The 55958-nt window shown below is 69.1% G+C and carries 54 protein-coding genes, 1 tRNA gene and 1 pseudogene (2 of these 56 cut by a window edge); 27 read left to right on the top strand and 29 right to left on the bottom strand.

Annotated elements, in window-relative coordinates; all coding sequences use genetic code 11:
• From ACTMVF_RS16055 to ACTMVF_RS16020, 8 genes are all read left to right on the top strand, one after another.
• A protein-coding gene (locus ACTMVF_RS16055) for a sensor histidine kinase (protein ID WP_441271697.1) crosses the window boundary here: on the top strand, positions 1-268 show its final stretch. Its footprint begins 923 nt before the window's first position; the window shows 268 of its 1191 coding nt (coding positions 924-1191); the start codon falls outside the window, past its left edge; it ends in the stop codon at positions 266-268.
• A 176-nt stretch (positions 269-444) separates the two neighbouring features.
• The gene (locus tag ACTMVF_RS16050) at positions 445-1086 is read left to right on the top strand and encodes a helix-turn-helix domain-containing protein (protein WP_441271696.1); all 642 of its coding nucleotides are present in this window, start codon (positions 445-447) and stop codon (positions 1084-1086) included.
• A 45-nt stretch (positions 1087-1131) separates the two neighbouring features.
• Positions 1132-2472 carry a M24 family metallopeptidase gene (locus ACTMVF_RS16045; protein WP_441271695.1) on the top strand — a complete coding sequence of 447 codons (1341 nt, stop codon included), beginning with the start codon at positions 1132-1134 and terminating at the stop codon, positions 2470-2472.
• A complete protein-coding gene (locus ACTMVF_RS16040) occupies positions 2472-3449 on the top strand; it encodes a thiamine pyrophosphate-dependent dehydrogenase E1 component subunit alpha (protein ID WP_441271694.1) in 978 nt (325 codons plus the stop codon). Before ACTMVF_RS16045 ends, ACTMVF_RS16040 begins: the two co-directional genes overlap by 1 nt.
• Positions 3437-4417 carry an alpha-ketoacid dehydrogenase subunit beta gene (locus tag ACTMVF_RS16035; RefSeq protein ID WP_441271693.1) on the top strand — a complete coding sequence of 327 codons (981 nt, stop codon included), beginning with the start codon at positions 3437-3439 and terminating at the stop codon, positions 4415-4417. The genes ACTMVF_RS16040 and ACTMVF_RS16035 overlap by 13 nt, the downstream gene beginning before the upstream one ends.
• Positions 4418-4439: 22 nt before the next feature.
• Positions 4440-5792, top strand: coding sequence for an amidohydrolase family protein (locus ACTMVF_RS16030; RefSeq protein ID WP_441271692.1), 1353 nt, complete (start codon positions 4440-4442; stop codon positions 5790-5792).
• Entirely contained in the window at positions 5789-6664 is an 876-nt protein-coding gene (locus ACTMVF_RS16025; RefSeq protein ID WP_441271691.1) for a cupin domain-containing protein, read from the top strand. Before ACTMVF_RS16030 ends, ACTMVF_RS16025 begins: the two co-directional genes overlap by 4 nt.
• Positions 6661-7350 carry an SDR family oxidoreductase gene (locus ACTMVF_RS16020; protein ID WP_441271690.1) on the top strand — a complete coding sequence of 230 codons (690 nt, stop codon included), beginning with the start codon at positions 6661-6663 and terminating at the stop codon, positions 7348-7350. The genes ACTMVF_RS16025 and ACTMVF_RS16020 overlap by 4 nt, the downstream gene beginning before the upstream one ends.
• Positions 7351-7371: 21 nt before the next feature.
• Here ACTMVF_RS16020 and ACTMVF_RS16015 read toward each other — a convergent pair whose 3' ends face one another.
• From ACTMVF_RS16015 to ACTMVF_RS15995, 5 genes are all read right to left on the bottom strand, one after another.
• A complete protein-coding gene (locus ACTMVF_RS16015; RefSeq protein ID WP_441271689.1) occupies positions 7372-8202 on the bottom strand; it encodes an SAM-dependent methyltransferase in 831 nt (276 codons plus the stop codon).
• Between the two features lie 48 nt (positions 8203-8250).
• A complete protein-coding gene (locus ACTMVF_RS16010) occupies positions 8251-8898 on the bottom strand; it encodes an endonuclease (protein WP_441271688.1) in 648 nt (215 codons plus the stop codon).
• Positions 8895-9233 carry a DUF3140 domain-containing protein gene (locus tag ACTMVF_RS16005; RefSeq protein WP_441271687.1) on the bottom strand — a complete coding sequence of 113 codons (339 nt, stop codon included), beginning with the start codon at positions 9231-9233 and terminating at the stop codon, positions 8895-8897. The genes ACTMVF_RS16010 and ACTMVF_RS16005 overlap by 4 nt, the downstream gene beginning before the upstream one ends.
• 38 nt (positions 9234-9271) lie before the next feature.
• Entirely contained in the window at positions 9272-9754 is a 483-nt protein-coding gene (locus ACTMVF_RS16000) for a Dps family protein (protein ID WP_441271686.1), read from the bottom strand.
• Between the two features lie 130 nt (positions 9755-9884).
• The gene (locus ACTMVF_RS15995; RefSeq protein WP_441271685.1) at positions 9885-10694 is read right to left on the bottom strand and encodes a lysophospholipase; all 810 of its coding nucleotides are present in this window, start codon (positions 10692-10694) and stop codon (positions 9885-9887) included.
• A 137-nt stretch (positions 10695-10831) separates the two neighbouring features.
• On the opposite strand from ACTMVF_RS15995, the gene ACTMVF_RS15990 reads away from it, so the two are divergent.
• The gene (locus ACTMVF_RS15990; protein WP_441271684.1) at positions 10832-12019 is read left to right on the top strand and encodes a thiolase family protein; all 1188 of its coding nucleotides are present in this window, start codon (positions 10832-10834) and stop codon (positions 12017-12019) included.
• A gap of 67 nt (positions 12020-12086) precedes the next feature.
• The gene (locus ACTMVF_RS15985) at positions 12087-12860 is read left to right on the top strand and encodes a sulfite exporter TauE/SafE family protein (RefSeq protein WP_441271683.1); all 774 of its coding nucleotides are present in this window, start codon (positions 12087-12089) and stop codon (positions 12858-12860) included.
• Here ACTMVF_RS15985 and ACTMVF_RS15980 read toward each other — a convergent pair.
• Both ACTMVF_RS15980 and ACTMVF_RS15975 read right to left on the bottom strand, forming a co-directional pair.
• Entirely contained in the window at positions 12849-13658 is an 810-nt protein-coding gene (locus ACTMVF_RS15980; RefSeq protein WP_441271682.1) for an HAD-IIA family hydrolase, read from the bottom strand. The genes ACTMVF_RS15985 and ACTMVF_RS15980 overlap by 12 nt on opposite strands.
• A gap of 34 nt (positions 13659-13692) precedes the next feature.
• Positions 13693-15054: a hypothetical protein gene (locus ACTMVF_RS15975; protein WP_441271773.1), complete on the bottom strand. Its 1362-nt coding sequence runs from the start codon at positions 15052-15054 to the stop codon at positions 13693-13695.
• 283 nt (positions 15055-15337) lie between these two features.
• Between ACTMVF_RS15975 and ACTMVF_RS15970 the strand changes: the two genes are divergently transcribed.
• A complete protein-coding gene (locus tag ACTMVF_RS15970; protein WP_441271681.1) occupies positions 15338-16084 on the top strand; it encodes a cobalt-precorrin-6A reductase in 747 nt (248 codons plus the stop codon).
• A 257-nt stretch (positions 16085-16341) separates the two neighbouring features.
• Here ACTMVF_RS15970 and cobF read toward each other — a convergent pair whose 3' ends face one another.
• Positions 16342-17133, bottom strand: a complete 792-nt coding sequence (cobF, locus tag ACTMVF_RS15965) for a precorrin-6A synthase (deacetylating) (protein WP_441271680.1) — start codon at positions 17131-17133, stop codon at positions 16342-16344.
• Between the two features lie 174 nt (positions 17134-17307).
• On the bottom strand, positions 17308-17829 hold the full coding sequence (locus ACTMVF_RS15960; protein WP_441271679.1) for a DUF309 domain-containing protein: 522 nt from the start codon (positions 17827-17829) through the stop codon (positions 17308-17310).
• A 115-nt stretch (positions 17830-17944) separates the two neighbouring features.
• Between ACTMVF_RS15960 and ACTMVF_RS15955 the strand changes: the two genes are divergently transcribed.
• From ACTMVF_RS15955 to ACTMVF_RS15945, 3 genes are all read left to right on the top strand, one after another.
• Positions 17945-18018: transfer RNA gene (locus ACTMVF_RS15955), tRNA-Pro, on the top strand.
• A 217-nt stretch (positions 18019-18235) separates the two neighbouring features.
• Positions 18236-18445, top strand: a complete 210-nt coding sequence (locus ACTMVF_RS15950; RefSeq protein WP_441271678.1) for a hypothetical protein — start codon at positions 18236-18238, stop codon at positions 18443-18445.
• Positions 18446-18619: 174 nt separating this feature from the next.
• Positions 18620-18913 carry a hypothetical protein gene (locus ACTMVF_RS15945; RefSeq protein ID WP_441271677.1) on the top strand — a complete coding sequence of 98 codons (294 nt, stop codon included), beginning with the start codon at positions 18620-18622 and terminating at the stop codon, positions 18911-18913.
• Between the two features lie 92 nt (positions 18914-19005).
• Here ACTMVF_RS15945 and ACTMVF_RS15940 read toward each other — a convergent pair whose 3' ends face one another.
• The 5 genes from ACTMVF_RS15940 to ACTMVF_RS15920 form a co-directional block, all read right to left on the bottom strand.
• Positions 19006-20205 (bottom strand): tyrosine-type recombinase/integrase, encoded by a 1200-nt coding sequence (locus tag ACTMVF_RS15940; protein WP_441271676.1) that lies wholly within the window; start codon positions 20203-20205, stop codon positions 19006-19008.
• Between the two features lie 100 nt (positions 20206-20305).
• Positions 20306-20503, bottom strand: a complete 198-nt coding sequence (locus ACTMVF_RS15935) for a helix-turn-helix domain-containing protein (protein WP_441271675.1) — start codon at positions 20501-20503, stop codon at positions 20306-20308.
• A 198-nt stretch (positions 20504-20701) separates the two neighbouring features.
• Positions 20702-20908 carry a hypothetical protein gene (locus ACTMVF_RS15930; RefSeq protein WP_441271674.1) on the bottom strand — a complete coding sequence of 69 codons (207 nt, stop codon included), beginning with the start codon at positions 20906-20908 and terminating at the stop codon, positions 20702-20704.
• A 435-nt stretch (positions 20909-21343) separates the two neighbouring features.
• Positions 21344-21553, bottom strand: a complete 210-nt coding sequence (locus ACTMVF_RS15925; RefSeq protein WP_441271673.1) for a DUF433 domain-containing protein — start codon at positions 21551-21553, stop codon at positions 21344-21346.
• A 37-nt stretch (positions 21554-21590) separates the two neighbouring features.
• Entirely contained in the window at positions 21591-22943 is a 1353-nt protein-coding gene (locus ACTMVF_RS15920) for a type IV secretory system conjugative DNA transfer family protein (protein ID WP_441271672.1), read from the bottom strand.
• A gap of 567 nt (positions 22944-23510) precedes the next feature.
• Between ACTMVF_RS15920 and ACTMVF_RS15915 the strand changes: the two genes are divergently transcribed.
• Positions 23511-24062, top strand: coding sequence for a hypothetical protein (locus ACTMVF_RS15915; protein ID WP_441271671.1), 552 nt, complete (start codon positions 23511-23513; stop codon positions 24060-24062).
• 20 nt (positions 24063-24082) lie between these two features.
• Here the strand turns inward: ACTMVF_RS15915 and ACTMVF_RS15910 are convergent, their stop codons facing one another.
• A complete protein-coding gene (locus ACTMVF_RS15910; RefSeq protein ID WP_441271670.1) occupies positions 24083-25333 on the bottom strand; it encodes an NAD(P)/FAD-dependent oxidoreductase in 1251 nt (416 codons plus the stop codon).
• A gap of 163 nt (positions 25334-25496) precedes the next feature.
• Between ACTMVF_RS15910 and ACTMVF_RS15905 the strand changes: the two genes are divergently transcribed.
• A complete protein-coding gene (locus ACTMVF_RS15905; RefSeq protein ID WP_441271669.1) occupies positions 25497-25937 on the top strand; it encodes an ATP-binding protein in 441 nt (146 codons plus the stop codon).
• Between the two features lie 560 nt (positions 25938-26497).
• Here ACTMVF_RS15905 and ACTMVF_RS15900 read toward each other — a convergent pair.
• Positions 26498-26650 (bottom strand): hypothetical protein, encoded by a 153-nt coding sequence (locus ACTMVF_RS15900; protein WP_441271668.1) that lies wholly within the window; start codon positions 26648-26650, stop codon positions 26498-26500.
• Positions 26651-27614: 964 nt separating this feature from the next.
• Between ACTMVF_RS15900 and ACTMVF_RS15895 the strand changes: the two genes are divergently transcribed.
• The 7 genes and pseudogenes from ACTMVF_RS15895 to ACTMVF_RS15865 all read left to right on the top strand — a co-directional run bounded on the left by ACTMVF_RS15895 (position 27615) and on the right by ACTMVF_RS15865 (position 32538).
• Positions 27615-27914, top strand: coding sequence for a hypothetical protein (locus tag ACTMVF_RS15895; protein WP_441271667.1), 300 nt, complete (start codon positions 27615-27617; stop codon positions 27912-27914).
• A gap of 152 nt (positions 27915-28066) precedes the next feature.
• On the top strand, positions 28067-28204 hold the full coding sequence (locus ACTMVF_RS15890) for a hypothetical protein (RefSeq protein WP_441271666.1): 138 nt from the start codon (positions 28067-28069) through the stop codon (positions 28202-28204).
• 66 nt (positions 28205-28270) lie between these two features.
• The gene (locus ACTMVF_RS15885) at positions 28271-29995 is read left to right on the top strand and encodes a hydrogenase maturation protein (protein WP_441271665.1); all 1725 of its coding nucleotides are present in this window, start codon (positions 28271-28273) and stop codon (positions 29993-29995) included.
• Positions 29992-30237: pseudogene (locus ACTMVF_RS15880) on the top strand (hydrogenase maturation protease); the annotation flags it as partial. The gene ACTMVF_RS15885 and the pseudogene ACTMVF_RS15880, both read left to right, overlap by 4 nt.
• A gap of 76 nt (positions 30238-30313) precedes the next feature.
• Positions 30314-30745, top strand: a complete 432-nt coding sequence (locus ACTMVF_RS15875; RefSeq protein WP_441271664.1) for an HIT family protein — start codon at positions 30314-30316, stop codon at positions 30743-30745.
• A gap of 373 nt (positions 30746-31118) precedes the next feature.
• Positions 31119-31820, top strand: a complete 702-nt coding sequence (locus ACTMVF_RS15870) for a hypothetical protein (RefSeq protein WP_441271663.1) — start codon at positions 31119-31121, stop codon at positions 31818-31820.
• Positions 31821-31839: 19 nt separating this feature from the next.
• Entirely contained in the window at positions 31840-32538 is a 699-nt protein-coding gene (locus ACTMVF_RS15865; protein ID WP_441271662.1) for an NUDIX domain-containing protein, read from the top strand.
• 30 nt (positions 32539-32568) lie between these two features.
• Here the strand turns inward: ACTMVF_RS15865 and ACTMVF_RS15860 are convergent, their stop codons facing one another.
• Complete coding sequence (locus ACTMVF_RS15860) at positions 32569-33327, bottom strand: TetR/AcrR family transcriptional regulator (RefSeq protein ID WP_441271661.1); 759 nt, start codon at positions 33325-33327, stop codon at positions 32569-32571.
• Between the two features lie 102 nt (positions 33328-33429).
• On the opposite strand from ACTMVF_RS15860, the gene ACTMVF_RS15855 reads away from it, so the two are divergent.
• Positions 33430-35256, top strand: a complete 1827-nt coding sequence (locus ACTMVF_RS15855; RefSeq protein WP_441271660.1) for a glycoside hydrolase family 15 protein — start codon at positions 33430-33432, stop codon at positions 35254-35256.
• On the opposite strand, the gene ACTMVF_RS15850 is transcribed toward ACTMVF_RS15855, so the two are convergent.
• The 4 genes from ACTMVF_RS15850 to galE all read right to left on the bottom strand — a co-directional run bounded on the left by ACTMVF_RS15850 (position 35165) and on the right by galE (position 41670).
• A complete protein-coding gene (locus tag ACTMVF_RS15850) occupies positions 35165-35941 on the bottom strand; it encodes a class I SAM-dependent methyltransferase (RefSeq protein ID WP_441271659.1) in 777 nt (258 codons plus the stop codon). The two genes, ACTMVF_RS15855 and ACTMVF_RS15850, sit on opposite strands and share 92 nt — an antisense overlap.
• A 7-nt stretch (positions 35942-35948) precedes the next feature.
• Positions 35949-37199: an aminotransferase class I/II-fold pyridoxal phosphate-dependent enzyme gene (locus tag ACTMVF_RS15845; RefSeq protein WP_441271658.1), complete on the bottom strand. Its 1251-nt coding sequence runs from the start codon at positions 37197-37199 to the stop codon at positions 35949-35951.
• An 18-nt stretch (positions 37200-37217) separates the two neighbouring features.
• Positions 37218-40373: a putative bifunctional diguanylate cyclase/phosphodiesterase gene (locus ACTMVF_RS15840; RefSeq protein WP_441271657.1), complete on the bottom strand. Its 3156-nt coding sequence runs from the start codon at positions 40371-40373 to the stop codon at positions 37218-37220.
• Between the two features lie 208 nt (positions 40374-40581).
• The gene (gene galE / locus ACTMVF_RS15835) at positions 40582-41670 is read right to left on the bottom strand and encodes a UDP-glucose 4-epimerase GalE (protein ID WP_441271656.1); all 1089 of its coding nucleotides are present in this window, start codon (positions 41668-41670) and stop codon (positions 40582-40584) included.
• A 219-nt stretch (positions 41671-41889) separates the two neighbouring features.
• On the opposite strand from galE, the gene ACTMVF_RS15830 reads away from it, so the two are divergent.
• Both ACTMVF_RS15830 and ACTMVF_RS15825 read left to right on the top strand, forming a co-directional pair.
• Positions 41890-44043, top strand: coding sequence for a glycosyltransferase (locus ACTMVF_RS15830; RefSeq protein WP_441271655.1), 2154 nt, complete (start codon positions 41890-41892; stop codon positions 44041-44043).
• On the top strand, positions 44040-44822 hold the full coding sequence (locus ACTMVF_RS15825) for a polysaccharide deacetylase family protein (protein ID WP_441271654.1): 783 nt from the start codon (positions 44040-44042) through the stop codon (positions 44820-44822). Before ACTMVF_RS15830 ends, ACTMVF_RS15825 begins: the two co-directional genes overlap by 4 nt.
• Before the next feature lie 36 nt (positions 44823-44858).
• On the opposite strand, the gene ACTMVF_RS15820 is transcribed toward ACTMVF_RS15825, so the two are convergent.
• From ACTMVF_RS15820 to ACTMVF_RS15810, 3 genes are read right to left on the bottom strand one after another with little or no spacing between them, the layout of a single operon-like run.
• The gene (locus ACTMVF_RS15820; protein ID WP_441271653.1) at positions 44859-46013 is read right to left on the bottom strand and encodes a glycosyltransferase; all 1155 of its coding nucleotides are present in this window, start codon (positions 46011-46013) and stop codon (positions 44859-44861) included.
• Positions 46010-47353: a carboxylate--amine ligase gene (locus tag ACTMVF_RS15815; RefSeq protein ID WP_441271652.1), complete on the bottom strand. Its 1344-nt coding sequence runs from the start codon at positions 47351-47353 to the stop codon at positions 46010-46012. The genes ACTMVF_RS15820 and ACTMVF_RS15815 overlap by 4 nt, the downstream gene beginning before the upstream one ends.
• 12 nt (positions 47354-47365) lie before the next feature.
• Entirely contained in the window at positions 47366-48784 is a 1419-nt protein-coding gene (locus ACTMVF_RS15810) for an exopolysaccharide biosynthesis polyprenyl glycosylphosphotransferase (RefSeq protein WP_441271651.1), read from the bottom strand.
• A 125-nt stretch (positions 48785-48909) separates the two neighbouring features.
• Here ACTMVF_RS15810 and ACTMVF_RS15805 point away from each other — a divergent pair, with 125 nt between their 5' ends.
• Complete coding sequence (locus tag ACTMVF_RS15805) at positions 48910-50148, top strand: NAD(P)-binding domain-containing protein (RefSeq protein WP_441271650.1); 1239 nt, start codon at positions 48910-48912, stop codon at positions 50146-50148.
• A gap of 73 nt (positions 50149-50221) precedes the next feature.
• Here ACTMVF_RS15805 and ACTMVF_RS15800 read toward each other — a convergent pair whose 3' ends face one another.
• The 5 genes from ACTMVF_RS15800 to ACTMVF_RS15780 all read right to left on the bottom strand — a co-directional run.
• Positions 50222-51091: a hypothetical protein gene (locus ACTMVF_RS15800; protein ID WP_441271649.1), complete on the bottom strand. Its 870-nt coding sequence runs from the start codon at positions 51089-51091 to the stop codon at positions 50222-50224.
• Positions 51088-53277, bottom strand: coding sequence for a polysaccharide deacetylase family protein (locus ACTMVF_RS15795; protein ID WP_441271648.1), 2190 nt, complete (start codon positions 53275-53277; stop codon positions 51088-51090). The genes ACTMVF_RS15800 and ACTMVF_RS15795 overlap by 4 nt, the downstream gene beginning before the upstream one ends.
• Complete coding sequence (locus ACTMVF_RS15790; protein ID WP_441271647.1) at positions 53274-53486, bottom strand: hypothetical protein; 213 nt, start codon at positions 53484-53486, stop codon at positions 53274-53276. The genes ACTMVF_RS15795 and ACTMVF_RS15790 overlap by 4 nt, the downstream gene beginning before the upstream one ends.
• Positions 53486-54925 (bottom strand): glycosyltransferase family 2 protein, encoded by a 1440-nt coding sequence (locus ACTMVF_RS15785; protein ID WP_441271772.1) that lies wholly within the window; start codon positions 54923-54925, stop codon positions 53486-53488. Before ACTMVF_RS15785 ends, ACTMVF_RS15790 begins: the two co-directional genes overlap by 1 nt.
• A 155-nt stretch (positions 54926-55080) precedes the next feature.
• Positions 55081-55958 carry the 3' portion of a nucleotide sugar dehydrogenase gene (locus ACTMVF_RS15780; protein ID WP_441271646.1) on the bottom strand. The gene runs 487 nt beyond the window's last position, so 878 of the gene's 1365 nt are visible here — the last part of the coding sequence; the start codon falls outside the window, past its right edge; it ends in the stop codon at positions 55081-55083.

Raw genomic sequence — 55958 nt, 5'->3', positions numbered from 1 at the left:
GTTGACCAACATCCGGCGTCACGCGGCCGACGCCGCGCACATCGAGGTCCGCCTGCGGGACTACGCCGGGCGCCTGGAGGTGTCGGTCGCGGACGACGGGCGGGGCGGGACACAGCTTCCGGCGGCCGCGCACGGCGGCGGCTTCGGGCTCGTCGGTCTGAAGGAGCGGGTGACGGCGCTGGGCGGCGAACTGCATGCGGGGCCGCGGGGCGGGGCGGGCTGGGAAGTGCGGGCGGTTTTTCCAGTGCGGAGGGCTGCAACGCCGTAGGGGCGCGGGGAACTGCGCGACCAGCCACCAACAACCAGTAGCCGCCCACAAGCCTTGCGCCTCGAGGGATTCCTCCTGGATCACCGTGCACGTTTCTCGGCATCCATACCACTCATGCGCTCCTCCCTGTTCAATGGGAGCGAACAAGCCCCCGCTGCCGAAAGGGACCGCCGCCCATGCCCCCCGCCGCTGTTCCGCCGGTAGGCACCCGCATCCGGCAGGCGCGCCTCGCCCACGGGACGAGCCTGCGGGCGCTCGCCCGGGAGATCGGCGTCTCGGCGAGCCTCATCTCGCAGATCGAGAACGGCAAGAGCCAGCCGTCGGTCAGCACCCTCTACGCCATCACGACGGCCCTGGGCATCTCTGTCGAATCGCTCTTCGAGGCAGGCGAGACCGCTGCCGCGTCCCCGGTGGCGGCGGCAGCCCCCGGCACCGTCCTGCACGCCCTGGCCGCCTTCGCCGCAGCCCCCGGCCGCCGTATCGGACCGCTGGTCACGCCGGACGAGCGGGAGGTGCTGGAGCTGGACTCGGGTGTCGTGTGGGAGCGTCTCGGTCATGTTCCCGGCACCGATGTCGACTTCCTGCAGGTGACCTACCGGCCCGGCGGCGCCTCCTCCGGCTCCGGCGGTCTCATGCGCCACGCCGGCACCGAGTACGGCTGTCTGACCTCGGGGGAGCTGGTCCTCACCCTCGGTTTCGACGAGTACACGATGCGTCCCGGCGACGCGGTCTGCTTCGAGTCGACGACCCCGCACCGCTACCGCAATGATGGTGAGGTACCGGCCGTGGGCGTCTGGTTCGTGTTCAGTGACACTTGACACTCGTCACATGCGGTCGTTCACTCCGAGGTGGGGGTGGTCGCCATGGCGATCCGCACATTCGGACCCAACGCCGTCGACTGGGAAGAGCGCGTCGACCTGGGCCGGCTGCGAGGGCAGCGGCTGGCCCGACTCAACGAGACCCTGAGCCGCTCCGAGCTGGGCGCGGTGCTCGGTTTCGACTTCGCCAACATCCGCTACATGACGGCCACGCACATAGGCACCTGGGCGATGGACAAGCTGATCCGCTTCGCCCTGCTGGTGCGTGGCGGCGAACCGATCGTCTGGGACTTCGGCTCCGCCGCCCGCCACCACCAGCTCTACAACCCGTGGCTCGACTACAGCGACGGCAAGGAGGGTGGCCCGCCCACCGGCGTCCGCGCCGGCATCTCCACACTCCGCGGCGCCTTCCACCCGGAGGCGGGAATCGCCCAGGACGTCGCCGCGAAGGTCGCCGCCGAACTGCGCGAGCACGGTCTCGCCGGCGAACCGCTCGGCATCGACGTAGCCGAAATGCCGATCCTCACCGCCCTGCGCGCCGAAGGCATCGAGGTCGTCGACGGACAGCAGGTCTTCCTGGAGGCCCGCCGCATCAAGACCGGCGACGAGATCGCCCTGCTCACCCAGGCCTGCGCCATGGTCGACGCGGCGTACGAGGAGCTGTACGGCTACCTGCGGCCCGGCGTGCGCGAGAACGAGTGCGTCGGAGTGGTCAGCAAGGTGCTGTACGACCTCGGCAGCGAGTACGTCGAGGGGGTCAACGCGATCTCCGGCGAGCGCTGTTCACCTCACCCGCACGTCTACAGCGACCGCCTCATCCGTCCCGGCGACCCCGCCTTCTTCGACATCCTGCACAGCCACCTCGGCTACCGCACCTGCTACTACCGCACCTTCGCCGTCGGCAGCGCCTCCCGCGCCCAGCGTGACGCGTATGTCCGCTGCCGCGAGTACATGGACCAGGCCATCGCCCTCGTCCGCCCCGGGGCCACCACCGCTGACATCGTCCAAGTCTGGCCCCGTGCGGAGGAGTTCGGCTTCGCCGACGAGACCGCCGCCTTCGCCCTCCAGTACGGGCACGGCGTCGGCCTGTCGATCTGGGAGAAGCCGATCTTCAGCCGGCTGGTCTCCCTCGACCACCCCGAGGTCCTCGAAGAGGGCATGGTCTTTGCCTTGGAGACCTACTGGCCCGCTGCCGACGGCTGGTCCGCCGCCCGCATCGAGGAGGAACTGGTCGTCACCGCAGACGGCTGCGAGGTCATCACCAAGTTCCCGGCCGAGGAACTGCTGGTCGCGGGCCGCAAGTACTGGACCGTGGGCGGCGAGCTCAACACCCGCCGCGAGTCGCAGTCCCACCTCAACACCCCGCACGGCAACGGGACGCGCTGATGGAACCGGCCGAACTCCTCGCCGCCTACGAGCAGATGGCCGTCATCCGCCGTACGGAAAAGGCGGCCCACGACCTGTTCCTGCAAGGCCTCGTCAAGGGCACCACCCACCTCGCCGCCGGACAGGAGGCGATCGCCGTCGGCGCGAGCGCCGCCCTGCGCCCCGACGACTACGTCTTCGCCACCTACCGGGGCCACCACCACGCGCTGGCGCGTGGAGCGACCCCCCAGGAGTGCCTCGCCGAGCTGATGAGCCGGGCCACCGGACTGTGCAAGGCCAAGGGCGGCTCCATGCACCTCACCAAGGCAGCCACCGGCATGCTCGGTTCGTACGCCATCGTCGGCGCCCACCTCCCGATGGCGGCCGGCGCCGCCTGGTCGGCACGGCTGCGCGGCACCGAGCAGATCGCGGTCGCCTTCTTCGGTGACGGCGCCACCAACATCGGCGCCTTCCACGAGGCCCTCAACCTGGCCGCCGTATGGAAGCTGCCCGTGCTGTTCGTCTGCGAGAACAACCTCTACATGGAGTACACCCCGATCGCCGACGTCACGGCCGTGCCCCGGCCCGCGGCCGACCGGGCACCCGGATATGGCATCCCGGGTGAGGTGGTGGACGGCAACGACGTCGTCGCCGTGCAGGAAGTGGTGGCCCGGCTCGCGGGGCGGGCCCGGGCAGGAGGCGGGCCCGCACTGCTGGAGGCGGAGACCTACCGGCACTTCGGGCACAGCCGCGCCGACCCGGCCACCTACCGTCCCGCCGAGGAGGTCGAACGCTGGCTGAAGCACGACCCGTTGGACCTGGCGCGCGGTCGGCTCGTCGAGCTGGGGGTGGCACCCGAGACGATCACCGCGGCCGACGAGCGCGCGAGTGCCGTCGTACGGGAGGCGGTCGAGGTCGCGAAGGCCGCCCCGCCGCCCGATCCGCGTGAGGCGTTGTCCGACGTATGGGCGGACGGAGGTGCGGGGTGGCGGACGTGATCAGCTACCGGGAGGCGGTCGCCGAGGGAATCGCTCGGGAGATGCGGCGCGATCCCACGGTCGTATGCCTGGGGGAGGACATCGGCGAGGCGGGCGGGGTCTTCAAGACGACCGTCGGGCTGCGAGCGGAGTTCGGGTCCGAGCGGGTGTGGGACACGCCCATATCCGAGCAGGCCATAGTGGGGGCCGCCATGGGCGCCGCGATGACCGGGATGCGGCCGGTCGCAGAGATCATGTTCTCCGACTTCCTGGCCTGTTGCTGGGACTACCTCGCCAACGAGATCCCGAAGGTGCGGTACATGACGGGCGGTCAGGTCACCGTCCCGCTGGTCGTGCGCACCGCCAACGGCGGCGGGCTCGGCTTCGGCGCGCAGCACTCCCAGGCCACCGAGAACTGGGCGTTCACGATCCCCGGTCTGAAGATCGCGGCACCGGCGACGCCCGCCGACGTGATCGGCATGATGGCGGCGGCGATCCGCAGCGACGACCCGGTCGTCTTCTTCGAGCACAAGGCGCTGCTCGCCACCAAGGGCATGCCCCCGCCGCCGGACCACGTCGTCGAACTGGGCCGCGCCGCCGTCGTCCGCGAGGGCGCCGACGTCACGCTCGTCGCCCTCGCCTCGATGGTGCCGCTCGCGCTGCAGGCCGCCGAGCTGCTGTCCGGCGAGGGCGTCGAGGCGGACGTCGTCGACCTGCGCTGTCTCGTGCCGCTGGACATGAGCACCGTGCTCGCCTCGCTCGGCAGGACCTCGCGGCTCGTCACCGTCGAGGAGAACCCGTACCAGGGCGGCTGGGGCGGCACGCTCGTCTCGGTCGTCGCCGACGAGGGGTTCGGGTTGTTGGACGCGCCGGTCAGGCGGGTGACGGGGGAGTGCGTGCCCCTGCCGTTCGCCGACGCACTCGAAGAGGAGGTCATCCCCACCGTCGAGAAGGTCGTGGCGGCCGTGCGGGACCTCGCCGCGTACTGAACACCCCATGGGAGGAAGAACGATGACCCATCGGATACTCCTGCGCGCCGGTCACGTGCTGTCGATGGACCCCGCCATCGGGGACCTGCCCCACGGCGACGTCCTCATCGAGGACGGGACGATCGCCGCGGTGGACCGGGAGATCAGCGCCGACGCCGAAGTGCTCGACATGACCGGCAGGATCGTGATCCCCGGCTTCGTGGACACCCACCGCCACACCTGGGAGGCGCCCATCCGGGGCGTCGCCCCGGACGCCACCCTGGACGACTACTTCGTCGACATCCTCGACACCTTCGCACCCCTCTACACCCCCGAGGACGTGTACGCCGGCAACCTCGCGGGCTCGCTGGAGTGCCTGAACGCCGGCATCACGACCCTCGTCGACTGGTCCCACATCAACAACACGCCCGAGCACCCGGACGCCGCGATCCAGGCGCTCACGGAGACCGGCATCCGCGCCCAGTACGCGTACGGCAGCGCCAACACCTCGCTCGCCGACTACTGGTTCGAGAGCAAGATCGCCGTCCCCGGGGACGACGTACGGCGAATCCGCGCCCAGTACTTCGCCTCCGACGACGGCCTGCTCACCATGGCGCTCGCCACCCGTGGCCCCGGCTTCTGCACCAACGAGGTCGTCACCTCCGAATGGGCCCTCGCCCGCGAGCTGGGCATCCCGATCACCGTGCACGTGGCCATGGGGCGGCTCGCCGGCCGCTTCGGCATGGTCAAGCAGCTGAACGACCTGGGACTCCTCGGACCCGACACCACCTACATCCACTGCTGCTACCTCCACGAGGACGAGTGGCGGATGGTCGCCGACAGTGGCGGCACGGTGTCGATCGCGCCGCAGGTCGAGGTGCAGATGGGACACGGCTGGCCGCCCGTGATGAAGGCCATCGAGTACGGACTGCGGCCGTCGCTCAGCATCGACGTCGTCACCACCGTGCCCGGCGACATGTTCACCCAGATCCGCGCGGCCTTCGGCGCCGAACGCGCCCGGGTCAACGCCGACTGCTGGAAAGCCAACATGCCTGTGCCGGACACGATGTTGACGGCACGTCAGATGCTGGAGATCGCCACGGTGAACGGCGCTCACGTCGCGGGCGTCGAGGACCGCACCGGCTCCCTGACCCCCGGCAAGCGCGCCGACGTCGTCGCGATCGACGCAACCGCGCTGAACGTCGCCCCGGTGCACGACGCGGCCGCCGCGGTGACCCTGTCGGCCGACGTCTCCAACGTCGACACGGTCATCGTCGACGGTGTGATCCGCAAACGCGACGGCCGGCTCGTGGCCGACCCCGACCGGGCCCGGCGCCTGGTCCAGGAGTCCCGCGACCGGCTGCTCACGGCGAAGGAGGCGAAGAGCGCGGCATGACCCGACACCTGGTGCGCCGGTCCGCCGATTCCCCGGAGCCGCCGTACGACGAACTCGGTTACCGGCGGCGGACGTTGGTCGGTGAGGACGACGGCAGCGTGCACACCGGCTTCGGCCTGTGCGGGATACGGCCCGATGGCCGGGTCCCGGCCCATGTGCACTCGTACGAGGAGAGCTTCCATGTGCTCTACGGCGCTGTGATCCTCGATGTGACCGAAGGGGCGTACCTGCTCGAAGAGGGCGACTACGGCCTCCTCCCGACCGGCGTCCCGCACGCCTGGCGCGGCGCCGGAGACCTCGCCGGCCGCTGGGCCGACATGCTCGCCCCGGTGCCGCGGGCACGCTACGGGTACGACACCCAGGCGGTGCCCGCGCTACCCGAGCGCGACCCCGTCCGCATCGACGTCCGCGATCCGCGCACCCGGTCCTTCGGCCACTTCGCACCCGTGCAGATGGACCCCGGCAAGCAGTCGCAGGACCTGCTCGCGGTGTCGGCGAGCATGCGGACCGCGCTGCTCGTGTACAGCGGCATCACTGTGAAGACGATGGTCGACAGCGATCTCGGCGCGGTCGCCTCGACGATGTTCATGGTGCAGTACGCGCCCGACGGCGTCGCCGGCTCGCACGACCACCCCTTCGAGGAGACGTACCTGTTCCTCGAAGGGGAGGCGGACGCGGTGTTCGACGGCGAGCGGTACCGGCTCGGCCCCGGCGACTGCGCCTGGGCGGGCGCCGGTTGTGTGCACGGGTTCGCCAACGCCGGTCGGGGACCGCTGCGTTGGCTGGAGACACAGGCGCCGCAGCCGCCACCGCGCCACTCCTACCGGTTCACACGAGACTGGGAGTATCTGAGGGAGGCCCTGGAGTCATGAGCAGCGTCCTCGTCGTGGGCGGTACGTCGGGCATCGGGCTGGAGTTCGCCCGGATGCGAGCCGGGCGTGGCGACGAGACCGTCCTGACCAGCCGTGACGCCCACCGCGCCGACATCGTCGCCCAGGGGATCGGCGCCCGTGGGCTCGCCCTCGACCTGGCCCGGCCGCAGGAGATCGGTGCCGCGCTGGCCGGCGTCGGACGCCTCGACCACCTGGTGATCGCGGGAGTCTCGCGCGACGACAACAAGGTCACCGAATACGACATCGACGCCGCCCTGCGGCTCGTCACCCTCAAACTCGTCGGCTACACCGAGGTCGTGCATGCCCTGCGGAACCGGCTTCACGATGACAGCGCGATCGTGCTGTTCGGCGGGCAGGCCAAGGAACGGCCCTACCCGGGCGCGACGACGGTGGCGACGGTCAACGCGGGTGTGGGCGGCCTGGTGAACACCCTCGCCGTCGAACTCGCACCGATCCGGGTGAACGCCGTGCACCCGGGCGTCGTCGGGGACAGCCCCTACTGGCAGGCCAAGCCGGAGCGGGTGCTCGCCGCCCTGCGCACCGAGACCCCGACCGGGCGGCTGGCCGCCATGGCCGACGTGGTCGACGCGGTGGAGTTCCTGCTGCGCAACGGGTCGGTCAACGCGGTCGAACTGGCCGTGGACGGAGGGTGGTTGCTCGGCTGAGTGGGCTGGCGGGCTGCGGGATCAGCGCTTGCGGCCGACCGCGCCGTACAGCGACACGGGTTCTTTCCTCGTCTCGGACACGGGTTCTTCCCTCGTCTCGTTCTCGTCCGCGGCCGGCCGCCAGTCGGACAGGGAGACGATGCCCGGTTCCAGCAGCTCGAGTCCCTTGAACAAGCGGCCCATCTCGGCGCGCGAACGGGCCACGAGCGTCACCCCGCTCGCGGTGTAGGCCGCGATACCCCGACGGACGTTCTCCGGGTCGAAGTCCGCCGTCATCGCCGACAGCACCAGACAGCTGCCCGGCGCCAGCGCGTCGACCAGCGTGTCCACGAGCTGATGGGCGCCGTCGTCGTCCGGGATGAAGTGCAGGAGCGCGATCAGTGACAGGGCGAGGGGCCGGTCGAAGTCGAGGACGGAGGCGGCCTGTTCCAGGATCCGTTCCGGTTCGCGCGCGTCGGCCTGCACATATGCGGTCACACCCTCCGGGGTGCCGCGCAGCAGGGCCTCGGCGTGTGCGAGCACGATCGGGTCGTTGTCGACGTACACCACCCGCGCGTCGGGGACGACGGACTGGGCGATCTGGTGCAGGTTGGGTTCGGTCGGGATGCCGGAACCGATATCGAGGAACTGGCGGATCCCCGTCTCCCGTACGACCGCCCGCGTGGCCCGCTCCATGAAGCGGCGGTTGGCCCGCGCATGCCGTGGAGCGTCCCCCTGCATCGCGGTGATCTGCCGTCCGAGCTCCTCGTCGACGGGGTAGTTGTCCTTGCCGCCCAGGAGCCAGTCGTACACCCGGGCCGGATGCGGCCTGCTCGTGTCGATACGCGATACGGCCGGCTCGGTCCCGGTCACGCAGGCCTCCTGTGCTCGACGACAGCGGGTCCGAGCAGTCTTTCACGATCATGCGGCACGGCGGAGACTGTCTTCGGCCACCTCCTTGTCGACGGCCGCCCGCACCAACGCGGCGGCGAGCACGGCCGGTTCGGTGTTCCCGGCGAGGTCGGCCAGCCGGTCCGGGTCCTTGGGCAGGCCGAGCCGCTGGGCGCCCGAGAGGGCCTTGTCGTCCAGGTAGGGCGCCACTTCCGGCCAGACCCGCTGGGCCTCGCGCAGGAAGATGTCGGCGCCGGCCGGGCCCATGCCGGGGAACTCCTGGAGCAGACGGCGCAGTTCGGTGACGTCACCGTCCGCCTCCTTGCGCAGCCGCCGCAGATCGCCGCCCCACCGCTCGGTCAACAGCTCCGCACCGTCGCCGAGTTGGGTGGCGGTGCGCTCGTCGTAGCGCCGGTAGCCGCCCCGGCCCAGCGCGTCCACTCGCTCCTGCCAGTCGGCGTCGGCCATCCGGCGCGGATCGCGCAGCCCCGCCTCGTACAGTTCACGGGCGGTGTCGAGCGCGATCGAGCCCCGGATCCGGGCACTGAGCAGGAGCGCCAGCACCAGCAGCCGGTACAGCGACTGCGGGGTGTCCTTCAGCGGGATGCCCGCCTCCTCGGCGAAGGTCTCTCCGTGTGCGTCGACGAGCTCCCGCAGCAGGCGCTTGTTGTCGGTCATGGCGATGCCTTGAGCGGATCGTGTCCGATGGTCATCAGCCGGTGCCGGAGGTCCGTGTCCTCGGCCTCGGGCTCGTTCTCCATGTCGACCTGTGAGGTGACCGTGTCCACGACCTTCCGCATCACGCGGAGGTCGTCGTCGGTCAGGTCCATCCGCCGCTTCTGCAGGATGGACAGGACGTGCTGTCCGGTGGGTGAGCCCGGCTGCTCCGGCAGCGGTTCGGTCTCCTCGCCGGCGTACCGGACGCGCAACCATGCCGCCAGCTCCGCCGAGGTCATGTTCACCACGCGATGGAAGTCGTCCCACAGCGCGTCGAGTTCGAGGACGTCGGTCATGGGGGTGCCCTTCTCTCAGTACGGAAGTACGGACGGCGTCAGTCGTCGCGCGGCCAGTTCTCGGCGTCGAACATCCAGCGCTGCTTCTCCAGCTCGCTCGTGATGCCGATCAGCAGGTCCTGCGTCACCGGGTCCGCCTCGGCGGTCGTGTCGATACGTTCGCGCAGCCGCTCTATGGCCGCCGCCATGGCATCCACGACCAGCTGGACGACCTCCGTGTCACGCAGCCAGCCCTCCTTGGGGCCGGGCAGCGTGTAGGCCGCGGCGATGGTCTCCGGCCGGCCGTCGGGCGGCAGGCCGAGCGCCGCGGAGCGTTCGGCGACCGTGTCGGAGTACGCGCGGGCCACCGACACCACCTCGTCGAGCTGCAGATGGATCGAGCGGAACCGCGGTCCCACGATGTTCCAGTGCGCCTGCTTCCCGATCAGCGAGAGTCCGAGAAGATCGACGAGAGTGCTCTGCAGGGCCTCCCCGGCGACCCGGCGAGCCGGTTCGGGAAGCGTGCTCTTGACGACAGTCATACCGAGCTCCTCCTTGTGGCTTGGTCATGGCCGGTACGGAAGCGGCGCGCGCCGTCGTCACTCCAGGCGCTGCAACCCCTCCATGCGGGCGCGGGTGCCCAAGGCGAACCGGTGCAAAACGCGCGGTGTCTCAGTGTGCGAACACGCTGTCCAGGAAGTGGGTCAGGTCCCTGAACACATCCGCCTTGTTCGTCTCGCGGAACACCTCGTGCCGGGCCCCGGGGTAGACGCGCTCCGTCAGCTCGTCCCCGCGCAGCGCCTCGACACCGACGCGGCTGCCGGTCAGCGGGACCAGCCGGTCCCCGTCACCGTGCAGCCACAGCAGGGGCAGGCGCCCGATGTCGCCGCCCTCGGACACCGTGTCCAGCATCCGGGCGAACGCCTCCACCGTCGGCCGCTTCATCGGGCCGTGCCAGACGAGCGGATCCGCCGCGTACGCCGCGCCCACACCGGGGTCACGGGAGAGCGCCGCCGGGCTGATCGGAGTGTCGGGGATCTCGTCGAGGGTGAGCAGCCGCCGGGGCAGGGCCCAGTCGCCGATCACGGGCCCGGACAGCACCAGGGCGGCGAGCCCGTCACCGTTGAGCTGTGCGTAGCGGGCCGCGATCAGGCCACCCATGGAGTGCCCGATCAGGACGACGGGCAGGCCCGGATACGCGGCCCGGGCCAGGCGGGCGACGGCATGCACATCGGCGACCACGTCCTCGAAGTCCTCGATCACCACACGCTCACCCGCCGACCTCCCGTGACCGACGTGATCGGGCCCGAACACGGCCGCACCGTGCTCGACGAGAACGTCCGCCACCTCGGTGTACCGGCCGGCGTGCTCCCCGTAGCCGTGGACCACGAGCGCGACGTAGCGGGGCCGAGGATTCGGCCATGCGCGTACGACGATCGATCCCCGGCTTCCGGCAATGACATGCTCGCAGTCGTCGGCCATGTCTCCTCGTCCCCCTCGGCTGCGTCGGTGAAGGTGCCAGGGATCTTCCCAGGGTGCGGCGGGTCGGTCTATAGTCCAAAACTAGCGGTGCTAATTAAATGCGTGTCGATTCATACTGCCCGGTCAGGAGACCTGTCGTGCGTCCCGTCCACTTCGCGGCCGCCCGCCGCACCCCCATCGGCAAGCTGCGCGGAGCGCTGTCGTCGGTACGGCCCGACGATCTCGCCGCGACCGTGATCCGGGGTCTCGTCGCGGATGTCCCCGCACTCGACCCGGCGCGTGTCGACGACGTCTACTGGGGCGCCGCCAACCAGGCCGGCGAGGACAACCGCAACGTCGCCCGCATGGCCGCCCTGCTGGCCGGCCTGCCGGAGACGGTGCCCGGCGCCACCGTCAACCGGCTGTGCGCGTCCGGCCTCGAGGCGGTGACGACCGCTGCCCGCACCATCGCGGCGGGCGAGGCCGACATCGTGCTCGCCGGCGGCTCCGAGTCCATGAGCCGCGCCCCCTTCGTCCTGCCCCGCCCCGACGAGGCGCTGCCCCACCGCATCGAGACCGTCGACACCCGCCTCGGCTGGCGCCTGGTCAACCCGGCGATGAAGGACCTGCACGGCCTGCTGGCCATGGGCGAGACGGCCGAGGAGGTCGCCGAGCGGTACGGCGTCCCGCGCGAGCGGCAGGACGAGTTCGCGCTGCGCAGCCACCAACGGGCCGCCGAGGCCCGCAAGAACGGCCACTTCGACGACGAACTGCTACCTGTGCAGCGCCCGGACGGGGTCCTGGTCGACAGCGACGAGTGCATCCGCGAGGACACGTCGTACGAGAAGCTCTCCCGGCTGAAGCCGGTCTTCCGGCAGGGCGGCACCGTCACGGCGGGCAACGCCTCACCGATGAACGACGGCGCCGCCGGCCTGCTCCTGGTCAGCGAGGAGGCCCTCAACGAACTGGGCCTGGAGTCCCTCGGCCGCTATGTCGCCGGCGCCTCGGCCGGCGTCCACCCCGACGTGATGGGCATCGGCCCCGTCCCCGCCACCCGCAAGGCCCTGGCCCGCGCCGACTGGACGATCGGCGACATCCAGGAAGCCGAGTTCAACGAGGCGTTCGCGGCGCAGGCACTCGCCTGCGTGGACGAGCTCGGCATCGATCCCGAGCTGGTCAACCCCAGCGGAGGCGCGATCGCGCTGGGACACCCGCTGGGCTGCTCGGGCGCCCGCATCCTCACGACGCTGCTGCACCGGATGCGGCGGACGGGAGCGGCGCGGGGGCTGGCGACCATGTGTGTGGGAGTGGGGCAGGGGAGTGCGGTGCTGGTGGAGAGGCACTAGCAATCTCCCAACTGGCGAGACGCTCCTTACGGGCATCGGTTAGGTGCGCATAGCATCTGTGTCCCGTATGGACACCATGGCTCTTTGGCACATCACCGGTGGGGAATTCGCGGCGCTCGCCCTCGCCGCCCTGCTCGTCGGCTTCTCGAAGACGGCCGTGAGCGGGGCCAACACGGTCAGCCTCGCGATCTTCGCCGCCGTGCTTCCCGCCCGCGCCTCCACCGGCGTCCTGCTGCCGATCCTGATCGCCGGGGACGTCCTCGCCGTCCTCACCTACCGACGGCACGCCCACTGGCCCACGCTGTGGCGGCTGTTCCCCGCGGTCGCGGCCGGCGTCGTCTTCGGCACGCTGTTCCTGGTGTGGGCGGACGACGGGATCGTCCGTACGTCGATCGGCGCGATCCTGCTGCTGATGGCCGGCGTGACGGTGTGGCGCCGCCGTACGGCCGAGAACGAGGAGGAACCCGACTCGGTCACCACGCGGGCCGGCCGGGTCAAGGCCCGCTCGTACGGCGTCCTGGGCGGCTTCACCACCATGGTCGCCAACGCGGGCGGCCCGGTGATGTCGATGTACCTGCTGTCGGCCGGCTTCCGAAAGCTCGGCTTCCTCGGGACGTCCGCCTTCTTCTTCCTGATCGTCAACGTCTCCAAGGTGCCCTTCAGCGCCGGACTCGGCCTGATCGACGGCCCTTCGCTGCTGCTCGACGCGGCGCTCGTGGTGTTCGTGGTGCCCGGCGCGCTGCTCGGCAAATGGGCGGTGAACCGGATCAACCAGCGGCTGTTCGAGCAACTGGTCATCGCGGCGACGGTCGTGGGAGGCCTCCAGCTACTACTGCGCTGACTCCCGCAGTTCCGCCAGCAGGGCGGGCAGGTCGGCGACGGAGCCGATCACATGGTCGGGCGTACCGCTCGCGTCCCGGTGGGTCTCCGGCAGGTACTTGCCGGTCTTGACCAGCACGCCCGTGACACCGGCCCGCTGTGCCGCGAGCACATCGGACTCGATGTCGTCGCCCACCATCACCGCCTCCCGCGCACCGACCCCCACATGCGCCAGCGCCGCCTCGAAGAACGCGGCCGACGGCTTGCCCGTGATCTCCGCCTCGACCCGTGCGGCCTTCTCCAGGCCGACCAGGAACGCGCCGGTGTCCAGCTGCAACCCCTCCTCCGTACGCCAGTACAGATTCCGGTGCATGGCCACCAACCGCGCCCCGCGCTGCACGAACCCGAAGGCCCGGTTGAGCGCCGTGTAGCCGAACTCCGGTCCGGCGCCCCCGACGACCACCACGTCCGGCGCGGAATCGTCGCCCTCGTCCTCGCCGACGACGCTGATCCCACCCAGATCCTCCGCGATGTCCCCGCTGTTCAGCAGCGCACACCGTGCCCCCGGACAGTGCTCGGCGAGATACGCGGCGGTGACGGCGGGCGCGGTCAGGATGTCCTCCGCGGACACCGGGAACCCCGCGTCCGCCAGCGTCCGGGCGATCGACGCCCGTGTCCGCGAGGTCGTGTTCGTGACCAGCGCCACACCGAGCCCGGCCTCGCGGATCTCCCGCAACGCCTCGACCGCACCGGGCAGCGGCTGCCACGAGACGGTGAGAACCCCGTCGATGTCCATGAGGACGGCACGTACGGATCCCATGCGACGACGATAGTCATCGCCGGCCGCGCGCCGCTCAAGGAGCGATCCCGACACCCTCGATCCTGCTCCAGGCCCGCTCCTGAGCCGCCGTCATCGCGGGCCACCGCAGCCCACCCGGGCGGGGCTCGACGCGCGAGGCGTACGGCGAAGGGCGGTACTCCGGATCGTAGAAGCAACCGGTGCCGTACGTACGGTCGAACGCCGCGCACGAGGCCGCGACGGACCGGACCGTCGGCCTCTCACCCGTCCGCACCCATGTCTCCAAGGCCGCCATGGAGGCGGCGGACTCGGCATCGCTCAGCACACTGTGCTCGCGCTCCCGCGTGAACGTCTGCACCAGATGCTCGTCCCGGCCGGCACCGCGCAGGGTGTCCCGGAACGCCGCCTCGTGCTCCACGAACGCCGTCGGATCGTCGATCGCGCGCAGGGTGAGCACCGGGATCGAGACCTCGCCCGTGAGATCGCTGTCGTAGGACAGATCGCGTACGGCCGTCGGGTCCGCGGCGAACCGCTCGACGCCGGCGTTGAGTGCCTTGTCGTCATGCGATCCGGAATACCGAACGCCCTGGTTGCCGAACGGATTCCGGCCGCCGAGACGGTGGTGCACGATGTCCCGGAACGTGAAGGTCGCCCACCGCAGATGCGCCTCCAGCGTGCGCGCCGGAACCTTCGTGACCGCCAGGATGTCGTCGAGATTGCGCTGCTGGAGCGCGGTCCGCTCCTCGGGCGCCGACGCGTACCCGGTGCACTCCTGCAACCGGGCGCGCAGCCCGGCGGTCGTCATGGCCGAGTCGGCGCGCAACCCCTGCCACAGGGGGTACTGCGGCTCGGTCGGGCGGGGGTGGTTGCGGCAGTAGTACTGGTAGACGACGCGCAGGTCGACGCGGTAGTCATAGCCGCGCGAGCCACCGGCGAGGACGCCGTTGGTGAGCAGCGCCCCGTCGTACGCCCCCTGCCGCCCGCCGTAGGTCTCCACGACCTTCGCGGCGACGTTCCCGCCCCACGACTGGCCGTGCACATACGTCCGCCGCGGCGTGCCGAACTCCTCGACGAACAGCCGGCGCACGCTCTCGGTGTCGGCGGCGGCCATCCGCGTCCCGTAGCCGCCCCGGCGATACGACGAACCCGCCCAGGCGTAGCCCTCCTTCACCATGACCGTCCAGCGGCCCAGATCATCGACGCTGCGGGCGGGGTCGGAGTCCGCGCCGAGGTCGGGGCCGCCGTGGGCGTGCACGACGAGGGAGCCGTTCCAGTCGTCGGGCACCGCGATCGCGTAGTACGCGCCGTTTGCGTCGCGGCCGGTGTAGCAGTCGGCCTCACCGGCCAGAGCGGCGGGGCATGCGGTGCGCTCGGGTCCGGCCGTCTCCCCCCGGGCGTTGGAGGCGCCGACGAGGATGCCGACGGCGAGGGCACCGGCCAGCAGTGCGGACAGCGACGTACGCCGCCGTGCGGCCGAGGGGACAGACCTGCGGATCAGTGAGTGCGTTCTCGTCCAGTCCAAGACGCTGCTCCTCGTTCTCGTCGGCGCGTCGTCGAGCCGTGCGCCGCGATGCTAGGGAGCGAGGGGGTGCGGGACCACGATCTGACCGTTGTGTTCATAGTGTTCGCCCGAAAAGACGTCGGAGCAGGCGGCGGACCCGAGCTGCCGCCCCCCGGACGGCACCTCGTACGCTCCCCCCATGTCCCCCCGCCACATCCTGATCCTCGGCGGCACCACCGAGGCCCGCGAACTCGCCGCCGCGCTCACGACGCGCCCCGGCGTCCGCGTCACCACCTCGCTCGCGGGGCGCGTGTCACGGCCGGGCGCGGTCGAGGGGGACGTGCGCATCGGGGGCTTCGGCGGAGCGGAGGGCCTGGCCGACTGGCTGCGCGCCGAGCACGTCGACACCCTGGTGGACGCCACCCACCCCTTCGCCGAGTCGATCACGGCGAACGCGGTCCGAGCCGCTACGGCGACCGGCGTGCCGGCGGTGATCCTGCGGCGCCCCGGCTGGCGCGCCGGCCCCGAGGACCGTTGGCACGAGGTCGCCTCGCTCGACGAGGCCGCGGCCCTGCTGCCGGACCTCGCCCGCCGCGTGTTCCTGACCACCGGCCGCCTGGGCCTGGCGGCCTTCGCCCACCTCACGGACCTGCACTTCCTCGTACGCTCCGTCGAACCGCCCGAGCCGCCGATGCCCCCGCACACCGAAATCCTGCTGGCGCGCGGCCCCTTCACGGCGGACGACGAGGCGGCACTGTTGCGGGAGCACCGCATCGACGTCCTGGTGACGAAGGACAGCGGCGGAGAGGCGACATCGGCCAAACTCACCGCCGCCCGCCGACTCGCTCTCCCGGTCGTCGTCGTACGGCGCCCTCCACTACCGGAGGGCGTGGACGCGGTGCCTGATGTGGCGGGGGTGCTGGAGCGGCTCGGCCTCACGCTGTGACGACCAGGCGCGTCAGCAGCTCGACCTGGATCACCGCCCAGGCACCGGCCACATCGAGGCGGGTGTCGGACTCCGCGATGATCCGGCGGGCGGTGTCCGGCCCCAGGCTGCCGATGATCTTCCGGTGCCGAGCACGAACATGTACAGGGACTCCAGCCAGGCACCCGGGCCGGGGCGCATGCGGGGACGGTCCGCCCGGGTGCCGTGCGGATGCCCGCCCCGAGGCGGCCCCTACTTCTCCCTCTGCCCCCCTGTGCCTACTGCTCCTTCGGTTCCTGCGATTCCTTCGGATTCCGGCGCAGCAGATACGTGTCCATGATCCAGCCCTTGCGCTCCCGGGCCTCGGCGCGCAGCCGCTCGATGCGGGGCGCGGCCTCGGCGATCGGGCCCGAGGCGAGGATCTCGTCCGGGGTGCCTATGTACGCGCCCCAGTAGATGTCGATGTCCTGGTCGGCGAACCGCCGGAAGACCTGGTGGGCGTCGAGCATCACGACCACGTCGTCCACGCCGTCCGGGAAGCCCTCGGCCAGCCGTCGGCCAGTGGTGATCTGCACGGGCCGGGCGACCCGGTTGAGTCCCGTCCGATGCCGGGCGACGAGAGCCGAGACACTGCTGATGCCGGGCACGACGTCGTACTCGAACTCCACCCCGCCCTTGTCCAGCACCTCCTCCAGGATCCCGAGCGTGCTGTCGTACAGCGCGGGATCACCCCACACCAGGAACGCGCCGGTCTCGTCCTCGCCCAGCTCCTCGACGATGAGCCGCTCGTAGATCCCGGCGCGGGCACTGCGCCAGTCCCCGACGGCCGGGGAGTACGCGGCGCCCCCCGCCGACCGGTTCCGCTCCGGATCCCGCGCCTCGACGACCCGATACGTCCCCTCCGGTATGTGCGCGTCCAGCATGTCCCGGCGCAGCTGCGTGAGGTCGGACTTCACCTCGCCCTTGTCGAGGATGAAGAACACGTCCGTACTGCGCAGCGCCCTGACCGCCTGCAGCGTCAGCTGCTCGGGGTCGCCCGCACCGATACCGATGACCTGAATCTTTCGCACGCCCCGAGTCTGCCGCACGCCACTGACAACGCGGACACCGAGTCGGCGTCTTCGGTGGTGGGGGCCCGAGAGCGGGGGTGCGGCCTGCGGCGGCGGTGCGCTGGGCACCGGCCTGCGGTGGACAGAGCCCGGCGATGTGCCCGGTTCATGTGGCCGGAGGACTGCCGCCCCTCTCTACGACCGTCCGCGCAACGTCGGCGCCCACCCCCGCGCGTCCACGGTCTCCTCGCCTTCCGCCACGACCCCCGCCAGCTCCCGCGCCCACGCGACCAGCCCGGCCAGATCCATCCCGTACGGCCGCTGCCGCCCGTGAGCCGATGCCCATTCCTCCACAGCCCCGGCCCCGCGACGCAACAACCTGGCCCCGCCCGTCACGTTCCCGCGAGCCGAGTGGGTGAGGCCCACCGCGAGCTGGGCCAGCCCCCGCCACAGGGCCCGCTCCTCCTGCGGGCCCGTCTTCCAGGCGTCCTCGAAGACCTCGTGCGCATGGAACGGTTTCCCCGCGTCCAGCAGCAGCTGTGCCTCGGCGACGCTCTGCTCCGGGGTGCGTACGACGCCCTCGGGCTGGCGGGCGACGCCGTCCGCGCCGTAAGGGAGAGGGCGCCCGAGACCGTCACGGGGGCGCGCGTTGCGTGCCCGGCCCTCGTTGTCCCGGTCCCGTGCGTCGGTCTGCCGTCCTGACGGTGTGGTGGCCATACACCGATTGTCCATCGCGCTGCCCGCCCCCCACCGGACGCCCTCTTCGGCTCGGTCCCCGGCGTGGGGTAAAGTTCTGCTTGCGTGATCACGCGGTTCGCCGCGCGACAGGCACCGGGACGTGGCGCAGCTTGGTAGCGCACTTGACTGGGGGTCAAGGGGTCGCAGGTTCAAATCCTGTCGTCCCGACTGGAGCGCTGCTCCATAGTCGCAGATCAGGGCCTTGGATCACTTAGGTGAGACGAGGCCCTTGATCATTTCCGGAGCTCGCGTCTCACAATTTCTCACAGATGCCAGGGTGGCGGTGACACTTCGCCGCTGTCACTCGATTGACTCATGCTGCGCTGTGCAAGCACTGCTGATGCGGTGTCCTGAGCGGAGAGAACTTCCGTCCAGGGAGGCCCTGATGTACGAGATGTATCTCGCTTTCGACGAGCACGGCATAGCCGTGGTGTGGCACATGAAGGCTAAACAGAGCGCTGAGGCCCTGTGCGGACATGTGCTCATCGAACGCATCGAACGCAACGATGGCACGAACACCATGCAAGCGGAAACGACCCCCCACTGTCGGCCATGCATGACCTCGTTCGCCCAACTGGTGAACCAACACAGCTAGAACAACAGACGTCCATGCAGGACAGAGAGACATGGCGTGCGCCGTAAAGGCGAACTTGACCACCAACCCCGGTGTGCCACTAGAACATATTGGATCTTTTCGTATTAATCTCCGGTCGCCGTACGAAGTCGATCTACGCCAGATCGCACCCACCTCACTCCACCGGAGATGAACATGCACAAGCTTCGCAAGGCTGCCGTCCTGGTCGTCGCCCTCGGAAGCGCCGGACTCCTGAGCGCCGGCACCGCCACCGCCCAGGGCCTCGACGGTCACGGCGACAAGGGCGAGGGGCACTACAAGATCATGCAGAGCTCCAACTGCAAGTCGCACGACCTGAACATCGACATCCTTGGCCAGATCGGCATCCTCAACGGCCTGCTGGGTAACGCGCTCAACGGCGAGGGCAACGCCGGTGGGCAAAGCAAGCACATCGGCTCGACCATGGGCTGCAACAACAGCGCCTTCTAAGGCGTCTTAGAAAGCTGCTGCGGTGTCGGGGTTGGCCGTTCGGAATGGTCACGGGCGGCCAACCAAAGTACTGAGGTCGTAGACGATGCACCCTAGCCGAGAAGCTGGGCGAGCTTCTCCGAGCCTGCCTTAAGGCTCTGCGGGTCAGGGTGGACGTACACGCGCTTGGTGAAGGACAGGTCGCTGTGTCCGGCCCAAGCAGAGACGACCGTGTCGGGGACGCCGTTGTTGGCCATCCAAGACAGGCAGGCGTGGCGCGCGTCGTAGAGACGGACTCGGCGCACACCTGCTGCCTCCATCAGCTTCTGAGCCTCACGCCGCAGCTTGTCCGTCTTGAAGGGTCTGCCCAGCTCGTCAACAACCACATAGCCCGAATCCTCGTAGGCCTCGCCAGCTTGCTCCTTCTCCTTCGCCTGAAGGGCATGTAGGACCACGAGCGCGCTATAAACAGGCTTGGGCAACGGCAAGACCCGCTTGCCGTTGACGGTCTTGGGCTGCTTCTCAACGACCTTGTTTCGTAGACCCCGCTCCTGGCTTCGGTCGTAGACGATGGTTCGGGTATTGCCAACAGCAATAGTCCCCTCCCCCGTCAGATCAACGTCCTCACGCCATCGGGCTCCGCATACCTCAGCGGGACGCTCGGCAATAAGAGTCAGCAGCATGACACCAAACAAACGGTGATCCTTGCTCGCTTCGATGAAGGCCTTCACCTCGGCCTCGTCCCAGGGACGACGCTCCGGCGCATTCTGGTCGGCCCTGGCGCGAGCCTCACGGGATACTCGAACATGCTCCGCGACATTGCGAACAACCCAGCCACGGCGCACAGCCAAATTCAGAGCCGATCGAAAGCGGCCAAGCGTCAGCTGGACTGAGCGGGCACCCAAACCCGTGCCAGGCTTCCCGCCCCGCCGGCGTCCACTGGTGACAAGCCAATCGACAAACTCCTCGACGTCCCCCTCGGTGAGCTGCTGTACCCGCTTGTACCCGAGATGGTTTCGGACTGGACGCACCGCGTTGTCGTAGTTTTTCGAGGTCGCCTCCTCGACGTCCCGTGTCGAGGCCTTGAGCCAGATATCCAAGAGCTCGTTCACAGTCAGCTTGGCCGGAGCAACGTACTCGCCGGTTCGTGACTGGTGACGTATTCGGGCGAGCTCGTCCCGCGCTTCTTTCTTGGTGTCAAACGTTTTAGTAACCTGCCGACGCTTCCCGTCGGCCTTCCTCGGGCCATCCGTCACGAAGCGATACCGCACCGTGCCGTCCCGCAATACCACCTTCTTGATGGGATCAGCCATTGTCGTGCCTTAAGACTGGATCCCCCCTGGAACCACTTTCGAGAGTGCGTGTCCACCTCCGGGGTGATAACAAACCGGTCAGACAACTCTGTGTACCTCCCTACTCTGCTTCGAGATAGCGGATCAACGAAGCCGTGATCACTCGGTACCGAGTACCGAAAGCCACGACCCGAAAGGGCACCTGTTCGCGCTTGATCATTTCGTAGAGGTGTGATCGTGAGATCCCAAGCGCATGAGCTGCCTGGCATACATCAATGGTTGCTGCCCATGATCGAATCTCTGAAAGGGTGGGTCTCATAGAGGATCATCCTCCCCAGACGGCGCCATCGGATCGCGATGGCGACAGAGAGTCAGAGGATGCTCGGCTGCGCAAAAGAGGCTCACCGGCGAGGGTAATCCCAGTTTACGTGAAGTAGCTCACAATGCCTACGGATTCGGACAAAGAGGAAGGAAAAAGCCAAGCAGCACACCTTCTGGCGAGTGGAGCTGGGAGGCATCACCTTCCAAGAAGCTGGCGCCTCACCAACTCCCACCATGAACACCGCTTTGGCAGCCTCTCAAACTGGCCCGAGGGAACCTTGATCACGTCGCGTACGTGATAGTCCCGCTCGACACCAAGCTCACGGGCCTCAACAAATCGGTCTGTTGCTTGCTGCTGTGTCTCAGCCGGCACCCGATACACCCGAATGATCGTGTACTCCATATCCACTCACCTCCTTTCTGCGCCTCTTCGCGCGCAGTCCACAGGGCACATGGTGCACTGGCGAGTCAAGACCGACGCCCGAAGCGTCGCCCGCAGGGAAGTCTTGACGCGGCTGTGGAAGCCATGTGGCAACCTGCGAGAGCGCGAGGAGGCGCAGAGGTGCGCGATACCCCGAAGCCAGGACACAGGCCCGACAGGCCTCACTCACCGGTTCGACCGCTTGGGAACCAAGCCCCATTCCTTTATGGCGGAGCCATCCATCTCTGAGATCCGTTCCGGATCCGCTCAACCGCGTGAGCGGCTCATTGCGACACGGCGGAAGGAAGGTCTGGAAGGAATGCCGCCGCGTCGCCACCTCGGCCCCCCTTGGGGGTGGACTCGGAACCATCACACACTCCGAAGGAGCTGGTCGTAGACCCTGTGTGGTGGAATGACTTAGGCATGGATAGGGCGATCAATATGCTGGAGCGCCTCATCAATGGCTCCGCGCAGATGAGTCACGGGCACCCATGGGTACCACTCGTGCATCTCTTCCAGACTGAGGCCGTCCAGGCGCAATTTGAGAACATGGGCGACGCGGATCCGGGTTCCCTTTATAACGGGGTAGCCGCTAGCCACGCCTGATTTTGATTCGATGTACTTCATAGAGCCTCCTGTTTATACCAAATCGGACATCTAAAAGTCAACGTCCGCTTTTCCGGCTCAGAGTCGAGAAAACCGTTCCGGCGGTAGGGGAGAGCTCTCGATTTTGCGATCTGGGTCGTCGGTGAATCACGGACCGGTTCTGCACGGTGGGAACTGCTGCGGCCTCGATGAACGGAGCTGGCTCGAAGTAGCGATCGAGGTAGTACCGCTCGATTTCGTCCAGGCCGTGAAGTGTGGGAGGGAGCTCGGGGAGTCTCGGTGTGTGGACACGCTGGAGGCGATCGTCTGGGAGGCGGATGAAGGCTTCGCCGACGTCGAGCTGCTGGATCTGCTGGGTCGTGTGCTCCCACTGTTCGGGGAGCGGGTAGTACGTCGGATGCGTACGCTTCTCGGCGGCCTCGTCTGAGACCACGTGCTTGACGGCCTCGGTGTCGACTGTCCCGAAGAGTCGGGCCGAGTACTCCGCATCAGGTCGGCCTGCCTTGAAGATGGCCTCGATGCCGACGTTCTGCAGCGCTCCCTTGAGGCGGTCTGAGGCCTGGCTCCAGTTCTGGTGCGCCATCACGCAGTACAGCTTGTACTTCCGGGTCTCGGACAGCATGCGCGTAAGGCTCTCTTCGCTCTGCGCCATGAACTGTGAGAACTCATCGATCATCAGGACGTGGGGCGTCCGGAGTCGCCGTCCTGCTGCCCGGAGGTTGGCCCGACTCAAGGCGGCCGTCTCCATGCCGACGGTGAGCAGACACCCAAAGAGCCGGCGCGTGTCAGGGGAGGCAACCGACAGGTTGACGATCAGGGACGTACCCGAGTCGATGAGCCGACGGAAGTCCAGGACGTTGTCCTGGTGCCCGAGGGCGTAGCGAAGGATGGGGGAGAGGGTGAGGAGGTCAGCTCGGTTGAGCGTGGACTCCTTCATCACGGGCGCGTCCCGTCCCCACTGATCCATGCGCAGTCGGAAGAAGCGGATCACCTGTGGATCATGGACACGGGTCCGCAGCAGCTCGTTGCGGAAGTGCGTGTCGGTGAGGAGATCGGAGAGGCGCGTGAGGGGGAGGTCTGCTTCCCGCAGGGCCACAACCGAGTGTTTGAGGATGTTCTCGAAAGTCGGGGCGCCGTGGGCCAGCTCCGGCCACGCTCGTCTGGCTGCCTCGGTGACGTGCTCTGCCATCGCGTGGTCGTCGTAGGGCTGGGCCAAGAAGTTGAAGGGGAGGTACCGACCTTCTGCGGCTGCTGCCGGAATGTCCATGTAGACGAGCCGCTGTCGCTGCTCTGGGGTCTCAAGCTGCCCGAGCGCGACGAGGTGAGCAAGGACCAGCTGCGCGAGGTCGCCGTGCGGATCGATGAGGGTGACTGGCTGGCCTGGCCTTCTCGAGAGGCTTAGGACCAGCAACCACGACGGGTGCTGCCTCCGGCTCTGGCTCAGTCGGCTCAGTAGGCGTCTGGACGGCCTCGTGGTTGGTGATGATCTGCGCCGTGTCCTCAACGTCGTCAGGAGGCCCTGCGACGGAGATAGGGCCAGTGTCAACCTGGTACCCCAGCGTCAGTGCGCCATCGGGATGCAGTGCAACCGTTGAGTGCTCGTGCTCCTGGTCCTTCTGCATGAAGACGATGCCTTCGTCTTCGACCTGTGGGAGCGAGCCTCCAAAGAGCTCGATCCTCGCGCCCTTGGTCGTGATGCGCGAGACGCCGGCTTCAGGAAAGGTGTCGAGGCTCAGAAACGCCTTGTCTGAGCGGACTTGGAAGTGCTGCCCCTCGCCATAAGCGGGATCGGTGACCTCCTGGGCCTTGGTCCCTAACGCCTTGGCGACTGCCTGTGTATCAAATGTTGGTCTTGCTCGTTCTGCCATATGAGAACGGATTATACGAGGCAAGAGCAAGGAAAGATGTAAGTTAAATTACACATCGTCAGAAAAAAAGGGCTATACAAAAAAGATTGCAGCGTGTTATGATATCTGACGTGGTGTATCCAAAAGTGGTGACCACGACTTTGATTATGGCCAGGGCAGAGAAAGAGGGTGCAGCGGATATGGGGCGTCTAGTGTCCGAAAAGCCGTATGTATCCGATGACTTCAAGAACAACGTCAAGCAAACGCTGATAGATATTATCAGCGAGAGTGACAACGCGTCAACCCTGGAACGATTTCGACTGGCGTATGAGGAGAGACGGCAACTTCCTTGGCTTGCGGAGAGTGGCGAGTCCCTGGACCCTCAGTCTAGCAATGGCCTTACAAGCGCGATTCGTTCCGCGCTCTCTATGTATGTGCCTCAAAGGGGCTTCCCCAGCCCTGTAGAGACCGGGCAGGATCAACTCAAATCAGGCTGGCGTCAAGAGCTCGTTGAAGCCGCTGAATCGGTTATTGATGATGACCTTAGCATAGCTCTTTTCGAAACGAGCCTCCGCCGCGACGAAGTGCAAACCAAGGAAATCAAGCCTGAAGTGTTGAAGAAGCACCTAGTTGGGGCGATAAATCAGTACTACCTTCGCCGTCACGACGACACATATATTTAAGAGTTGCCTACCCTGTGCGGCTACTCCTCAAAAATCAAGAGCCCACTATTGATATCCTTCTCTAGCGCATACTTTGGCTCGGAAAAGTATAGTTGCTTGGCCGTAGAAAAGCAAGGGTTGCCCACTGCTGTCGTGTCGAGGCTCGAATATGCAGGTCTAGGAAGACGGCAATCCTTCAAAATGTGTTGCGCGCACTTTTCAGCGGCGACTGGCGAAGCGGTGAATTTTCCGGGATAGAGAAGGGCAAGTCTACACTCATCTATATACCATTCCAATCGACGTGTGTCTTGGGGTATCTGACAAGTGTAAAAATGAGCCTTTATTAGGTGACTGCTTACGATATCCAAAAGGCCGGGAAAAAACCTCTGCAGACGGGTAGCGTGTACATCCGTGGTGTCAGAGGGAAGTCCCGTATCGCTAACATCATCGATCACCGTACTTGTCGCAAAGATATTAACCCCCGCCTGCTGACCTTCTGAATCATAAAACGGCACTACAGTTGGAGCATGAGCCACCCCAGGGATCATCAATATCGAAGAAGAGAGCATGCTCTCAGAAGAGTGCAATACCAGAATTGTAGCCTTGAGGAGTGGAGGATGAGTCCGCAGTTCTGGCGCAAAGCGACGCAAGGCTCTGGGTATATATGCACCGCAGGCGAGTACCAGAGCTTGTGAAGAAATTGCCACTGATTTCTTCTCGATAGCTGTCGACCAGGAATCGTTATGATAGGTACATGAAACCGCATCCATGTGTGAGCACTCAAAGCAATGGGCCCCAGCTTTTGCTACGTCGCTGCTGAGGGACGTCAAAAGCTCATGAGTGTCAACTGGGTGGTCCGCTGTAAGTGCAATTGACTGGAATGGAGATCCCTGCAATAGAGGGATTTCTGCTTGAACCCTATGTGCTTCTGTATCGGGTAGGTCTTCTAGTGTAATGCCAACCTCAGAACAGCGCCCCATTGCTTTCGCCAATGCGGTCTCCGTTCTGAAGAGTGCATAACCATCAACAGCGGTTTGAACTGCACCAGGATAAGAGTCTAGGATCTTACCGTAACCTTCCCAGCATGCTTCGGCTGTCAAGGGGCGTTTAACCGCCGCGTAAAAGGCGCCAGACTGGAGCCATCCCTGATTGCGTGTTGAAGCATAACCAGCATTGGGGTTTTCCCCTATAAGTGCACAACGGGCACCCTCAGAGAGCAAATAGTGAGCTAGGAACAACCCAGCCGAACCTGCCCCAAGAATAGTTACGTCAGTCTCACAGGTAGTGCTCATGAGACACTCCGAACCTGCCTGCCTAGCCACACCCCTGCTCTCAAGCATCGCAGCGTAAGAGCAGTCACGCATCTTACGGGCATTGACACCGGCCTCAGGGCAGGATGAGGCTTGAACGTGCACCGCTGGGAGGTCTGCGATGGCCAGTCCCTACCCTCACTCAATGGGCCTGACGTTCCCTGCTTCCAAAGCCGCGACCGTCAGAGCGCGACAACTCACGTCCTACGCCCTCACCTGCTGGGGACTTATCCACCTCCTCAACGACGCGAAGCTCGTCGTGACAGAGCTGGTCGACAACGCGATCAAGGCGGTCTTGCGTTATGAGCCGTCCTTGGCCGAGATAAGTCTGCGGCTCCAAGCAACCGACCACACCCTGATGATCGAGGTCGAAGACCCGCTCACCGAGTGGCTGCCTCCCCGTCTCCACGAAGCCCGAGGGCTCCGACTCATCAGCGCCATGAGCGATGACTGGGGTGTCCGACAGTCCACCACGGGCAAGATCGTCTGGGCCACACTCTCTGATGAACCACCTACCTACCTTGCCGGACCACCGTGGCCGGCTGCTGGGGAACCGTGGCGCAAGCGGAACTCGGGGGCAGGCTAGGGCCGTGTAGATCCACTAGGCAGGCGCTACGCGCCGTATGGATCAAGGAATCAGCGGTACTGGCACCGCTCGTCTACGGGGCTCTGGTGACGCAACAGGCCCCATGTATAAGGGAAAGAGTCGTCTCACACATTTCTCACAGACCGGCTCACGCCATCCCGCCAGGCAAGCCGCTGACCTGGACGTTTACCGGACTCCCTGGACTGTGTGGACGCTCTGACCTTGGGCTCAGCTTCTGGGGGTCAAGGGGTCGCAGGTTCAAATCCTGTCGTCCCGACAACTGTAGGACGTAGTTGTTGCAGGTCAGGGCCTTGGATCACATCGTGTGAGACGAGGCCCTTGATCGTTTGCGGAGGATCGCGTCTCGCGAAATATCCCACGAACGTGGATGATCTTCCCTGCGCTCAGGTGCCTTGATCATGAGAAGAGACCCTGGTGGATGCCAGGGTCTCCTTCTGTGGGACAACGTCCTGCCCGGGTTCTCCGTCCAGGTCGTCATGGTCCTGGTGCGCGCCCCCGGGGGTGAGGGGACTGGCCGAAGCTGCGCACGTACTACCGGATCAAGGCTGGTTCCGGATGTACTTGATGATCATGATGATGAAGCAGGGAAGCCCGAACCCCATCACGACACCCGTGGCGATGGCCTCGAACATCGAAGCATGATCCCTCGTCTGTGCGGCGATCCCGGAGACAAGCCCGGCGATCAGCCCCACACCAGGAGGATGATCATGGCCTCGAACTTCCGGATCTTGTCCGATCCGTTGTGCCCGTTCCCGTTGCTCTGACCGGAACCGGAATCGGCCCCGGAGGTCTGAGGGCCGTTCTGTGTCGCACTCGTGTGCAACCCTTCGTCAGCCGCCTGTGAGGGATGACCTGTCGGATTCGGACGGTGAAGTTGCCCGGCCGCTGTTGCGGCTTCACACCAAGGGCTGCTCGGCCTGGCCATGGCATGACCGTTCCGGCTGCCCGTCTTGCTTGGGTGCTCCATTCGTGCTGTCTTCGCGGGCTGCGGGCGTCCCAGGTAGAGCCTGTGCAGGCGCGTAGAAGGGCGTCAGGTGGGGGGCCAGTCCTTTGGATATGGCGTCGCTCGGCTGCGGGTCAAGGTCGCAGCGAACCTGAAACCGCCGCAGTGATCTGCCGAAGTTGATCGCAAAGGGCGGCTCGACCGCCTGCTAGCAGTGATGCGGCTGCCGCGACTCAGCCTCGGCATCGTCCCTCGGTCCGCGTCGGCGGCGATCTGGCCGGGCAGCTCGTTCTCGATGTTCGACGACAGGCTCGACCCGTGGAGGCCTATTCCGCAGAGCTGTCTGTCTCGCAATCACGAGAGATCGAGCTGTATGCCAAGGTGTTTGCCCTCTTGGAGTAATTGGCGATTTACCGGTCTGCTGTCTGAGGCCTGATCCTCGCTGCGATTCAACACTTCGACAGGATGCCAACCGAATAGGAGGCAACCACTGTGACGCGAGGACGGGCGCATGGCCCTTCGGTCGGCCAACTGGCGCGCTTCGTCGAGTTTACGAAGCGGCTGGCTCTGCAGGGGTCATCAAGACGAGCACCGCGAGATCACATGTCCCGGCGCGTCGCCGGGACATGTCAGGTTTGGTCATATTAACCTCCCGTCACTGTACGGAGTCGATCTCTCGCGGATCGTAACCCCTCACTCCATCGGAGATAAGAATGCACAAGCTTCGTAAGGCTGCCGTCATGCTCGTCGCCATCGGTAGCGTCGGCCTTCTGGGCGCCGGCACCGCTACCGCCCAGGGCCTCGACGGACACGGCGACAAGGGCAAGGGCGGGGACAAGGTCAGCGTCCTGCAGAGCTCCAGCTGCAAGTCGCACGACCTGAACCTCGACATCCTCGGCCAGGTCGGAATCCTCAACGGCCTGCTGGGCAACGCGCTCAACGGCGAGGGCAACGCCGGTGGGCAGGACAAGCACCTGGGCTCGACCATGGGCTGCAACAGCAAGGCGTTCTAGGCGTGGGCTGACAGGTAACTGCTGCTCCGGGTTGGCCGTCCGAGATGTCACGGGCGGCCAACGCTTTATGAGCAGCTCGGCGCACGTTTGCCAAATGGATTCGTGATTTGCGCACCCGACGCTTACTGGCTCGCTTGCCAGCTGTTCTGCCTGTGGGTCGGGTTCGCAACAACGCGGTTCAGCGCAAGCTCGACGCGATCGCCGAGGCCCTGGGGGATGTGTACAAGGGCGAGCAGAGCGAGGCCGTCGACCGGCTGAGGGACGCGATCCGGATGGAGGAAGAGACCTGACCGGGGTGGGCGAAACGCCGCCGTGATCCTTCCCGGGCCCGCGGAAACCGGCGAGCATGGCGTGTCATGAACATTTTGCTCGTCGCCAGTGCGTTCAACAGCCTGTCCCAGCGTGTGTACGCCGAACTGGCGGACCGCGGGCACCGGGTGGACGTCGTCCTCGCCTCGCACGGTCCCGACGCGGTCCGCGCCGCCGTACACGAGACGCGCCCGGAGCTGATCATCGCTCCGATGCTGAAGACGGCGCTCCCCGAGGACGTGTGGCGGAAGCACACCTGCCTCGTCGTGCACCCGGGGCCGCCCGGCGATCGCGGTCCCTCCTCCCTGGACTGGGCCATCGCCGAGGCGGCGCCCCGCTGGGGAGTGACGGTGCTTCAGGCCGAGGCGTCGATGGATGCGGGCGACATCTGGGCGTCCGAGCCGTTCCCGGTGCCGCCGGTGGGCAAGAGCGACCTGTACCGCAACGAGGTCTCCGACGCCGCCACGGCCGCCGTGCTGCTGGCCGTGCAGCGGTATGCCGACGGCTCGTTCAAGCCGTGGCGGCAGAGCGATCCCGAGGTCGGGGTGGTGTGGCGCGACTTCTTCCGGCAGGAACAGCGCAGGATCGACTGGGGGAGGGACAGCACCGATGTGGTGCTGCGCAAGCTGCGCGGGGGTGACTCGCAGCCCGGTGTGCTGGACGAGATCCTAGGCCGGGAGGTGTTCCTGCACGGCGGGCATCCCGAGGACCTGCTGCGCGGACGGCCCGGTGAGCTGCTCGCCACGCGGGCGGGGGCGGTCTGCCGGGCCACCCGGGACGGCGCGGTGTGGATCCCGGAACTGCGCCCTCGCAAGAGCTCCGGCGACCCCGCGCCGTTCCGCCGCCCGGCGGCCTCCGTGCTCGCGTCCTTCGCGGCCGACGCCGCACGCGGCAGTGCCGGCCCGCACCGGCTGCCGGAGGACCCCGCCCCGCTCGAACTGCCCGCAGACCGGCGCACCTGGACCGACATCCGCTACCGACAGCGCGGCGACATCGGTTTCCTGACCTTCTCCTTCCCCGGCGGGGCGATGAGCACCGACCACTGCCGCCGACTGCTCACCGCTTACCGCCACGCCCTCGCCCGCCCCACCTCGGTGCTGGTCCTGGGCGGGACGCGCGACTTCTTCTCCAACGGCATCCACCTGAACGTCATCGAGGCGGCCGCCGACCCGGCCGGTGAGTCCTGGGCGAACCTCAACGCCATGAACGACCTGGTCGAAGCGGTGCTGCGGACCACCGACCGGCTGGTGGTCGCGGCGCTCGGCGGCAACGCGGCGGCCGGCGGCCTGATGCTCGCCCTGGCCGCCGACGAGGTGTGGTGCCGCGCGGGCGCCGTCCTCAACCCGCACTACCGTCGGATGGGCCTGTACGGCTCGGAGTACTGGACGTACACGCTGCCGCGCCGCGTCGGAGTGGAGACGGCCCGGCGGCTGACGAGCGAGGCGCTGCCCGTGAGCGCCGCCACGGGCACCCGGATCGGACTGGTGGACCAGCTGGTGGCAGTCCCGGCACAGGAGTTCGCCGCCGAGACCGAGCGCAGGGCGACCGCCCTCGCCGCCGCCCCGGACCTCGCGCGGCGGATCGCCGCGAAGGCCGCGGCACGGCAGGCGGACGAGGAACGGCGACCGCTCGCGGACCACCGGCGGGCCGAACTCGCCCGTATGCGCGCCATCTTCTTCGACCCGCATGCGCCGTACCACGCCCTGCGGTCGGCCTTCGTCCGCAAGCAGCCGGGCGGCTCCGACCGGCCGCTGAGCGAAGGCGTGCGATGATCCGCCGCGGTGCGGGTCTGCGGGTGGCGGGCGTCGGCAACACCTTCCTCGCGGACGACGCCTTTCGCCCCGAGGCCGCCCGCGCCCTGGAGCGGCGCCCGCTGCCGCCCGAGGTGCGGGTGCGGGACTTCGGCATCCGCGGCCTGGACCTCGCGTACGAACTGCTCGACGGCTACGACATCGCCGTCCTGGTCGACGCGGCCGAACGGGGCCACCCGCCCGGCACGCTGTCCCTGATCGAGTGAGCCGTTCAGGGGAAACGTCGCGGGGCGGTGCGTAGGCTCGCTCCGAGAGCTCTCCCGTCGCGAAGGGGCATGCATGACCACCGTCTTCTCCCGCATCATCGACGGCGAGCTTCCCGCCCGGTTCGTCTGGCAGGACCCGCACGCGACGGCGTTCCTGTCCATCGCCCCGTTGACGCCTGGTCACACCCTTGTCGTGCCCCGGCGCGAGGTCGACCAGTGGACGCAGGTCGACGGTGAACTGCTGGCCCACTGCATGCAGGTGGCCCAGGCGGTCGGCCAGGGTGTGCAGCGGGCCTGGAACGCCCCGCGGGCCGGACTGCTCATCGCCGGTTTCGAGGTGCCCCACCTGCACATTCACGTGGCGCCCATGTGGGGTATGGGCGACCTCGACTTCGCCGACGCCAAGCCGGAGGAGGACATGTCGGCCCTCGACGAGGCGGCGGACAAACTGCGCGCCGCCCTGCGCGACCTCGGCTTCGAGCAGGCCGTGCCGCCGGGGTCCTGAAGGTCTACGACGGCACCGGCTCGTATCGGCGTAGGAGCGACGCGAGGGTCAGGAAGACGTGCGGGTTCAGGAGTCGGGGTCGGCGTGGGTGACCGCCTAGCTGTCCCGGCGGACGCCGGGGATCCGGGCGACGCGTACGCAGGTCTCCGACCGACTTCCCGGCCGAGGACAGCCGTTGCCGGCTGCGCAGCTGGACGAGGCGGCCGGCTGCTGGACCACGAGGGCCGCTGCGGACCCCGCACGGAGCCGGAGGGGCGGTGGATGGCGAGGTCGTTTCACACAGTCCCTCGGATCACCGGCGCTGGTAGGCTCCCGATTTCGATCATGAGCATGGTCATGGTCATGCGGTGAACGGGGATGGAGCGGGGGCTCGATGCGGACGATTCCTATGACGACGACGGCACTGGTGTGGCTGCTCACCGCAGCCGCGCTCACCGGGTGCGGAGCCGGGGGCGGCGGCGCCGAGAAGTCCGCGGCAGACCTGCTCGACGAGGCCAACGACACGATGCGCGCACTGCGTTCCGTGACGGTCGACATGAGCAACACCCCGGACAACGACCGCAACGGCACGGTGACGATGCGCCTGAAGACCGATCTGAAGAACCGGTGCACGGCGAAGACCACCTGGGCCGAGAACGGCAGCCTCGAACAGATCAGGATCGGTGAGACGGACTACGTCCGCCCGGACGAGACGTACCTCGAGAACTGGAGCGGCAGGCCGGTCGCCGACGTCCGGTCGAAGCAGTGGGCGAAGGTACCTGCGGACGAGGCGCAGCCGGGTGACGGACTGGCCGCGTGCACCTGGACGTTCGAGTCGTTCGGCAAGGCGAAGAAGGGTGCGGCCACCCGCGTCGGCGACCGGGATGCGATCGCCGTGCATGTCACGGACAAGGCGGACAAGGAAGGGACGTACACCTTCTACGTGGCCACCGAAGGAAAGCCGCACCTGCTGAGAACCGTCTACAAGGGCGGCGGGAACGTCACCACCACGTCGTTCAGCGGCTTCGACGAGCCGTTGGAGGTCCGGCCGCCCGCGGCGGCGCAGGTGCTGGACAAGGCGGACGTCGAACAGTGAAGGATGGTAGAAGCGGGCCATGACCAACTCGCTTACTCATCAGACCGGTTGCCCGACGACCGCCGGCATCGACACCCCCGACCGCCGTGGCCGCACCGGACTCGACCAGGCCGGCCGGGACCTGACCGGCAATCCCCGCGTCAAGGTGCGGGACGTGCAACTCCTGTCCAGCCACTGGTACGTGGAGCGCACCACGACCTTCGACTTCCAGCACGCCGACGGCACCTGGAGCACCCAGCAGCGCGAGACGCACGACCGCGGCAACGGGGCGACCATGCTGCTGTACGACGCCGAACGGGAAACCGTCCTGCTCACGCGCCAGTTCCGCTTCCCGGTGTACGTCAACGGCCACCCCGACGGCATGCTCGTCGAGACGCCGGGCGGGCTCCTCGACGACGATGACGAGCACCCGGAGATCGCCGTACGGCGCGAGGTGGTGGAGGAGACCGGGCACACCATCGGCGAGGTCCAGCACGTCTTCGACGTCTACATGAGCCCCGGCTCGGTCACCGAACGCGTCAGCTTCTACGCCGCGGCCTACGGCCCCTCGACCCGCACTCATGAGGGCGGTGGCCTGGACGAGGAGGGCGAGGACATCGAGATCGTCGAACTGCCCTTCCGCCGGGCCCTGGAGATGATCCGCACCGGAGAGATCGCCGACGCCAAGACCATCATGTTGCTCCAGTGGGCGGCGCTGGAGGGGCCGTTCGCCCTCTGAGCGCCTCCGCACCGAGGGGCCGCGCCTGCCTCACCGAGCGCCGGCGAAGCGGTCGAGCAACGCGTCCACGCCGGCAGCCAGGCCCTCCGGTCCGCCCCGCTCGGCGAGGATGGGGGCGATCGCTCGGAGCGTGGGCAGTTCCCGGGACGGCATGCGGTGCAATCCCAGACGGAACGCGGGATCCGGCTCGTCGGGGTTGTCGACCATGGCCCGCAGTTCCACGGACACGTATCCGAGGACCCATGCGGTGAAGGCGTGGAAGACGGCGGCGGCATGCTCCTCGTCGAACCCTGCCCCGAGGAGCAAGGCGAGCACCCGCTCATGGTCTCTGAGGACGGCCGGCGTCCTGCGGGCCAGCGGAACCGCCATCATGCGAGTGGAGATCAGCGGCACCACCTGAGGGTGGGCGAGGCAGACCTCATAAGTGGTCAGGGCGATTCGGTGCAGGTCGGCCCGCCACTCGGGCCGCCCGGCACCGGGACCTTCGGCCCGTGGCGTCCTCCCGGGGGATGCCTGGGCGAGACGGTCCTCCAGTTGCAGGTAAAGGGCCTCGACCAGCCCGTCCAGAAGAGCATCCTTGCCGGCCGCATAGCGGTAAAGGGTCATGGCCTCGACGCCGAGTTCGGTTCCCAGGCGGCGCATGCTCAACGCGGAGAGGCCTTCGCGATCGACCAGTTCCAAGGCGGAGGCCAGCACCCGCTCCCGACTGAGCCTGCCGTGCCGCCCGCGGTCACTCGCACGTCGAGCCCGGCCTTCCTCCGGGTCGTTCTTCAATCGCCCTCTCCTCATCGCTCGACCCCATGACTCATGGAGTGATGCCACACGTATACGATGTAAACATATGGGGTATCCTGGAAGTGCGGCAAAGTGCACAACGGCGTACTCCCGATCATGAGTTCCCCCATCGAGGATTACGCCCTCATCAGCGACCTGGAAACCGCCGCCATGGTCGGCAGGGACGGGTCCATCGACTGGCTGTGCCTGCCTCGATTCGACTCGCCCGCCTGTCTGGCTGCGCTGCTGGGCACGCGGGCCAACGGGTTCTGGCGAGTGGCCCCGAGCACGGGCGGGCGCTGTACACGCCGGGCCTACCGGCAGGACACGCTGGTCCTGGAAACCGAGTGGCGCAGCGGGAGCGACACGGTTCGGGTCATGGACTTCATGCCGCCGCGTACGCAGTCACCGTGCGTGGTCCGCGTCATCGAGGGGGTGTCGGGTTCCACGCCCATGCGCAGCGAACTGCGGCTGCGTTTCCACCAGGGCCGTGTCGTGCCCTGGGTCCGGGACGCCGAGTCCCGCACGGTCGCGGTCGCCGGGCCGGACGCCGTCTGGCTGCACGCCAACGGGCCGGCGCGCGTCCCCGATCAGCGGGATTCCACCGTGCTCGACTTCACGGTCCGGGCCGGTCAGCGGCTGGCCCTGACGCTCGTGTGGTCGCCGTCGCACCTGCCGGAGGCGCCCGTTTCGCTGTCCGTACCGGCGGAGACGGCGCTGAAGGAGACCAGTGACTTCTGGCGGCACTGGGCCGCCCAGTGCCGCTACGAGGGACCCTGGCGGGACGCGGTCGTGCGATCCCTCATCACCCTCAAAGCGCTCACCTACGCCCCCACCGGCGGCATCGTCGCGGCGCCGACCACCTCGCTCCCCGGGTGCATCGGTGGGGAGCGCAACTGGGACTACCGGTTCTGCTGGCTGCGCGACTCCACCCTGACTCTGTCCTGCCTGCTGCGCAGCGGCTATCGGGACGAGGCCACGGCATGGCTGGACTGGCTGATGCGGGCCATCGCGGGCGACCCCGCCGATCTGCAGACCGTGTACGGCGTCGGGGGACAGCGGCTCCTGCACGAGACCGAGGCGCCCTGGCTGCCCGGCTACGAGCGATCGCGACCGGTCCGGTTCGGGAACTCGGCGGAGAGCCAGTTCCAGCTGGACGTGTACGGCGAGGTCCTGGACACGCTCTGCCTCTCGCTTCGGGCGGGGATCCCCATGCCGGCCCGTGTGTGGAGCCTGGTGGAGGCACTGATGAGCCACCTCCTTCGGCACTGGCGCGAACCCGATCAAGGACTGTGGCAGATGCGCGGTCCAGGGCGGCAGTTCGTCCATTCCAAGGTCATGGCCTGGGTGGCTGCCGACCGGGCGCTGCGCATGGGGGAGCTGCTCGGCCGGAACGGATCCTCGGACGAGTGGTGGGCTCTGCGGGACGAGGTGCACGGGGAGGTCTGCCGGGAGGGCTGGGACGCACGGCAGGGCTCCTTCGTCCAGTCCTACGGCTCCTCGGCCCTGGACGCCTCGGCCCTGCTGATCCCCAGGCTCGGATTCCTGCCGGCCCGGGACGAGCGGGTACGCGCCACCGTGGGGGCCATACAGCGGCTGAACCACGGCGGGTTCATCCGGCGGTACGACCCCGGGGGGCACGGTGTCCACGATGTGGACGGCATGCGCGGCCCCGAGGGCACGTTCGTGGCGTGCACCCTGTGGTATGCCGACGCCCTCGCCGCCACCGGGCATCCCGGGCAGGCCCGGGAGGTCTTCCAACGGACTCTCGCCATCCGCAACGACGTCGGTCTGCTCGCCGAGCAGTGGGACCCGGACGCGGGCCGTCAACTGGGCAACGCGCCGCAGGCGTTCAGCCACATCGCCCTGGTGGAGACGGCGTTCGCCCTGTCATCAGGACCATCCCCGAGTCGCCGTAGTCCGGGAGCGTCGGGTCGGCGTTGATCCGGGTCACCGAGAGCCGCTCGGTCAGCGGCGCGAACACCTCCCGGACGGCGTCCGGGTCCACGGGGCAGCCCGGCCAGCGTGACTCGCGGCCGATGCGGTACGTCGGCATGTTCTCCATGAACGCCGCCACCAGATACCCGCCCGGGGCGACGCAGCGGGCGAAGAGACGGCAGAACTCGGTGAACTCCGTGAAGTCCTCGGTCGCCCCCTCGGCCACGAAGTGCATCGACGCCAGACCGTACCTGGCGGCCGGCAGGGCCCGGACGTCGCCGTGGACGACACGTACCCGCGACAGTGCCTCCTGGAGGGTCGCCGGAAGGTTCGGGACGTGTCGTCGGCACAGCGCGTAGAAGGGCTGCCAGCTGGGGTCGGGGCCGAGGCGGAGCTGCCCGGTCAGGTAGGCGACGTTGGCCGCTCCCGCCTCCACGGCGTCGACGCGGCGGCCGGCGGAGGCGGCCAGCATGAGGGGGTACAGGTTGGGCCCGGCACCGAACTCCACGGACTGTGCGATGCTCCCGGGCGCCAGCTCCCGGTACAGCTGAGCGTGGTGGGCGATGACCGCCGCGTCGGACGGGTGCAGCTCGCGGTAGTTCTCGGCGAGGTAGTCCTGGACGGGCCAGCTGTCCCAGTCCACGTCGTCGTTGCGGATCGGCACGGCACCGGGGGCCTCGGACGCCGGCATGCCCTGCTCACCCCCTGAGCCCCAGCACGCGCCGCTCGGCCAGAGGGCTCAGCGTGTCGTTGAGCCGGTCGATGTCCTCATCGGAGTTGAGCGCCGTCACCTGGATGCGGAAGCCGACCCGGTCGCGGGGGACGAGCGGGTAGGCCGCGAGGGTCACGTAGATGCCGCGCTCCCACAGGAACCGGGCGACCGCGTCCAGATGGGCCGCGTCGGCGAGCGGGATCTCCACGATCGGGAACTCGCCGACGCCCGGCGTGTTCACGCCGAGGGCGCGGACGTGCCGGAGCACCCGCACGGTCTTGCGGTACAGATCGGCGCGGATCGCGTCCCCCCGGCGGTCGTTCACCGCCAGACCGGCGAGCGCCGTGGCGAGGGAGGCCGTCGGCGAGGGACCGGAGTAGAGATAGGGGCCGGCGGCGGTCTTCAGGTGATCCTTCAGCCGGGAGGGCAGGGCGAGGAAGGCCAGCAGAGACGAGTACGCCTTGGAGAAACCGCCGACGAGCACGATGTCGTCGTAGGTCTCACCCGTGTGCCGGACGACGCTGTTGCCGCGCGATCCGTACGGGCAGGGCTCGGCTGCGGAGCGCTCCCCGATGACACCGAAGCCGTGGGTGTCGTCCACGTACAGCGTCGCGCCCCGGTCCCGGCAGATCCGGGCCAGCACCGGCAGGCCGGGGATGTTCCCGGTCATGCTGTCGACCCCGTCCAGGCACACCAGCCGTGGCCCGTCGTTCGGCAGGGCCCGCAGCATGGCGTCCAGCTCGTCGGGCCGGCCGGCGCGGAAGCGCTGCAGCCGTGCGCCCTGGCCCTGGGCCGACACGCAGCCGTCGTACACGGTCTTGTGCGCCCTGGCCTCGACGAAGACGTGGCCCGTACCGGCGAGGACCGGGATCACCGAGGCGTGGATCAGGGTGGCGGTGGGCAGCAGCAGCGTGTCCGGCGCGCCGAGCAGCGCGGCGAGCCGCTCCTCGATCTCCGGGTAGAGCCGTGGGCTGCCCAGCAGCCGTGACCAGCTGGGGTGCGTCCCCCACCGCCGTACGGCCGGTTCGATCTCCTCGATGACCTCGGGGTCCCAGTCGAAGCCCAGGTAGTTGCAGGACGCGAAGTCGATCAGCCAGTGGCCGCCGCTGCGGATGTGCCGGCCGCGCACCTCGTCCAGCACCGCGTCGCTCATGGGACTGGTCCGCCGCAGGTGGTCGAGGTCGCTCCACCGTGGGTCACGCCGGTCTCCCGGGAGTTCGACGCCGATTGCGTGCATGGTGGTGCTCCCTCTCGTTCAGGCCCGCGGTGACGGCCGGACGCGGCCGTGCTGCTGGAGCACGGCCTCTCCCTGCTCCACCGTCATCGGCCGTGCGAACAGGTAGCCCTGCCCGTACCCGCAGCCGATGTCCGCCAGCAGCTCCCACTGCTGCCGCTCCTCGATGCCCTCGGCGATCACCTGGAGCCCGAGCGTGTCGGCGAGGTGGACGATGCCCTCGACGAGGGCGACCTGTCGGGGGTCCTGCGGGATGTCGTCGATGAACGTCTTGTCGATCTTGAGTACGTCGATGGGGAAGTCCCGGAGATAGCGCAGCGAGGAGTAGCCGGTGCCGAAGTCGTCGACGGCGATGCGCACGCCGAGGTCCTTCAGCGCCCGGATGAGTGTGTCGATCTGCTCGGTGCGCTGCATGAGCACCGACTCGGTGAGCTCCAGCAACAGCGTGCCCGGGACCAGACCGGCGGTGTTCACGGCCCCGCACACCTCGTGCAGGAAGCCCGTGTCCCGCCACTGCCGGGCGGACACGTTGACGCTGAGGTACGGCGGACTGGTCCGCGGGGTGCGGTGCTGCAGCCGGGCGATGTCGGCCGTGGCGTGGTGCAGCACCCAGGTGCCCAGCGCCGAGATGTGGCCGGTCTCCTCGGCGAGCGGGATGAACTGCCCCGGGGGGACCGGATCGGTTCCGAGGCGCGGCCAGCGGGCCAGCGCCTCGAAGCCCACGACCTCGCCCGCGGCGATGTCCACGACGGGCTGGTAGCACAGCGTGAACTCCTCTTCGGCGATCGCGCTGTCGAGGCGGGCCTGGAGGTCGTGGCGTTCCACCACGCGGGCACGCTGCTGGGGCTGGAAGCGGCGCCACTGGCGCTTCCCGGAGGCCTTGGCCGCGTACAGGGCCAGGTCGGCGAGGGCCAGCAGTTCCTCGGCGTTCGTGCTGTCCTTGGCCGTGGCCACCCCCACGCTGGCGGAGATGTTCACCGACTCGTCGGCCAGCTGGAACGGCCGGTTGACCGTCTGGATCACCTGCGCAGCCAGGAGTTCGGCGTCGAGGGGCTGCTTCGCATCCTCCATGAGCACGGCGAACTCGTCTCCGCCGAGCCGGGCCGCCGTGTCGGTGCGGCGCAGGGTGCCCGACAGTCGCTCTCCCACGGCGCGCAGCAGCTGGTCGCCGACCGAGTGGCCCAGCGTGTCGTTGACGATCTTGAAGTCGTCCAGGTCGATGAAGAGCAGACAGGTCATCGTCGATTCCCGGCGACTGCGCAGCAGCGCGCGAGCCGTCCGCTCCAGCAGCAGGGTCCGGTTGGGCAGACCGGTCAGCGAGTCGTGGAAGGCCCGCTGGGTGAGCTCGTGCTCCAGCTGACGCTGCTCGGTGACGTCCCGCAGCGTCACGACCAGCCCGCCCACGGTCCGGTCCTGCCGCAGGTCACGGCAGCGCACCTCGACCTCGATGCGGCCGGTCTCCCGTGCCACCCACCAGTGGTCGTGCGCCTCCTGCCGCCCGCTGCTCCGCAGGGCCGTCAGGGTCCGGATCACCCGGTCTCGGTCCTGCGGATCCAGCAGTTCCGGCAGCTGTCTCCCGGTCAGCTCGACGCTGCCGCCGAACACGGCCTGCGCGGACGGAGTGGCGTAACGGACGGTGGTGTCGTCGTTGACGATGAGGATGACGTCCGTGGCGTTGTGCACCAGGGTGCGGAAATATGCCTCGTTCTCCTTGCGGATGATCTCCCGCCGCAGCGCGATGCGCTCCGTCGCCAGCCCCGCGTGCGAGGCCAGGATCTCCAGCGAGCCGCGCATCTCGGCGAGCTGCCGTTCGGGGCCGGCCGCCAGCAGTGCGCCCGGAAGCTCGCCGCCCGCCGGGCGGTCGGGCTGGACCATGGGGCAGACCAGGGCCGTCGGCAGGTCCCCGAGCCGGACGGCTATGTCCGGCCCGACCAGGGTGACGGGGAGCAGGAGGGTGCGGTGGTGGGCCGGGTCGGCCGGCCCGCTCCGCGAGGGCTCGGCACGGTCCATCTCCCGTCGACCGGCGAGGTACGCGGGAGATCTCGCAAGGCGCTTGTACAGGTACTGGGCCTCCCGGGCCGACAGCAGCATGGTCACGTGGGGGGCCTTCGGCGCGAACAGCGTGGAGACCGCCACTTCGCAGGCTCGGGCGACCTCCTCCTCCCAGACGGCCGACACCAGGGAGGTGGCCGCTGTGCGCAGTGCCTGTTCCCGTGCCACGGCCTTTCGGTGCACCACGATCATCACCGCCAGCCGCAGGATCACCAGCAGGAACAGCACACCCGAGAACGCGGCCAGCACCGCCGCGTCGTGGCGCACGCGGCCCAGGCGTTCCTCGTAGACCAGGACCGCGGGTGGGATCAGCGTGGCCGCGGTGAGCAGCAGTAGCCGGCGCCAGGGCAGCAGCACGGACTGCGGCTGGGACTCCGACGCGGTGAGCTCCGCCATGGAGGGGTGCAGCGCGGCCAGTCCCCACGCCGTGTAGAAGACGATCCAGCCGGAGTCCCACAGCGTGCCGGTCTGCCAGCTGCCGTTGAGCTGGAGGATCCCGTAGGCGATGTCGAAGCAGAGCAGCGTGAGGGTGCCCACGACGAGCAGTTGGACGGCGGGATTGGAGCCGGACACGGGACTGGGGGCGAGCAGCCGCATGAGGAGTGCCAGCACCAGGATGTCCCCGAGCGGGTAGGCGATACTGATCGCGCGTTGCTCCCAGGTGAGGCCCTCCAGCCGGGCGAGTGGCTGCACCAGATAGACCCAGACCGGCAGCGCGAGCCCCGCGGTGATGATCAGCGCGTCCAGCAGGCTGGGCAGGTCATGGTCCACCCAGCGGTACCGCACCAGACCGAACAGCCCCATGGCGAACAGGGGATACACGGCGAGGTAGCAGGCATCCGCCGGGGACGGGAACGGATTGGACGCGTCGAAGTACGCCTCCTGCGCGTTGTAGTAGGCGTCGCCCGCGGCGAAGGCCAGCAGCCCGGTCGCGAGCACCCACCACGGCCAGCGGTGCGCGGGCCGGTGGATGTGCACGCCGGTGAGGACTGCCGCGGCGCCTGCCAGCCCGATGACCGCCCACAAGGGTGTGAGCAGGTTCGGGATGGTCATGTACAGGCCGGTGATAACCCCTACCAGCGCGATGTGGGCGACCATCAGCCGATGCGCCGTCAGCAAGGACACGCGCCTCCCCGAATCGGAGGAGACCAGGCTGTGCGAGAGGCGCCGACTTCGGCCTCCTCCATCGATCGTAGACGCGGCGGGCGCCCTGCTGCATCTCGTCCCCCGGCCCATGGAGCGGGTCGGGAGACGCCTCCGCGGCAACCATGTCCAGCGCCGGTGCCGGCCCGACCCACGGACCTTGCGGACAGCCGGGCGCCGCACCACGGCACTACTCCGCCGGGCCCGGTCGCCAAGCGGAGTCGGCGTAGCCGTGCGGGTTGAGCCGCTGGAAGCGCCAGGCGTCCCGGCACAGGTCGGCGAGATCCCGGGTGGGGTGCCAGCCCCAGGCACGTGCCACCGCCGTCGGGTCGACGACGAGTTCGGCGACGTCCCCCGGGCGGCGCGGCCGGACGTCGTAGGGGATCGGCTTTCCGCACTCCCTGGAGAACGCGTCGACGACATCGAGGACGGAACTGCCCTGTCCGACGCCCAGGTTGTACACGTGCATGCCGGTCCCGTCGGCGAGGTGGTCGAGGGCGACGCGGTGCGCCTCGACCGCGTCCATGACGTGGAGGTAGTCGCGGATCGCGGTTCCGTCGTGTGTCGGGTAGTCGCCGCCGAAGATCTCGAGCCGCTCGCGTCGGCCGCCGGCCACCTGGGCGAGGTACGGCACCAGGTGGTCGGACGCGGTGCGGGGATCCTCGCCGAGCAGTCCGCTGGGGTGGGCCCCGGCCGGCCCGGAGTACCGCAGGCACAGGACGGTGTACTCGGGGCAGCGGTGGCAGACGTCCGCGAGGATCTGCTCGCAGATCCACTTCGAGGCCGCGTACGAGTTGGTGGGTCGCGCCGGGGTGGTCTCGTCGAGCCGCCCGGGCCCGGCGTCGCCGTAGATCCAGCAGGACGAGCGGTACACGAGCCGGTGCACGCCGTGCTCGTGCATGGCCCCCAGCAGGGCGGTCGTGCCGCCGATGTTGGTGTCGTAGTACTCGATGGGCATCCGTGTCGACTTCCCCGCGGCCTTGTGCGCGGCAAAGTGCACGACGGCGTCCACGGGGTGTCGGTCGAAGACGGCCGACAGGGCGTGCCGATCACGGATGTCCAGCTCGTAGACGGCACCGACGAAGCGGCCGGCGATCCGCTCCACGCGGGCGAAGACCTGCGGAGTGCTGTTGGAGTAGTCGTCGACCACGATCACCTCGTAGCCGTGGTCGAGGAGCTCCACGCAGGCATGACTGCCGATGAAGCCGGCCCCTCCGGTGACCAGAACGGTCGACGGAGTCCACGGAGCTTCACTTCCCTCGGCTGCTCTGCTTGCCATGGCAGGACTCTCCTGCTGACGACCACCGTACGTTTACGGCGTATATATACAACTTTCGGACACGAGGGCTCCGGCGTCAAGGCTGCCGACCGGCCTCGCCTCACCTTGACCACTGCCCCTTTTGGGATAAAGTGTACGCATACGTCGTAAACCTCCGAAGAAGCCCATGTGACGGCCGCCGTGCAGCTCTTCTGGAGGCGTCCTCTTCGAGGAGGGCATATGAACCGTCCACTGCGCGTCACGGCGGTCACGACCGCGGGGATCCTCGGCGGTGCGGAAGTCTGGCTGCTGTCGTTGCTCGATGCCACGGACCGGCTGGATGTGGACGCGGTGATGCTGGGGGAAGGACCCCTCGGCGAGCAGTTCCGTCGCCGGGGGGTGCCCTGTGTCACGCGCCCCACGGGCCGGACCGGAGCGGCGATCGTGGCTTCCGCGCTGTCGCTCGCGCGCCGGCTGCGGGCGGACCCGCCGGACGTGGTCCTCGCCAACGGGATCAAGGCGGCGTGCGTGTGCGGCCCTGCCGCGTGGCTCACCGGGGTGCGATGCGTGTGGGTCAAGCACGACTACACCCACCCCCGTCTGATGAGGCTGCTGGCCACGCTCATCGACGACTGCGTGGGGACCGCGGAGGGACTGGTCGTCGCCTCGCGGCATCCCCGGGCCGTCCTCGTACCGTTCCCCGCCCCGGAAGGCACCGCACTGCCGCGCGAGGCCGCCCGGGAGGAGCTGGCACGGCACGGCGCGCGGCTCGACGGGCATGACGAGCCGTTGCTGCTCACCGTCAGCCGGCTGGTCCGCAACAAGGGAGTGGACGACGCGATCGAGGCCTTGGCGAAGCCCGGGGGCGAGAGCTGGCGGCTGGCCGTGGTCGGAGGCGAGGATCCGACCGAACCGGGAGAGCAGGGCCGGCTCTCGCGGCTGGCCGCCGACCTCGCAGTGGACGACCGTGTCGACTTCACGGGCTGGATCCAGGACGCCTGGCGGATCATCCCCGGCGCGGACGCGGCCGCCGTGCTGACCAAGCCCACCCCGGCCATGCCCCATCCCGAGGGGTTCGGGGCGGTCGCACTGGAGGCGATGCGCTCCGCGGTGCCGGTGATCACCACACCTGGGCCCGTCGCCGACCGAGTGGCCGAGCCGGGCACCGCACACGCCGGGATCGCCGTGCCACCCGGTGACGCCACCGAGGTGGGCCTGGCGCTCCGCCGCTTGGCGGACAGCGACACCCGCCTCGCCATGGGCGCGGTCGGACACCGTCTGACCGCTTCCCACCCGGGCCCGGCCGACTGCGCCGGACGGCTGGTACAGGTCCTGTCCGAGGCCGCCCGGCTGCCCGGTGCGGGACTGACCGGGACCGCGCCGGTCTCCGTGGTGACCACCGTGCTCGACGAGGCCGACGTGATCGACCGGCTGCTCGGCCTGCTGGTTCCCCAACTGGTCGAGGACGGGGACGAGATCGTCGTCGTCGACGGTGGCTCGACGGACGACACGGCCGACCGGGTCGAGGCGTGGGCCTCGAAGGATGTCCGCATCCGCCCGCTGCGGCTCCCCGGCTCGACCATCGCGGCCGGCCGCAACGCCGGTGTGCGCGCGGCGAGCAACCCGCTCATCGCCTGCACCGACGCGGGCTGCGACCCCGATCCGGACTGGCTGGCCCAACTGCGCGCGGCGGCGGCGGAGCCCGCCCCGCCCGGCCTGATCACCGGCGTCTATCGGGCCGACGCCCAGGGGGCGTTGGGCCGGGCCATGTCGGCGGTGGGCTATCCGGTGCCCGAGGAGGCCCGTCATTCGGGACCGTGGACCCGCGTGTACTGCCGGCTGCTCGGCCGGGGACTGGACGCGGCCATGCCCACCGGGCGTTCGGTCGCCTTCTCCCGCTCGGCCTGGCAGGACGCCGGGGGCTTTCCCGAGCATCTGCGCACGGCTGAGGACGTGCTCTTCGGCCGCGCCGTGGTCGCAGCAGGCCACCGGGCGGTCCTGGCCTCCTCCGCCGAAGTGGGCTGGGAGCAGCGGCCGACACTGCGTCGGACCGCGGCGATGTACTTCCGTTACGGCGAGGGCGGCGGACGGTCGGCCGCCCCGCGCCTGGTCGGCCGGGACATGGCCAGAGCGTGCGCCTACGCCATCGGCTTCACCGCGGTGGTGACGGGTCCGCGCGCCCGTTCTGCCGCGGCCGCCGGGTTCGCGGCGTATGTGTCACTGCCGCTCACCAGGGCCGTCCGCCGACGCCACTGGACGGCCCTGCCGCTCGTCCCCTTCGCCGCGGTGGTGCGCGACCTCGCCAAGGCGGCCGGGGCCGGGCGTGGGCTGGCCTCCTGGGTGCGGTCGGGCGGGGCGGCCGCGGACGGTCCGGACAAGGACGGTGCCCGATGAGTCACTCGAGTCATGCCCACACGCTCAGGCAACCGCTGGTGTTGATGTACCACGGTGTCGGCGTCCGCCCGGCGAGCCTGGACCCGTTCTGCCTGTTCGTCCCGCCGGCCACCCTCCACCGGCAGCTGCGAGGGCTGCGCGAGCGGGGCTGGACGCCCCTGACACTCGGCCGGTACCTGAGCGGTGACTTCCCCAGGCGCAGTGTGCTGGTGACGTTCGACGACGGTTACCGGGCCCTGCTGGACGAAGGGGTGCCGGTCCTGCGGCAACTGGGGTTCCCCGCCACCGCGTTCGTTCTCAGCGGCGTGCTCGGCGGTACCTCCACGTGGATGGCCGACATGCCCGACGAGCCGCTGCTCGACGCCGACGGCGCGCGCGCCCTGGCCGACGCGGGGCTCGACGTCGAATGCCACGGCTGGGACCACAGCGACCTGGCGAACGCCGGGGCCGGGACCCTCGGCCGCAACCTCGTGGATGCCGCGGCCGTGCTGGCCGACATCATCGGAAGGCGCGTCCGCGCGTTCGCCTACCCCTATGGAACGCACGACGCCGCCGCACGCAGAGCGGTGGCCGACGCCGGATTCGAGGTCGCGTTCAGCGTGCACGACGGCGCCGGGCGCTACGCGGTCCCGCGCGTCGACATCAACGCCACCGAGGTCGACGCGACCTTCCGGTTGAAGACCTGGCGGGCCTACCCCGCCATGCGCCGGATGTCCGGCGCGGTGCCCTTGCTGCGCCCTGCCCTGCACTCGCTCGTCGGCTTCGCCCAACGGCCCTGACCGCGTACCTGACCAGGTAACACGTACCTGACCACGTCAGAGGATGCCCGTGTCCGCATCCCGGGCGCGGGCATCGTCGTAGACACGGAGGGCATCGTCGTACACGGTGTACATGCGCTCGACGACCTGCCGTACGTCGTGATGGCGGCGGATGTGTGCCTGCGCCTCCGCGCCGAGCCCTCGGCTAGTCGCCGGATCGGCGAGCAGGCGGGCCACCGCGGCTGCGAGCGCGCCCGGCTCCTCCAACGGGACGACCGCGAACGGTACATGGCGGGGTGGGAGGAACTCCCGCGCTCCCGGCACATCGGTGACGACGACGGGGCGGGAGCAGGCCATGGCTTCCAGCGGCGCGAGCGCCATGCCCGCTTCCCAGCGAGAGGCCAGGACCACGAGATCGGCCGCGAGATACCAGTCGTGAGGGTCGACGACGGCTCCGGCGAACCCGACGGTCGAGGACGCCCGTGCCGCCAGGACCGAACGGTCCGGCCCGCCCCCGACCAGGACCAGCCGCGCCTGGGGCATCCCCTGCTCGACCTCCGCCCAGGCGTCGAGCAGTACGTCCTGCCCCTTCTGACGGCAAAGACGCGCCACGCACACGGCCAGGGGGCCGGTGTCGCACACCCCGAGCCGGTGTCGCGCGGCGTCACGGGAGGAGGCTTCCGGTGGGGTCAGCCAGTCGAGGTCCACCCCATTGCGTACGACGGTGTACCGGGACCGGATGCCGGCGGCCACGCCGTGGGCACGCTCGCCCTCGCTGACGCACACCACCTGGTGCGCCCAGCGCGCTCCCGCCCTCTCCCACCGCACCGCGGCCGTCCGCAGGGCGGCGGACACGGCGTCGAACGACCAGGCGTGCGGCTGATAGACGGTCGGCAGCCGCCCGCGTATCGCCAGGCGGCCGGCGAGGCCCGCCTTCGCACTGTGCAGGTGCACCACGTCCGGACGCACCATGTCCACGATGTGCCGCACTCCGGCCACCTCGCGTGGGAGTGCCGGACCGGGAGCGCGCACCGCGTCCCACCGCACCACTCGGGCCCCGCGCTCCGCGGCCGTCCACCCCAGCGTGCCGACGGTCGGACAGGCCACGGTCACCCGGTCGCCTCTCGCGCACTGCCCGGCGGCCAGGTCCGTGACGACGCGGGCGACGCCCGCGTCGCTCGGCTGCGCGATGTGCAGAATGGCCCGTCTCACGGCGCTGCGCCCTTCTGCGGCAGGAGTCGACCTCCGGGAGCCGAGACGGTGTCGCGCGGCGCCGCCGCCTCGCCGGGCGCACCGTCTCCCGCAACGCCCTTGTCCGGGTCGCCCTTGTCCGGAGCGCCTTGGGCCGCAGCGACCCTGGCCCGCAGGGGCTTCGTCAGCCGCCGTGCCACGGTGCCGCTGAAGCGCACCGCCTCGGCAACCGCGGGCACGGGATCATCCCGGCTCAGCCAGGCCCGTTCGAGGTTGCGCCGCGGCAGCGGCTCCGGGAGCCGGCGTTCGCGCCAGGCGGTCACCGTGGCCGACACGGCGTCCAGATTCCCCACGATGAAGCCTCGGCCGTGGATCTGAGACCCGTCGGGAAGGTGCCGGCCCGTCAGGTCCAGGTACATCGCGCGGACCACGTCCAGTTCCTGGGCCGTGCGGAAGAGGCGGAACTGCTGTCCGAACCGAGGGTTGAAGTCGACCAGCTTGTAGCGGCCGTCACGCCGGTCGAACCGCCAGTCGAGGTCCGCGATCCCGCAGTAGCCGATCGCCCGGCACAGTTCGGCGGCCAGCGTCGCGAGGGCGGTGTTGGGGCGCGCCCACGCCCGGGTGGTGAGGCCCGACTTGGGCGGCCAGGAGCGCAACTTGTGCCCCGTGAACACGAGCCGGGGTATGCCTCCCGCGCCGCAGTAGAGGTGGGTGAACCATTCCTCGGCGATGTCGAGAGGGATGTACTCCTGCACGATGACGGAGGGAGACTCGGCCGTCCCGCACCGGGCGAGCAGTTCCTCCTCGTCGTGAACCACTGTGGTGTGCCCCATCGCCGAGTCGTTCAACTTGGTGAACGGCTCCCTGTCCTTGAGAACCACCGGATAGCCCCATTCCCGACCCACCGCGACCAACTCGGCCCGGCTGACCGGCGATCGGGTCCGGGGCGTGGGCACCCCGTGTTCCTGGCAGACCCGGTGCAGCCCCTCCTTGCTGGCCACCCTGCGGGGCAGCGCGGGCGGCACGGGCGGCAGCACGAACCATTCGGCCAGGCGACCGGCGTTCTCCGCCAGCAGGACGGCGGCCTCGTCCCCCTCCGCGACAGCCACGGTGCGGCGCCCGATCTCGCGGCCGATCTGCAGGAGGACCGAGACGAGTTCCGAGGTGTCCTCCGCGCCGGTCGTCGGGCGGACGAAGCGGCCGGCCAGGTGGCGTGAGAGGGCGACCGGGGTGAACCGGTCCTCGACCATGGCGTACGCCGGTACGCCCATGCGCCCCAGGGTGCGCACCACCCCGAGCCCGCCGTGGAGCTGGGGGAAACGTCCCACCTTGACGAGCAGTGCCGGTACAGGGTCTGTCATGGTGACTCCCGGTCAGCACGCGCCGTTGCGGCGCACCACGGCGGACGGCGTCCGCAGCAGGATGGACAGGTCCAGGGCGGGCGACCAGTTCTCGACGTAGCTCACGTCGAGCCGGTCCCGCTCGTCGGCAGGCAGGCAGGCACGTCCACTGACCTGCCACAACCCGCTCATGCCCGGCTTCACCAGCAGCCGGTGACTCCCGTCCTCGCTCAGGGCGGCGACCTCGTCCTTCACCAGCGGCCGTGGGCCGACGAGCGACATATGGCCGGCCACCACGTTGAACAGCTGCGGCAGTTCGTCCAGTGAGGACGAGCGCAGGAACGCCCCCGCCCTGGTGACGCGCGGGTCGTCGACGATCTTGAAGTACCGGTCGCAGCCGTAGCGGTTGAGATGGGCGAGTTCGCGCTTGAGCCGGTCCGCGCCCCGGTGCATCGACCGGAACTTCACCAGGGTGAACTCACGGCCGTCGCGCCCGATCCGGCGCTCCCGGAAGAACGCCGGCCCCGGACTGTCGAGCCGCACCCATACGGCGATGGCCGCCATCAGCGGCGCCAGCAACAGGATGCCCAGCAAGGCCAGCAGACGGTCGGTCAGCTCCTTCGGCACGCGAGAGCGCGCGGAGAGCCTGGGGGCGCGCAGGCGCAGCAGGGGCACCCCGGCGACCGGGCGTACGGCCAGCCTCCCGGGCGCCACGTCGGCGAGGACCGGCGCCAGCATCAGGTCGACGCCCGCGGCCCGCAGCTCCCAGGACAATCGTCGCAGCCTCTCGGCGCCCAGCTCCGGGCCCGGCAGCGCGATGACGGCGTCGCAGTCGGTCCGCCGTACCGCCGTGAGGAGGTCCTGGACGCCGTCCGACCCTCCGGCGCCGCCGCGGAGCGCGGCTGGTCCGATGGGGCACACGCCGACCACCAGCGGCCCGGCGTCGCGGCCTGCGCGCAGCGCGGCGATCAGTTCGGCGGCGGACTCCGCCGGCCCGAACACGAGCACTCGTTCGGCCTTGCGGCCCCGGCCTGTGGGGGTGCGCAGCCTCGCCCGCCGGTAGTGGCGCAGCCCGACCGTCAGACCCGCGGTGAGCGGCAGTGCGAACAGCGCGTCGTGCAGCAGCTCGTCGCGCGGTGCGAACCACCAGGCGGCACCGGCCGCCGTGGCGGCCAGGGAGGCCGTCCGCAGGATCCGGCGGGAGCAGTCCGCATCGTCGGTGCCGGGCCCGTACGCCCCTTGCCACGCCAGAAGGAGGAGCCAGAGCGGGACGAGCACGGCCGGCACCGGCCAGCGTTGAAAGAGCAGATACACCCCGCCCGCGGGGAGGGCCGCGGCCAGCGAGTCGACCGCGAGCAGGGCCGGGACCGAAGAACCGCGTCGGCGGCGCCTGCGCGGCCTTTCCGCGGTCTTCGCCGGTCCGGTGCTGGTCGTTTCCGCTACGACGGCCACGGCTCGCTACCTCACCTCTGCCCGACCTTGAATGCCCAGATATGTACGTTTACGATGTATATATACATACGCCGGATATGGGCCGACAGTCAAGAAGTCGCTGATCGGAAGGTGGCCCAGAGACCATGAAGCCTCCAGGAGACGTCAAAGTCGCCGTGGTGGGAGCAGGCCCCTACGGGCTCTCCATCGCCGCACACCTCCGGGAACGCCAAGTGCCCTACCGGATCTTCGGGGAGCCGATGGAGGGCTGGCGCTCGCACATGCCGCGCGAGATGTACCTCAAGTCCTCTCCGTTCTCCTCGTCGATCTCAGCCCCCGCTCCCGGGCACGGGCTCGGGGACTTCCGCGCCCAGGAGGGCCGCCACCCGGGCCGTGAGCGGGAACCGGTGCCGCTGTCGGAGTTCGTGCGCTACGGACTCTGGTTCCAGCACAGCTGCGTTCCCGAGCTGGAGCGGACCGAGGTGCGCGGTGTCCACCGCCGCCCGGACGGGTTCCGGGTCACGCTGGACTCCGGGGAGGAGTTCACCGCCTCCGCCGTGGTCGTCGCCGCGGGAGTCAGCTCCTTCGCCCATGTACCGCGCGAGTTGGCCGGGCTGCGGGAAGACGGCCTCGTCTCCCATACCGCCGACCACACGGACCTGTCGGTGTTCTCGGGCCGGCATGTCATCGTGGTGGGCGGCGGCCAGTCCGCCCTGGAGACCTCGGCCTTGCTGAACGAGGTCGGAGCGGAGCCCGCGGTGGTCGCACGCACCCGCCCGTCCTTCGGGCCCGCCCCGGAGTCCGACCGGGCGCAGGACCGTCCGCTCCACGCCCGACTGCTGTGGCCGGAGGCCGTGATGGGTACCGGCTGGCCGCTGGTGGTCTGCAGCCGCGGTCCCGGGGCCATCCGCCACCTGCCGGCCCGTATCCGCGCCCACCTGCTGCGTACGGTCCTGGGACCGTCCGGAGCCTGGTGGCTTCGCGAGCGCGTGCAGGGCCGCGTCCCGGTGCTGTCCGGCCGTAGCCTCCACTCGGCGGCGCGCCAGAACGGCGGAGTACGGCTGGAGGTACGGAACCCCGGCGGAGACGTGGAGACCCTGTACGCCGACCACGTCATCGCGGGCACCGGATACCGGGTCGACATCGACCGGGTGGAGCTGCTGAGCCCCGAGCTGCGCCGGGCGGTGCGCAGGAACGCCGCCGATCAGCCTCAGCTGGCCAGTGCGCCGCAGTTGTCCGCCGACTTCCAGGCATCGGTGCCGGGCCTGTACTTCGCGGGGCTGGCTGCCGCCCCCACCTTCGGGCCACTGCTGCGGTTCGTGTGCGGTACGGGATTCACCGCGCGCCGGATCAGCGCTTCACTGGCGGCGACCCACGCGGCGTAGCGTCGCGCGCGGCGTAGGACCGCGCCGCCCGACTCGGCCAGGACCGCGCCGCCTCGCTCTCGCTGATGGGCCGTCAACCGGCCGTCGGTGTGGGACGCACCGGCGTGGCGCGGAAATCGCGGAAGAGCAGCTCGGTGTTGTCCGCCCGCAGTCCCACACGGCCCGGTTGCCGGAGCGGCCCGGGGGAGCGGTCCGTGCCCGTGAGGACCGTCTTCCCGTCGATGTCCAGCCGGAGCCGCACCGATCCCGAGGGCAGGTTGACGGCGCTCGCCTCCACCTGGTGCCAGGTGCCGTAGGAGAGGGCGTGCCTGCCCTCGGCCAGGGTGACGTAGCGCCCGTCGTCCTCGCCCCCGCCTCCGTGGCCCGGAATCTTGCGCTTGATCACCACCTCGCCGTCGCGGCGGCGGAAGCTGAGCCCGTACAGCTCCTCCGGGCTGTGGTAGCGCAGCCAGATGTGGCCGCCGTCCCACTCCCGGGCGGGAGTGCTGGGCGTGGTGACGGGCGGGTCCAGCCGAACCCACGTGCTCACCGTCGCCGCCCCGAAATCGCGGCGGTGTGTGACCAGGCGAAAGATGGCCGAGCCGGTGTGGCGGGCGGAGTCGGGGCCGGTTTCCTCGGCGTCGGGCACGCCCGTCCAGCCGGCGCCGTCCTTGGCGAAGAGGGAACCGCTGGTGGTGATCCAGTCGCGGGAGAGCTTCGCGTCCGGGTTCTTCGGGTGGAGGAAGGCGAACGCGTTGGTGACGAGCCCCTCCTTGCCGAAGGTCGGCTCGAACACGACCGCCGACTTTGCGCGTGGTTCCTCCTCGCCCATCTGCATGAGCAGGGCCGTGCCGGTCCCCATGGCGACCGCGGTGGCCAGCAGCAGGCCGTAGAGGCGTGTTCGCCGGGGGATCCTCCGGCCCTTGGACCGGAGGATCCCCCGGGGCGTCGGTTCGTCGCTCATCCGCCGGCCGCCGGTCGGACGTCGAGGTGGGTCAGGGGAGGCCAGGAGCTGCGGTTGGTCATCCGGTACGCCGCGTAGGCCACGCCCCCGGTCTCACCCTTCGCGGGCAGCGTCATCTGTACCTTTCCGTCCACGCTGATCACCGTGGACCGGCCGGTCGCCGTGATCGACACGGTGTGGGAGTCGGCTGCCTTCAGCGCGCGGGTGCCGACCAGGTTCTGGCTGTCGGCGTTCCCGGAGAGCACCTCCAGCCGGCTGTGGGAGACCTGCACGCCGACCACGCTCGGACTGCCCACTCTGACCTGAATTGCACCTTTCACGCTCGGATCGTAAAGCTTGGAGACCGTGCCGCTCACCGTGTAGCCGCCCCATCCACGCGTCCGGGCGGGCTCATACGCCCCATGGACGGACAGGGCGCTGCGATCCAGTGGTGTGATCACGCCGTCCTTGATCTGGAACGGTGCCTGCACCCCTGGGGCGCTCTCCCAGTACAGCGGCGCCTGCACTCCCGGGTGGCTTTCCGCGTACGCGTCGAGGTTCAGCCGTGCCGGTTCGGACTCGGTCCGCCTGCTCCCGTCAGCCGAAGGGGCCTTCTGGGGCAGTGGGGAAAGGTGCAGGTCGCTGAAGGCCGGTGGTGGTACCCCCGGTCGGCTGCTGCCGACCCGGATGCCGAGGCCCCCGGTGAGCTCGGTGGCGGGGATGCCCTTGGCCGTCCAGCTGAGCTCGGTGCCGCCGTCCACCCGGACCGTCGTGGTGGCACCGCGCACGCCGACGCTCAGCGTGTGCGAGGTGTCCGGCACCAGCTCGCGCATGGCCACCTGGCGTCCGCGGTGTTCCATCGTGACGGCGCCCTGACCGACCGTGAGCACGACCATGCCCTCGTTGCGGCTGCGTACGGCGACGGCGGCCCGGTTGGCTCCTTCGCTCAGCCCGGTGACGGTGGCGTCCACCCGGTAGTCGGTCCAGTCCACGCTCCCGAGGGCGCGGTACTCCGCGGCGGCGTAGCGCTGGTTCCTGTCGGGGAAGCGCCGCTCGGTGAAGACGTCCATGCCCTGCTGGTCGGTGTCGTCGTTGCGCGTCCAGGCGGTGGGTTCGGTCAGGGGTGCGGAGGCGACGGGTGGCGTCTGGGTCCACTGCGCGATCTCGGACAGCAGTCCGTCGGGGGTGGTCGACTTGAGCACTTCGAGCCGCTGCATCGTGCGCTCCGCCGCGGCGCGGCGACTGGTGGCGGCCAGCGGCTCCAGCGGATTGGGCGGCTTGTTGGACATGTTGGCCGTGTAGTGCTCGAACAGCAGGTCCTGCAGCGTCAGCCCCGCGGGCAGGTTGCCGCGCTCCGTGGCCTCGCTGAAGGGGTAGGCGAACAGCTCGGGCCGCGGCAGGCCGTGGTGCTCGAACGCGCGGATGTTCTTCGTGATGTCGGTGGTCACGCGCTCCCGGTACTCCGCGCGGGTCTCCAGTCGACGCAGGTCGTGCAGCCACAGGCGGTGGGAGAGGGCGGAGCCGACGTGCCCGGCGGCGTCCACCGGCTTGCGCCGGTGCAGGTCGTGGGTGTGGGCCTGGAAGTCCCACCGGCCGGAGCCGGCCATCTTCCCGATCTCCCGCCAGGACAGGTAGTAGGGGCGGTCGTCCACCCGGGAGGTGATCAGGAAGACGGTGCCGTGCATGTGATGGCGGGCCATGATGCGGTCGGCGTTGACCCACAGGCCGTTCGGTCCGTCGTCGAAGGTGAGGAAGACCGATCTCGGCGGGGCGGGGCCGCCCTTGAGGTAGTTGACGTACTCCTCGCTGGTCAGGCTGCGGTATCCCGCCTTCTCCAGCGCGGCCATCTGGGCGTCGAAGGCCGCGGGGGTGACCACGTACTCGCTGGGGTCGTCGGTGTTGATGTCGTGGTAGGTCAGCACGACGGGGGCGGTGGAGGCGGGCAGTCCCTTGACCGACCGCTCGGCTGCCACGGCCGTGCCGGCGGCGACGTGGGTGACCGGCGGGTCGTTCTGCTTGCTCATGTACTTCTGGTCCAGGTAGTACTGGGCCGCCGCGTAGAACGGCACCAGCAGCACGCCGACGGCGAGCAGGATCAGTCCGCTGCGGACCCACCAGTGGGTGACACGGCGCATGCCTCGCCGCGTCCGGCCACCCAGGCCGCCGAACCGGGGTGTCGGCCTCGACTGGGGTTCGGTCGCCGTCACGGGAGGATGCCTCCTCGGGTGAGCACCATCGCGTACAGGAAGACGACCACGGCGAGCGAGAGCAACAGGCCCAGCAGGCGACCGGCCCGGCGCAGGTCGGTCCCGGTCAGGCCGATCCTGGACAGGTCGATCCTGGACAGGCCTCTCTTGGAGAGGTCGATCTTGGAGAGGTCGATTTTGGACAGGGCTGTCCTGGGCAGGCCGTTCATCAGGTAGCGCTCCTTGACCAGACCCCTCGCCGGATGGTGGCGAGGGAGTACGGCAGCAGCCAGGCCAGCAGCAGGGTGGAGAGCAGGCCCATCGCCGGCCGGTAGACCCAGCGGCTGTCCCCCGGGTTGTCGATCTTGAAGGCGAGGCCGTAGGCGCAGCCCTTGAGGATGATTCCGCACAGGTACAGCACGGTGAGGAAGGCCGCCCCGTGCAACGGCGCCCAGATGATGTGCCGGAACGCCATGAACGGTGCCGCGGTCACCCACAGCACGTGGCCGTAGTAGAGGGTCGCCGGCCCCAGGCCCATGCGCCACATGAAGGTGCCGGTGAAGCACAGGTTGCGGATGAAGCTCTTCTTCCAGCGGATCTGCTGCTTCATCAAGGGCCGGAAGCGGGGCGGGGCGTTGGTCCACACCTTGGCCGTGTAGCAGTAGCCGATGCGCCATCTGCGTTCGGGGTAGTCCCGCCCGGTGACGAACGGCGACTCGGCGTACCGGGCCTTGAGCGACGGGCCCTTCCACTTCTGGCCCAGGACGTAGCCGGTGAGCTGGCGGTCGGTGGAGAAGCGGAACGGGGCGCCCATGAAACGGTCGTTGGCCCAGGCGGGCAGGTAGTTGAAGATGGCGTCCCGGCGGAACACCGCCAGCGGGCCGGAGACGCAGGTGACGGTCCCCCAGGTGGACTCGGTCGCCTTGCCCACCCGGAACTGGCCCTCGAACCACACGTCCTGCGCCTTCGTCCAGAAACTGAAGTCGGCGTTGAGCGCACGGGCGTGGCCGCTCACAGCCCCCATTTCGGGGTGCTTGACGAGCGCGCGGACGCAGTGGCTGAGAGCGTCCGGCGCCAGGAAGCAGTCGGAGTCGGTCATGGCGATGATGTCGCCTTCGGCCTCCTCGCAGGCGCGGACCAGGGCGCCCTTCTTGCCGAGGTTCTTCGCCAGGCAGATGACCCTGATGTCGAGTTCCTTCTCCAGCCGCCGCAGCACGTCCTGGGTGCCGTCCTCGGACAGGTCGTCGACGACGATGACCTGGAGGTCCGGGTAGTCGCTGGTGGCCATGGAACGCACGCAGTCCTCGATGCACTCCACCTCGTCCTTGACCGCGAGCAAGAAGCTCACCTTCGGCACGGCGGGCAGCGCGGGGAAGCTGTCGGCATCCTTCGGCCGCCTGCGCATGGGGCGGACCGACGGATCGTCGTAGCGGGTGTAGGCGAGGTAGAACATCGTGATGGTGCCGAGCAGGACGGTGAAGCCGTAGCTCATCAGCAGCGGGTCCTGCACCAGCGCCGGCGTTCCCCGCGCCAGGATCAGCAGCAGCGGCAGCAGGCAGATCAGGGTCAGAACACGCCGCGCGTCGTAGCGGGTGTCCGGGTCCATCCGGTCCAGCTGGCGGCGCACCAGCCCGGGGCGCTGTGGCCGTGCCGAGCGAAGCGGTGGCAGCGGTGGGGGCGCGGGCCTCGGCCGGGTGAGGACGCCGGCCCGGCCCGGCCCCGCCCCGTTCGGTGACGGATCGCGGAGCTTCGGCCCGTTCGGCACCAGCCGCGGGGCCGGAGCGCCACCCGCTTCGGGATGCTTGCGGCCTGCGTACGCGGCGCTCACGGGACCGCCTTGGCTTGGTGCGGGCCGAGTCGGTAGGTGGCGTCCAGTACGGCCGTCTGATCGGCGAGCCATCCCAGATCCGTGCCCGGCTGCACCGTGTGCACCACGACCAGGTCCCAATGCTCCGCCTCCGGCTCGGTGACGCCGACGAGCGTCCTGGAGCCGATCTCGAGGGTGGGGATCAGGGGGTCCGTGAAGTGCACCTTGGCGCCGTCCTCGGCCAGGTCCGCCAGGATCTCCAGGGCGGGCGACTCGCGCAGGTCCGCGACGCCCGGCTTGTAGGCGACGCCCACCACCAGGATCCGGGCGCCCGAGGTGCTGGTGCCCCGGTCGGCGAGGAGATCGCGCACGCGCCGTACGACCTGCCGGGGGCGGGCCGCGATCGCGGACATCGCCGTCTCGACGAGCGGAGAGGTGACGCGCAGGGCCCGCAGTTGCCAGAGCAGGTAGTGCGGATCGCAGGGGATGCAGTGGCCGCCCACGCCGGGCCCGGGATAGTGCGCCACGAAGCCGTACGGCTTGGTCGCCGCCGCCTCGATGATCGGCAGGGGTTGCAGGCCGAGCGCCCGGCAGTCCTCGGCGAACTCGTTGGCCAGGGCCAGGTTGACGGCGCGGTACGTGTTCTCCCACAGCTTGGTCATCTCGGCCTCCTCGGCCGAGGACACCGTATGGACGGCGGGCGCGGTCCGGCGCAGCACGGCGGCGGCCAGGCCGGTGCTCTGCTCGCCCGTGCCACCGACCACGCGCGGCGTGCGGTCGTGGGAGACATTCGGGTGGTCGTTGACGAGTCCCGGGTCGATGCGCTCCGGCGAGAAGGCCACGAACACATCGCGGCCGACCCGGAGGCCCCGCTCGGTCAGCGGCTCCACCAGCA

Source organism: Streptomyces sp. SD31 (assembly GCF_052068475.1).
In the GTDB taxonomy this organism is placed as follows: domain Bacteria; phylum Actinomycetota; class Actinomycetes; order Streptomycetales; family Streptomycetaceae; genus Streptomyces.
Note: the sequence above shows the minus strand (reverse complement) of the source record. Positions and strands in the feature narration are given on the sequence as shown.

Bases quoted from the DNA above. Each gene is read 5' to 3' on its own strand.
- ACTMVF_RS15790 (WP_441271647.1), bottom strand. From the start codon at position 53,486: ATGAACGGCCTGCCCAGGACAGCCCTGTCCAAAATCGACCTCTCCAAG.
- ACTMVF_RS15950 (WP_441271678.1), top strand. From the start codon at position 18,236: ATGTACGAGATGTATCTCGCTTTCGACGAGCACGGCATAGCCGTGGTG.
- ACTMVF_RS16020 (WP_441271690.1), top strand. From the start codon at position 6,661: ATGAGCAGCGTCCTCGTCGTGGGCGGTACGTCGGGCATCGGGCTGGAG.
- ACTMVF_RS15930 (WP_441271674.1), bottom strand. From the start codon at position 20,908: ATGGAGTACACGATCATTCGGGTGTATCGGGTGCCGGCTGAGACACAG.
- ACTMVF_RS16000 (WP_441271686.1), bottom strand. From the start codon at position 9,754: ATGACTGTCGTCAAGAGCACGCTTCCCGAACCGGCTCGCCGGGTCGCC.
- ACTMVF_RS15935 (WP_441271675.1), bottom strand. From the start codon at position 20,503: ATGAGACCCACCCTTTCAGAGATTCGATCATGGGCAGCAACCATTGAT.
- ACTMVF_RS15910 (WP_441271670.1), bottom strand. From the start codon at position 25,333: ATGAGCACTACCTGTGAGACTGACGTAACTATTCTTGGGGCAGGTTCG.
- ACTMVF_RS15885 (WP_441271665.1), top strand. From the start codon at position 28,271: ATGAACATTTTGCTCGTCGCCAGTGCGTTCAACAGCCTGTCCCAGCGT.
- ACTMVF_RS15895 (WP_441271667.1), top strand. From the start codon at position 27,615: ATGCACAAGCTTCGTAAGGCTGCCGTCATGCTCGTCGCCATCGGTAGC.
- ACTMVF_RS15960 (WP_441271679.1), bottom strand. From the start codon at position 17,829: ATGGCCACCACACCGTCAGGACGGCAGACCGACGCACGGGACCGGGAC.
- ACTMVF_RS15825 (WP_441271654.1), top strand. From the start codon at position 44,040: ATGAGTCACTCGAGTCATGCCCACACGCTCAGGCAACCGCTGGTGTTG.
- ACTMVF_RS15940 (WP_441271676.1), bottom strand. From the start codon at position 20,205: ATGGCTGATCCCATCAAGAAGGTGGTATTGCGGGACGGCACGGTGCGG.
- ACTMVF_RS15830 (WP_441271655.1), top strand. From the start codon at position 41,890: ATGAACCGTCCACTGCGCGTCACGGCGGTCACGACCGCGGGGATCCTC.
- ACTMVF_RS16010 (WP_441271688.1), bottom strand. From the start codon at position 8,898: ATGACCGACAACAAGCGCCTGCTGCGGGAGCTCGTCGACGCACACGGA.
- ACTMVF_RS15855 (WP_441271660.1), top strand. From the start codon at position 33,430: ATGAGTTCCCCCATCGAGGATTACGCCCTCATCAGCGACCTGGAAACC.
- ACTMVF_RS15980 (WP_441271682.1), bottom strand. From the start codon at position 13,658: ATGGGATCCGTACGTGCCGTCCTCATGGACATCGACGGGGTTCTCACC.
- ACTMVF_RS15985 (WP_441271683.1), top strand. From the start codon at position 12,087: ATGGACACCATGGCTCTTTGGCACATCACCGGTGGGGAATTCGCGGCG.
- ACTMVF_RS15970 (WP_441271681.1), top strand. From the start codon at position 15,338: ATGTCCCCCCGCCACATCCTGATCCTCGGCGGCACCACCGAGGCCCGC.
- ACTMVF_RS15875 (WP_441271664.1), top strand. From the start codon at position 30,314: ATGACCACCGTCTTCTCCCGCATCATCGACGGCGAGCTTCCCGCCCGG.
- ACTMVF_RS15995 (WP_441271685.1), bottom strand. From the start codon at position 10,694: ATGGCCGACGACTGCGAGCATGTCATTGCCGGAAGCCGGGGATCGATC.
- ACTMVF_RS16050 (WP_441271696.1), top strand. From the start codon at position 445: ATGCCCCCCGCCGCTGTTCCGCCGGTAGGCACCCGCATCCGGCAGGCG.
- ACTMVF_RS15870 (WP_441271663.1), top strand. From the start codon at position 31,119: ATGCGGACGATTCCTATGACGACGACGGCACTGGTGTGGCTGCTCACC.
- ACTMVF_RS16025 (WP_441271691.1), top strand. From the start codon at position 5,789: ATGACCCGACACCTGGTGCGCCGGTCCGCCGATTCCCCGGAGCCGCCG.
- ACTMVF_RS16005 (WP_441271687.1), bottom strand. From the start codon at position 9,233: ATGACCGACGTCCTCGAACTCGACGCGCTGTGGGACGACTTCCATCGC.
- ACTMVF_RS16045 (WP_441271695.1), top strand. From the start codon at position 1,132: ATGGCGATCCGCACATTCGGACCCAACGCCGTCGACTGGGAAGAGCGC.
- ACTMVF_RS15805 (WP_441271650.1), top strand. From the start codon at position 48,910: ATGAAGCCTCCAGGAGACGTCAAAGTCGCCGTGGTGGGAGCAGGCCCC.
- ACTMVF_RS15850 (WP_441271659.1), bottom strand. From the start codon at position 35,941: ATGCCGGCGTCCGAGGCCCCCGGTGCCGTGCCGATCCGCAACGACGAC.
- ACTMVF_RS15905 (WP_441271669.1), top strand. From the start codon at position 25,497: ATGGGCCTGACGTTCCCTGCTTCCAAAGCCGCGACCGTCAGAGCGCGA.
- ACTMVF_RS15865 (WP_441271662.1), top strand. From the start codon at position 31,840: ATGACCAACTCGCTTACTCATCAGACCGGTTGCCCGACGACCGCCGGC.
- ACTMVF_RS15925 (WP_441271673.1), bottom strand. From the start codon at position 21,553: ATGAAGTACATCGAATCAAAATCAGGCGTGGCTAGCGGCTACCCCGTT.
- ACTMVF_RS15945 (WP_441271677.1), top strand. From the start codon at position 18,620: ATGCACAAGCTTCGCAAGGCTGCCGTCCTGGTCGTCGCCCTCGGAAGC.
- galE (WP_441271656.1), bottom strand. From the start codon at position 41,670: ATGGCAAGCAGAGCAGCCGAGGGAAGTGAAGCTCCGTGGACTCCGTCG.
- ACTMVF_RS15800 (WP_441271649.1), bottom strand. From the start codon at position 51,091: ATGAGCGACGAACCGACGCCCCGGGGGATCCTCCGGTCCAAGGGCCGG.
- ACTMVF_RS15815 (WP_441271652.1), bottom strand. From the start codon at position 47,353: ATGACAGACCCTGTACCGGCACTGCTCGTCAAGGTGGGACGTTTCCCC.
- ACTMVF_RS15845 (WP_441271658.1), bottom strand. From the start codon at position 37,199: ATGCACGCAATCGGCGTCGAACTCCCGGGAGACCGGCGTGACCCACGG.
- ACTMVF_RS15860 (WP_441271661.1), bottom strand. From the start codon at position 33,327: ATGAGGAGAGGGCGATTGAAGAACGACCCGGAGGAAGGCCGGGCTCGA.
- ACTMVF_RS16030 (WP_441271692.1), top strand. From the start codon at position 4,440: ATGACCCATCGGATACTCCTGCGCGCCGGTCACGTGCTGTCGATGGAC.
- ACTMVF_RS16040 (WP_441271694.1), top strand. From the start codon at position 2,472: ATGGAACCGGCCGAACTCCTCGCCGCCTACGAGCAGATGGCCGTCATC.